Source organism: Leuconostoc citreum (genome assembly GCF_004354555.1).
Lineage (GTDB): Bacteria > Bacillota > Bacilli > Lactobacillales > Lactobacillaceae > Leuconostoc > Leuconostoc citreum.
The window spans coordinates 1-57671 of sequence record NZ_PUFH01000008.1 but is presented as its reverse complement, the minus strand read 5'-3'; the positions used below and the strand labels follow the sequence as shown (position 1 = coordinate 57671).

General features: G+C 38.8%; 65 protein-coding genes, 1 other RNA gene and 1 riboswitch (1 of these 67 running past the window's edge). Of the genes, 49 read left to right on the top strand and 17 right to left on the bottom strand.

Translation table 11 applies throughout. The annotated features are described in order from the left end of the window. Together C5L21_RS08755 and C5L21_RS08750 are read left to right on the top strand one after the other, a co-directional pair. A protein-coding gene (locus C5L21_RS08755; protein WP_085699795.1) for a glycoside hydrolase family 73 protein crosses the window boundary here: on the top strand, positions 1 to 221 show its 3' portion. It extends 1102 nt beyond the left edge of the window; only the last 221 of its 1323 coding nucleotides appear in the window; its start codon lies beyond the left edge, outside the window; it ends in the stop codon at positions 219 to 221. Positions 222 to 485: 264 nt separating this feature from the next. After that, complete coding sequence (locus tag C5L21_RS08750) at positions 486 to 1442, top strand: GRP family sugar transporter (protein WP_133286264.1); 957 nt, start codon at positions 486 to 488, stop codon at positions 1440 to 1442. 41 nt (positions 1443 to 1483) lie between these two features. On the opposite strand, the gene greA is transcribed toward C5L21_RS08750, so the two are convergent. After that, the gene (gene greA, locus C5L21_RS08745; protein WP_004901238.1) at positions 1484 to 1966 is read right to left on the bottom strand and encodes a transcription elongation factor GreA; all 483 of its coding nucleotides are present in this window, start codon (positions 1964 to 1966) and stop codon (positions 1484 to 1486) included. 56 nt (positions 1967 to 2022) lie between these two features. Next, on the bottom strand, positions 2023 to 4632 hold the full coding sequence (locus C5L21_RS08740; RefSeq protein WP_085699797.1) for a YfhO family protein: 2610 nt from the start codon (positions 4630 to 4632) through the stop codon (positions 2023 to 2025). A gap of 95 nt (positions 4633 to 4727) precedes the next feature. Here C5L21_RS08740 and C5L21_RS08735 point away from each other — a divergent pair, with 95 nt between their 5' ends. Further along, complete coding sequence (locus C5L21_RS08735) at positions 4728 to 6776, top strand: penicillin-binding transpeptidase domain-containing protein (protein ID WP_004901231.1); 2049 nt, start codon at positions 4728 to 4730, stop codon at positions 6774 to 6776. 34 nt (positions 6777 to 6810) lie between these two features. Here C5L21_RS08735 and C5L21_RS08730 read toward each other — a convergent pair whose 3' ends face one another. Next, positions 6811 to 7428 (bottom strand): NAD(P)H-binding protein, encoded by a 618-nt coding sequence (locus C5L21_RS08730; RefSeq protein ID WP_004904357.1) that lies wholly within the window; start codon positions 7426 to 7428, stop codon positions 6811 to 6813. A gap of 64 nt (positions 7429 to 7492) precedes the next feature. Between C5L21_RS08730 and C5L21_RS08725 the strand changes: the two genes are divergently transcribed. The 9 genes from C5L21_RS08725 to C5L21_RS08685 all read left to right on the top strand — a co-directional run bounded on the left by C5L21_RS08725 (position 7493) and on the right by C5L21_RS08685 (position 14539). After that, positions 7493 to 8650, top strand: coding sequence for an ATP-binding protein (locus tag C5L21_RS08725; protein ID WP_048801787.1), 1158 nt, complete (start codon positions 7493 to 7495; stop codon positions 8648 to 8650). Further along, entirely contained in the window at positions 8647 to 9816 is a 1170-nt protein-coding gene (locus C5L21_RS08720; RefSeq protein WP_085699799.1) for a vWA domain-containing protein, read from the top strand. Before C5L21_RS08725 ends, C5L21_RS08720 begins: the two co-directional genes overlap by 4 nt. Before the next feature lie 27 nt (positions 9817 to 9843). After that, complete coding sequence (locus tag C5L21_RS08715) at positions 9844 to 10140, top strand: hypothetical protein (RefSeq protein ID WP_004901213.1); 297 nt, start codon at positions 9844 to 9846, stop codon at positions 10138 to 10140. Then, a complete protein-coding gene (locus C5L21_RS08710; protein WP_085699801.1) occupies positions 10137 to 10640 on the top strand; it encodes a hypothetical protein in 504 nt (167 codons plus the stop codon). Before C5L21_RS08715 ends, C5L21_RS08710 begins: the two co-directional genes overlap by 4 nt. Before the next feature lie 60 nt (positions 10641 to 10700). Further along, a riboswitch (TPP riboswitch) is annotated at positions 10701 to 10791 on the top strand. Between the two features lie 106 nt (positions 10792 to 10897). Then, the gene (gene thiW / locus C5L21_RS08705; protein ID WP_004901207.1) at positions 10898 to 11422 is read left to right on the top strand and encodes an energy coupling factor transporter S component ThiW; all 525 of its coding nucleotides are present in this window, start codon (positions 10898 to 10900) and stop codon (positions 11420 to 11422) included. Then, on the top strand, positions 11419 to 12198 hold the full coding sequence (gene thiM / locus C5L21_RS08700; RefSeq protein ID WP_085699802.1) for a hydroxyethylthiazole kinase: 780 nt from the start codon (positions 11419 to 11421) through the stop codon (positions 12196 to 12198). The genes thiW and thiM overlap by 4 nt, the downstream gene beginning before the upstream one ends. Further along, on the top strand, positions 12191 to 13021 hold the full coding sequence (gene thiD, locus C5L21_RS08695) for a bifunctional hydroxymethylpyrimidine kinase/phosphomethylpyrimidine kinase (protein WP_004904352.1): 831 nt from the start codon (positions 12191 to 12193) through the stop codon (positions 13019 to 13021). The genes thiM and thiD overlap by 8 nt, the downstream gene beginning before the upstream one ends. Continuing rightward, positions 13011 to 13649 (top strand): thiamine phosphate synthase, encoded by a 639-nt coding sequence (gene thiE / locus C5L21_RS08690; protein WP_085699804.1) that lies wholly within the window; start codon positions 13011 to 13013, stop codon positions 13647 to 13649. Before thiD ends, thiE begins: the two co-directional genes overlap by 11 nt. A gap of 53 nt (positions 13650 to 13702) precedes the next feature. Further along, positions 13703 to 14539, top strand: coding sequence for a DUF368 domain-containing protein (locus C5L21_RS08685; RefSeq protein WP_004904351.1), 837 nt, complete (start codon positions 13703 to 13705; stop codon positions 14537 to 14539). Positions 14540 to 14572: 33 nt separating this feature from the next. Here the strand turns inward: C5L21_RS08685 and C5L21_RS08680 are convergent, their stop codons facing one another. Continuing rightward, complete coding sequence (locus C5L21_RS08680) at positions 14573 to 16372, bottom strand: M3 family oligoendopeptidase (RefSeq protein ID WP_085699806.1); 1800 nt, start codon at positions 16370 to 16372, stop codon at positions 14573 to 14575. Between the two features lie 169 nt (positions 16373 to 16541). Between C5L21_RS08680 and C5L21_RS08675 the strand changes: the two genes are divergently transcribed. The 3 genes from C5L21_RS08675 (at position 16542) to C5L21_RS08665 (ending at position 19699) form a co-directional block, all read left to right on the top strand. Next, positions 16542 to 17471, top strand: a complete 930-nt coding sequence (locus tag C5L21_RS08675) for an alpha/beta hydrolase (RefSeq protein ID WP_004904349.1) — start codon at positions 16542 to 16544, stop codon at positions 17469 to 17471. A gap of 163 nt (positions 17472 to 17634) precedes the next feature. Continuing rightward, a complete protein-coding gene (gene proB / locus C5L21_RS08670; RefSeq protein WP_004904348.1) occupies positions 17635 to 18450 on the top strand; it encodes a glutamate 5-kinase in 816 nt (271 codons plus the stop codon). Between the two features lies 1 nt (position 18451). After that, complete coding sequence (locus C5L21_RS08665; RefSeq protein ID WP_040189848.1) at positions 18452 to 19699, top strand: glutamate-5-semialdehyde dehydrogenase; 1248 nt, start codon at positions 18452 to 18454, stop codon at positions 19697 to 19699. A 39-nt stretch (positions 19700 to 19738) separates the two neighbouring features. On the opposite strand, the gene C5L21_RS08660 is transcribed toward C5L21_RS08665, so the two are convergent. Then, positions 19739 to 20695, bottom strand: coding sequence for a nucleoside hydrolase (locus C5L21_RS08660; RefSeq protein ID WP_133286263.1), 957 nt, complete (start codon positions 20693 to 20695; stop codon positions 19739 to 19741). 180 nt (positions 20696 to 20875) lie between these two features. On the opposite strand from C5L21_RS08660, the gene C5L21_RS08655 reads away from it, so the two are divergent. Beyond that, a complete protein-coding gene (locus tag C5L21_RS08655; protein ID WP_170167821.1) occupies positions 20876 to 21895 on the top strand; it encodes an NAD(P)/FAD-dependent oxidoreductase in 1020 nt (339 codons plus the stop codon). A 47-nt stretch (positions 21896 to 21942) separates the two neighbouring features. On the opposite strand, the gene C5L21_RS08650 is transcribed toward C5L21_RS08655, so the two are convergent. From C5L21_RS08650 to C5L21_RS08630, 5 genes are all read right to left on the bottom strand, one after another. Continuing rightward, positions 21943 to 22824, bottom strand: coding sequence for a DNA/RNA non-specific endonuclease (locus C5L21_RS08650; protein WP_085699810.1), 882 nt, complete (start codon positions 22822 to 22824; stop codon positions 21943 to 21945). Positions 22825 to 22890: 66 nt separating this feature from the next. After that, positions 22891 to 23628 carry an amino acid ABC transporter ATP-binding protein gene (locus tag C5L21_RS08645; protein ID WP_085699812.1) on the bottom strand — a complete coding sequence of 246 codons (738 nt, stop codon included), beginning with the start codon at positions 23626 to 23628 and terminating at the stop codon, positions 22891 to 22893. Continuing rightward, positions 23625 to 24323 (bottom strand): amino acid ABC transporter permease, encoded by a 699-nt coding sequence (locus tag C5L21_RS08640; protein ID WP_085699814.1) that lies wholly within the window; start codon positions 24321 to 24323, stop codon positions 23625 to 23627. Before C5L21_RS08640 ends, C5L21_RS08645 begins: the two co-directional genes overlap by 4 nt. A gap of 59 nt (positions 24324 to 24382) precedes the next feature. After that, complete coding sequence (locus C5L21_RS08635; protein ID WP_085699816.1) at positions 24383 to 25177, bottom strand: transporter substrate-binding domain-containing protein; 795 nt, start codon at positions 25175 to 25177, stop codon at positions 24383 to 24385. A gap of 213 nt (positions 25178 to 25390) precedes the next feature. Next, on the bottom strand, positions 25391 to 26047 hold the full coding sequence (locus C5L21_RS08630; protein ID WP_004901164.1) for an HD domain-containing protein: 657 nt from the start codon (positions 26045 to 26047) through the stop codon (positions 25391 to 25393). Positions 26048 to 26265: 218 nt separating this feature from the next. Between C5L21_RS08630 and metG the strand changes: the two genes are divergently transcribed. The 21 genes from metG to arsC all read left to right on the top strand — a co-directional run bounded on the left by metG (position 26266) and on the right by arsC (position 45640). Further along, positions 26266 to 28383, top strand: a complete 2118-nt coding sequence (metG, locus tag C5L21_RS08625) for a methionine--tRNA ligase (RefSeq protein WP_004901162.1) — start codon at positions 26266 to 26268, stop codon at positions 28381 to 28383. Between the two features lie 71 nt (positions 28384 to 28454). After that, positions 28455 to 29435, top strand: coding sequence for a biotin--[acetyl-CoA-carboxylase] ligase (locus tag C5L21_RS08620; protein ID WP_040189856.1), 981 nt, complete (start codon positions 28455 to 28457; stop codon positions 29433 to 29435). A 353-nt stretch (positions 29436 to 29788) separates the two neighbouring features. Next, the gene (gene gap / locus C5L21_RS08615; protein ID WP_004901157.1) at positions 29789 to 30808 is read left to right on the top strand and encodes a type I glyceraldehyde-3-phosphate dehydrogenase; all 1020 of its coding nucleotides are present in this window, start codon (positions 29789 to 29791) and stop codon (positions 30806 to 30808) included. A 119-nt stretch (positions 30809 to 30927) separates the two neighbouring features. Continuing rightward, entirely contained in the window at positions 30928 to 31737 is an 810-nt protein-coding gene (locus tag C5L21_RS08610) for a metallophosphoesterase (protein WP_085699818.1), read from the top strand. 162 nt (positions 31738 to 31899) lie between these two features. Continuing rightward, on the top strand, positions 31900 to 32346 hold the full coding sequence (fabZ, locus tag C5L21_RS08605) for a 3-hydroxyacyl-ACP dehydratase FabZ (RefSeq protein ID WP_004901151.1): 447 nt from the start codon (positions 31900 to 31902) through the stop codon (positions 32344 to 32346). Further along, a complete protein-coding gene (locus C5L21_RS08600) occupies positions 32339 to 32797 on the top strand; it encodes a MarR family winged helix-turn-helix transcriptional regulator (protein WP_004907458.1) in 459 nt (152 codons plus the stop codon). Before fabZ (C5L21_RS08605) ends, C5L21_RS08600 begins: the two co-directional genes overlap by 8 nt. 12 nt (positions 32798 to 32809) lie before the next feature. Beyond that, positions 32810 to 33778 (top strand): beta-ketoacyl-ACP synthase III, encoded by a 969-nt coding sequence (locus C5L21_RS08595; RefSeq protein WP_004901144.1) that lies wholly within the window; start codon positions 32810 to 32812, stop codon positions 33776 to 33778. Between the two features lie 73 nt (positions 33779 to 33851). After that, on the top strand, positions 33852 to 34091 hold the full coding sequence (locus C5L21_RS08590) for an acyl carrier protein (protein WP_004904335.1): 240 nt from the start codon (positions 33852 to 33854) through the stop codon (positions 34089 to 34091). Positions 34092 to 34146: 55 nt separating this feature from the next. Next, on the top strand, positions 34147 to 35115 hold the full coding sequence (locus tag C5L21_RS08585) for a nitronate monooxygenase (protein ID WP_004901137.1): 969 nt from the start codon (positions 34147 to 34149) through the stop codon (positions 35113 to 35115). 49 nt (positions 35116 to 35164) lie between these two features. After that, positions 35165 to 36115 (top strand): ACP S-malonyltransferase, encoded by a 951-nt coding sequence (locus tag C5L21_RS08580; RefSeq protein WP_040176581.1) that lies wholly within the window; start codon positions 35165 to 35167, stop codon positions 36113 to 36115. Then, positions 36112 to 36843 (top strand): 3-oxoacyl-ACP reductase FabG, encoded by a 732-nt coding sequence (gene fabG / locus C5L21_RS08575; protein ID WP_004901131.1) that lies wholly within the window; start codon positions 36112 to 36114, stop codon positions 36841 to 36843. The genes C5L21_RS08580 and fabG overlap by 4 nt, the downstream gene beginning before the upstream one ends. Before the next feature lie 18 nt (positions 36844 to 36861). Continuing rightward, the gene (fabF, locus tag C5L21_RS08570; RefSeq protein WP_085699822.1) at positions 36862 to 38124 is read left to right on the top strand and encodes a beta-ketoacyl-ACP synthase II; all 1263 of its coding nucleotides are present in this window, start codon (positions 36862 to 36864) and stop codon (positions 38122 to 38124) included. Between the two features lie 3 nt (positions 38125 to 38127). Continuing rightward, complete coding sequence (gene accB / locus C5L21_RS08565) at positions 38128 to 38592, top strand: acetyl-CoA carboxylase biotin carboxyl carrier protein (RefSeq protein ID WP_004901127.1); 465 nt, start codon at positions 38128 to 38130, stop codon at positions 38590 to 38592. 89 nt (positions 38593 to 38681) lie between these two features. After that, a complete protein-coding gene (gene fabZ, locus C5L21_RS08560) occupies positions 38682 to 39113 on the top strand; it encodes a 3-hydroxyacyl-ACP dehydratase FabZ (protein ID WP_004904327.1) in 432 nt (143 codons plus the stop codon). A gap of 2 nt (positions 39114 to 39115) precedes the next feature. Then, positions 39116 to 40492: an acetyl-CoA carboxylase biotin carboxylase subunit gene (accC, locus tag C5L21_RS08555; RefSeq protein WP_004907451.1), complete on the top strand. Its 1377-nt coding sequence runs from the start codon at positions 39116 to 39118 to the stop codon at positions 40490 to 40492. A gap of 137 nt (positions 40493 to 40629) precedes the next feature. Continuing rightward, on the top strand, positions 40630 to 41469 hold the full coding sequence (locus C5L21_RS08550; protein ID WP_004904324.1) for an acetyl-CoA carboxylase carboxyltransferase subunit beta: 840 nt from the start codon (positions 40630 to 40632) through the stop codon (positions 41467 to 41469). Position 41470: 1 nt separating this feature from the next. Then, positions 41471 to 42271, top strand: coding sequence for a carboxyltransferase subunit alpha (accA, locus tag C5L21_RS08545; RefSeq protein WP_004901118.1), 801 nt, complete (start codon positions 41471 to 41473; stop codon positions 42269 to 42271). Between the two features lie 48 nt (positions 42272 to 42319). Then, positions 42320 to 42678, top strand: a transfer-messenger RNA (tmRNA) gene (gene ssrA / locus C5L21_RS08540). Between the two features lie 291 nt (positions 42679 to 42969). After that, the gene (locus tag C5L21_RS08535; protein ID WP_004901115.1) at positions 42970 to 43311 is read left to right on the top strand and encodes a hypothetical protein; all 342 of its coding nucleotides are present in this window, start codon (positions 42970 to 42972) and stop codon (positions 43309 to 43311) included. 212 nt (positions 43312 to 43523) lie between these two features. Further along, positions 43524 to 44486, top strand: coding sequence for a cation:proton antiporter (locus C5L21_RS08530; protein ID WP_004901112.1), 963 nt, complete (start codon positions 43524 to 43526; stop codon positions 44484 to 44486). A 740-nt stretch (positions 44487 to 45226) separates the two neighbouring features. After that, the gene (gene arsC, locus C5L21_RS08525; protein ID WP_004901110.1) at positions 45227 to 45640 is read left to right on the top strand and encodes an arsenate reductase (thioredoxin); all 414 of its coding nucleotides are present in this window, start codon (positions 45227 to 45229) and stop codon (positions 45638 to 45640) included. A gap of 193 nt (positions 45641 to 45833) precedes the next feature. Here the strand turns inward: arsC and C5L21_RS08520 are convergent, their stop codons facing one another. The 7 genes from C5L21_RS08520 to C5L21_RS08490 form a co-directional block, all read right to left on the bottom strand. Continuing rightward, positions 45834 to 46121 carry a YciI family protein gene (locus tag C5L21_RS08520; protein ID WP_004901108.1) on the bottom strand — a complete coding sequence of 96 codons (288 nt, stop codon included), beginning with the start codon at positions 46119 to 46121 and terminating at the stop codon, positions 45834 to 45836. A 1032-nt stretch (positions 46122 to 47153) separates the two neighbouring features. After that, positions 47154 to 48053 (bottom strand): Abi family protein, encoded by a 900-nt coding sequence (locus tag C5L21_RS08515; protein WP_085699824.1) that lies wholly within the window; start codon positions 48051 to 48053, stop codon positions 47154 to 47156. A 110-nt stretch (positions 48054 to 48163) separates the two neighbouring features. Then, positions 48164 to 48529: a DUF1304 domain-containing protein gene (locus C5L21_RS08510; protein ID WP_085699826.1), complete on the bottom strand. Its 366-nt coding sequence runs from the start codon at positions 48527 to 48529 to the stop codon at positions 48164 to 48166. A 69-nt stretch (positions 48530 to 48598) separates the two neighbouring features. After that, positions 48599 to 49288 carry a YoaK family protein gene (locus tag C5L21_RS08505; RefSeq protein ID WP_085699828.1) on the bottom strand — a complete coding sequence of 230 codons (690 nt, stop codon included), beginning with the start codon at positions 49286 to 49288 and terminating at the stop codon, positions 48599 to 48601. A 58-nt stretch (positions 49289 to 49346) separates the two neighbouring features. Continuing rightward, a complete protein-coding gene (locus tag C5L21_RS08500) occupies positions 49347 to 49817 on the bottom strand; it encodes a YbaK/EbsC family protein (protein WP_085699830.1) in 471 nt (156 codons plus the stop codon). A gap of 208 nt (positions 49818 to 50025) precedes the next feature. After that, a complete protein-coding gene (locus tag C5L21_RS08495; RefSeq protein ID WP_085699832.1) occupies positions 50026 to 50334 on the bottom strand; it encodes an ImmA/IrrE family metallo-endopeptidase in 309 nt (102 codons plus the stop codon). Positions 50335 to 50349: 15 nt separating this feature from the next. Then, on the bottom strand, positions 50350 to 50718 hold the full coding sequence (locus C5L21_RS08490) for a helix-turn-helix domain-containing protein (RefSeq protein WP_085699834.1): 369 nt from the start codon (positions 50716 to 50718) through the stop codon (positions 50350 to 50352). Positions 50719 to 50981: 263 nt separating this feature from the next. Between C5L21_RS08490 and C5L21_RS08485 the strand changes: the two genes are divergently transcribed. The 12 genes from C5L21_RS08485 to C5L21_RS08430 all read left to right on the top strand — a co-directional run bounded on the left by C5L21_RS08485 (position 50982) and on the right by C5L21_RS08430 (position 57589). Beyond that, on the top strand, positions 50982 to 51239 hold the full coding sequence (locus C5L21_RS08485; RefSeq protein ID WP_085699836.1) for a hypothetical protein: 258 nt from the start codon (positions 50982 to 50984) through the stop codon (positions 51237 to 51239). Positions 51240 to 51345: 106 nt separating this feature from the next. Further along, entirely contained in the window at positions 51346 to 51507 is a 162-nt protein-coding gene (locus C5L21_RS08480; RefSeq protein ID WP_085699838.1) for a serine/threonine protein kinase, read from the top strand. A 1-nt stretch (position 51508) separates the two neighbouring features. Beyond that, on the top strand, positions 51509 to 51742 hold the full coding sequence (locus C5L21_RS08475; RefSeq protein ID WP_085699839.1) for a hypothetical protein: 234 nt from the start codon (positions 51509 to 51511) through the stop codon (positions 51740 to 51742). 15 nt (positions 51743 to 51757) lie between these two features. Beyond that, positions 51758 to 52036 carry a hypothetical protein gene (locus tag C5L21_RS08470; protein ID WP_085699841.1) on the top strand — a complete coding sequence of 93 codons (279 nt, stop codon included), beginning with the start codon at positions 51758 to 51760 and terminating at the stop codon, positions 52034 to 52036. Beyond that, complete coding sequence (locus C5L21_RS08465) at positions 52033 to 52350, top strand: hypothetical protein (protein WP_085699843.1); 318 nt, start codon at positions 52033 to 52035, stop codon at positions 52348 to 52350. Before C5L21_RS08470 ends, C5L21_RS08465 begins: the two co-directional genes overlap by 4 nt. A 2-nt stretch (positions 52351 to 52352) precedes the next feature. Continuing rightward, complete coding sequence (locus C5L21_RS08460; RefSeq protein ID WP_085699845.1) at positions 52353 to 52535, top strand: hypothetical protein; 183 nt, start codon at positions 52353 to 52355, stop codon at positions 52533 to 52535. Positions 52536 to 52537: 2 nt separating this feature from the next. Beyond that, positions 52538 to 53362 carry a bifunctional DNA primase/polymerase gene (locus tag C5L21_RS08455; protein WP_085699847.1) on the top strand — a complete coding sequence of 275 codons (825 nt, stop codon included), beginning with the start codon at positions 52538 to 52540 and terminating at the stop codon, positions 53360 to 53362. Next, positions 53349 to 54752 (top strand): DNA primase family protein, encoded by a 1404-nt coding sequence (locus tag C5L21_RS08450; protein ID WP_085699849.1) that lies wholly within the window; start codon positions 53349 to 53351, stop codon positions 54750 to 54752. Before C5L21_RS08455 ends, C5L21_RS08450 begins: the two co-directional genes overlap by 14 nt. A 437-nt stretch (positions 54753 to 55189) precedes the next feature. Continuing rightward, positions 55190 to 55534: a hypothetical protein gene (locus C5L21_RS08445; protein ID WP_085699851.1), complete on the top strand. Its 345-nt coding sequence runs from the start codon at positions 55190 to 55192 to the stop codon at positions 55532 to 55534. A gap of 203 nt (positions 55535 to 55737) precedes the next feature. After that, positions 55738 to 56142, top strand: coding sequence for a hypothetical protein (locus C5L21_RS08440; RefSeq protein WP_085699853.1), 405 nt, complete (start codon positions 55738 to 55740; stop codon positions 56140 to 56142). Next, positions 56143 to 56343, top strand: a complete 201-nt coding sequence (locus C5L21_RS08435; RefSeq protein WP_133286262.1) for a hypothetical protein — start codon at positions 56143 to 56145, stop codon at positions 56341 to 56343. Between the two features lie 124 nt (positions 56344 to 56467). Continuing rightward, positions 56468 to 57589, top strand: a complete 1122-nt coding sequence (locus C5L21_RS08430) for a tyrosine-type recombinase/integrase (RefSeq protein WP_085699857.1) — start codon at positions 56468 to 56470, stop codon at positions 57587 to 57589. Positions 57590 to 57671 lie beyond the last annotated feature (82 nt).

Here is a 57671-nt window from a genome sequence, read left to right as displayed (position 1 = left end):
CTGTCTATGATAGTTGGAAGGACAGTATGCGGGAGCATGCTGAAACAATTGTGAATGGTAATTCTTGGAACCCTAATCAATTTAAGGACGTTTTATCAGCTAAAAATTATAAACAGGCAGCTAAGGCGCTCTACGATGATCATTATGCAACAGATGTTAACTATACTAAATTACTCATTAATGTAATTGAAACTTGGAACATGCAAAAATATGATAAATAAATAAAATAGGCTGATGAGTGAAGTCACACTCGTCAGCCTATTTTTAATAGATCATCATGAGTTTTTTCATAAAAAATACGCGATAATCAAGTTAAAGCAGCTATCAGCTTGTATCTCATTTTAATATATAGAGAGATTGTGATGTAAGTTACAAGAATAATGATGAAAACGTTTACAAAATTTCCTAAAAAGACTTGTGTAAACGTTTTCATTCGTGTAAAATAGTTTTTGTTAATCAAACACGATGAAGGAGTATTAGATATAATGAATGCAGCAATTTTGTTGGCACTTGTGCCTGCATTAGCTTGGGGATCAGTTGGTCTCGTCAATACAAAAATGGGTGGCTCAGCTGGGCAACAGACATTAGGCATGACATTTGGTGCGCTATTATTCGGACTAGCCACTATGTTTTTCTATGTGATGCCACACCATGCCTATTTAGGAAAAGAAATTTGGACAGTGGGCGTCGCATCTGGTCTTGTGTGGGCAGTTGGTACTGCCGGCCAATTCTTGGCAATTAAAGATTTAGGTGTGTCCTTGGCTATTCCATTGTCTACTGCTGGTCAAATTGTTACAAATGCTTTAATGGCAGCAGTGGTGCTTGGCGATTGGAAAACAGGGAAGATGTGGGCTATCGGTGTGATATCGATTATTGCCATTGTTATTGGTGCAACACTTATTTCTGCGCGTGATAAGGCATTAAATTCAGGCATTGAAAGCCAAGCGAAAAGTATGACTAAAGGGTTAGTGTATCTAGCTATCTCGACTGTTGGGTATATGTTTTATTTCGTATTACCTAATTTTTTGAATAAAATTGGCTATATTTCTGATACCATTAAAGCTAAGAATAATGGTGTTGACTATATGACTGCAATCGTTGGGCCTCAAGCGATTGGACAAGTAATTGGTGCATTTTTGATTGTTATCTTTGTGTTAAAAGAAGCGGATAAAATGTTTAACAAACCAACATGGAAAAACATTTTGACTGGGTTAGTTTGGGCGACTGGTAATATATTTATGTTTATTTCAGCCGCTAACCCAGCCATCGGTCAAACAATTGCAACGACGTTCTCACAATTAGGTATCATTGTGGCAACATTTGGCGGTATTTATCTATTAGGCGAAAAGAAGTCTAATTACCAAATGAAGTTAATAATTATTGGCACAATACTAGTTGTTGTCGGTGCAATTATTATTGGAAATATTAATCAGTTTGCATAAAGAAGTAATAAAAAGGACTTGCTAACAGCAAGTCCTTTTTATTACTTTTCAACTTTTAGAATTTCAACGTCAATACTTTCACCACTTGGTAGCGGAACAGAGACTTTGTCGCCAACTTTTTTATCAAGTAGTGCAACTGCCATAGCTGATTCATTAGAAATTTTACCAGCCAACGGATCAGACTCAGTTGAACCAACAATTGCATACGTTTCAGGTTCTTCATCGGGTAGTTCCTTGAATGTGACAGTCTTACCGAGGGACACAACATCTGCAGCTGTTGCGTTTGGGTCAATAATTTCGGCATTTTCAATCATTTTTTTCAATGTGAGAATGCGACCTTCAACGAAAGCTTGTTCATCTTTAGCAGATTGATATTCAGAGTTTTCAGATAAATCACCGTATGAACGTGCAATTTGAATGCGATTTGTAATTTCTGGGCGTTGACGTGTAATGAGATCTTCCAATTCAGCTTGGAGCTTATCGCGTCCTTCAGCTGTCATTGGAAATACTTTTTCTTCTGACATAAAAAGATTCCTTTCAATTTTGCGTATTTCTCGCAAATAATAGCAAGACGAGCATATCATGCAGAGCGTTTTCTTGCAAGCATTTTATAATAAAACTGGAATATGCCTAAAATCAGGACAGCAGTGCCTGTTAACATGACACCTAGCCAGAAAAAAGGTGGTGTATATTTAAAGGTGACATGATGCTTTCCAGGGGCGGTTCGCACAGCGATAAAGTAATTGGCCACTTTTTCTGTTTTGACACGTTTTCCATCAACCAGCACTTGCCAGCCAGGTGTGCTAGGAATAGTTGTCATAAGTAGGGGTTGTTGCTTAGTTGTCGTGATATTGCCAGTAATCTTATTGTCGCGATATTCATCGATAGTTAGGGGATGTGCTTTTAACTGATTAACTTGTTGCTGGAAATTATCTTGCGATATGCGGTATAAGGTAACATTGTTTAATAACAACGAGCGAGTTTGTTTAAAACGTATGGTAACAGTTTGTGGTTTATTTTTAACCTGTGAGGCCAAATTAATAATGACAGTATGGCGGTAAGAATTAAACTGTGTAATCACTTGGCCATTAATGAGTAAATCAAAATCTTTAATCGGTAAGCCACTACCAAGTGTTAAATAATAGCTATCATTGGTTTTTGGATTAAACGTGAGGTCAAGGCTAGCTGGCTCGTTGGGTTTGTTTTTTACCAATAATGCATCCGTAATTGTAGCTGGCGTATTGACGTTATGGCCAACGGCTTGGCTGAAATTTTCTGCCGTCACTAAGGGTGCTTTTTGAGCGTTTAGTCCTTGCCAGATATTATTTTGGTTCTGCATAGGGTTATTTAGTAGCATTGCTGTTTTGAGTACAGTATCGCTAGCTGCAAAAGCCAGTGGCAGCGCGTATGGATTTTCCCATACACTTGTTTTGTCTGTTACTGCTTTAAGATGATACTTTGATGTATCAGGCCGATAACCAATCAAATGTGTACTTGGATCACCGGGCAAGTGTTTATCTTGATTATTTGGGGCCACAATGTATTTCATATCTAACAAGGCATCCGATAATAAACTACCATTACTATAAGCAACGTAGTTATCACCATCTGGTTGACCTATATTACCAAAGAAAGTAGGTGTTGCCTTTGGTAGCGTTGAACTGAAATGTGAACCACCATAAAAATCTAGCATCATACTATCGCCGCGTGTACGTTGAAAGGTTTGTGCTATCCGATAAAAAGTTCGATCTGTTTTAATTTTTTTGATGGCAGGTGTAAGTGATTTAATTGTTCTTTGATATTCAGTGTTTGTGAGGTAGGAAAAACGGTTGAGTGTTAGCAAAACGTTGACGACTAGCATGAGAACGGTAAAAGAGAGCAATAACCACTGATAGCGATGATGTGATGGAAACATCAGTTGCGCAAGTATAAGCATAGCTAAAATCGCAAATAACGATATACTACGTTGATCGATGTAGCTGAGATGATGACTTTGTTGATAAGCGTAAAAAGTGATAGTAATGATACATACGAGACTTAATGAGCTACTCATAAGATTTAATGGTTGATTTGGTTGCCAAGCCAACGCGCCTAAATAAATGAACATGAAGCTAATTAGAAAACTAAAACGATAGGGATACCAGACAGGATATTGCATACCGTGGAATATAATTGTTAAAGGGGCCCAGGTTGTTGCGATTAATAGAATACCAAGAAGCAATAGTGCGCCTATTTTAATGCGCCAATGAACCGTTTTGACAACAAAAAAGCCAATGACTGTAAACAATATAAAAGCAGAGACGAAAAAATTAGCTTGTCCACTTTGCATTTGATTGAAATCGAAACTACCTGGAATTAGTTTCAGGATTAATTTAACGGGATCATTGTCAAATTTGAAAGACCAATTCGTATTGTATTGGGCCTTACCTAGTCGTAATTGATAATATGTGGGTAATATCAGCCAAGCACTTAAAGCACCAGCAAGTAAGCTACCGTAAACAAAATGTTTGATTACTTGCCAGCGCTGCTTAATTTGGTTTGGCCAAGTTAAACGCCAAATAAAATACAATATAACAAATAATGTAATCATGTAGCCAATGTAATAGTTACTGGTAATGGTTAGACTTAAAATTAGGGCATAGCGCCACCAATTATTTTGTTTGAAAAGAGCCTCGATTTGTACAATCAGTATTGGGAGTAATATGGCAGCATCTAACCAGAGCAGGTTTAAATCGTTGGCGATAAACCACCCAGATAAAGCATAATTAACGGCAAATAATGTGATGTAGTAACCGCGTTGCAACTGTAGTTGTTTTAAAAGCCAAGCCATACTTAAGCCAGCGCTACCAAATTTCAGTACGGTAACAAATAATATGGCAGAGGGTAAGTGCACAATTGGCGTGAATAAATAGATGACATTAAATGGGCTCATAAGGTAGTAAGCCCATTCGCCGAGCATATCACCACCTAGCGCATTACTAAATGAATAGAAAAAACTTGTAGGATGGGATAAAAATGTGTGTTTGAAAGCAGCAAATTGGTCAATATATTGTTGGCCTAGATCAACTGTTAAAATAGAGTTTGGTCCAAATGGCGCCATACCCCGATAAACAAAATAACCCAGTATTACTAAAGCTGGGAGCCAAAAGCTAAGTGCTAATGGTGAAATAAAGTAGTGTTTTTTATTCATGTTACTAATATACCAAATTTTTAGTCTTTTTTAGCGCGAAAACAGGATTTGTGGTAATCTAGTTTAAGTAACTTATTGATAAATTGGGGTCAAATATGAAGCGTAATCCTTACTTAGAAGATCGTGATAAAAAAAATAGTGCTAGTGGTAATCTACCCGTACGTTTAAACATATTATTGGGTATTTCACTCACCTTAATGATAGCACTCATTATTCAGTTAGCATTTCTGACAATCAAACAAGGTGCATATTATCAGGGAGAAGTAAACCGTAGTGATGAAACCATTGAAAAGGGTAACGTTCCGCGCGGTATGTTCTATGATGCAACTGGAAAAGTTATTGTTGGTAACAAGGCACAGGCTGCTATTACGTTTACACGTGGGACGGCAGTGACAGCACCAACAATGCGGCAAACGGCTATTAAGCTTGGGAAAATAGTAGCAGTTGATACACAGCGGCTAAGTGAGCGGGCTAAAGTTGACTTTTATTTAGCCGATAACAAAAATAATACAAAATTATCGGCCATTATGGTCAAAAAATATCAGAAACAGAAGAGTACGCTGACGCCAGACCAAATTAATAAATATATGGTGGCTTATGTACAGCAAAATCACTTAGCTGATAACGTTGATAGCAATGCTGCCATGATTTTCCAGCGCATGAGTGGCGCTTACACATTATCAACTACTTTTATTAAAGAATCAGGGGTAACGAACACAGAGTTAGCTGAAGTTGGCGAGCGATTAAGTGACTTTCCTGGTGTGAAGCTTGGAACAAGCTGGTCACGCCAATATCCTGAGGGGGATGAATTTAAAGCCTTGGTTGGTACAGTAACCAATGAGGCGACAGGTTTGCCAGAAAGTAAGTTACACACACTTTTGGCACAAGGCTACTCACAAAATGAGCCGGTTGGTAATTCTAGTTTAGAAATGGGCTATGAATCAATTTTGAAAGGCTCAGCATCTCAAACCCTAGTGACAACTGGCAGTAATGGTCAGGTTAAATCATCACAAATTAAATATAACGGGCAAGCCGGTGATAATGTAAAATTGACAATCAACGCACGTTTCCAAAGTGAGGTTCAAAAGATTTTGGAAGACAATGTGCCTGGCGGTGATGTGGAAGGCGCTTATGCGACAGTCATTAATCCTTTCACTGGCGGTATTTATGCAATGGCAGGTGTTGATCGCAATTACGAAACGGGTCAAAAAACGGCTGACCCATTAGGTAATATGAATCATGCAATTGTGATGGGATCTGTTGTTAAGCCAGCAGTGATGGCAACAGCCTTTCAAAAAGGGGTTATATCACCTAGTAACACAGTGCTAAATGATCAAGCGATTAAAATTGCTGGGACACCTGAAATTACCTCTTACTGGAACAAATCCGGAGCACCAGTGCCTATTGATGCTGGAACCGCATTTGAGCGTTCTTCCAACACTTATTTTGTACAGTTAGGTATGAAAATTGGTGGTCAAACCTATAGTCCAGGATCACCATTAGCTTTGCAACCAGATGCCTTTCAAACATTACGCAATGGGTTTGGTCAGTTTGGACTAGGTACTAAGACTGGAATTGATATTTCTGGTGAGACCGCTGGTTATCGCGGACCAACGACCGGTGAGGCACGTGGAAAGTATTTGTATGCCTCGTTTGGACAATATGATTCTTATACGACTTTACAATTAGCGCGTTATGTATCAACAATTGCTAATGGTGGTTATCTTGTAGCGCCACATGTCGTTGGAGCTGTCCAGCAAAGCATGCCAAATAGCGATACGCAAAAAACTGTTTGGACCGCAACACCAAATATTCAAGGCCAAGTTAATCTTACCGCTGATGAATGGCAAGTCATTAAAAATGGTATGGAACGTGTAGCCAATGGTTCCGATCCTTGGAACACGGGTGGTAGCGATATGCACAAATTACAGCCCCATGTTTACGCAAAAACAGGAACTGCGGAAACCAAAACTAATGGACATGATACGTATACTGAATCAATGGTAGCTTACGTACCAGGCCAACCATTTGCTGTTGCAATGGCCATTCCGGGTATGAATAACTACTTAGATGGTACTAACGGTAAGATATCAGCTAAAATTATTGATGCTTATTGGAAATATGTTGCCGAAAAACCAAAGTAAAATTAAAACACGAGCCACTTTAGTGGCTCGTGTTTTAATTTGTTTTATTAGAAATAGCAACAGACATGCTATTGTAGGTTGTCGGATTTAAAATAATTTGCGTAATAAATTCAGCAACACTTACTCGGGTAACCGGACCACCTTGAATTATTTCTTTTGGATCCGTTTGAATAGTTAACTGTTGCATGATATTATCATCAATTAATTCATTTGGACGAATAACTGTATAGTCTAAACCAGAAGTCATAATCCTTTTCACAGCTGCGGCCTGATCACCCATGTAGGTATTTTCATTATCTGTTGTGCCGAGTATATTTGCCCATAAATCACTTTGTTTTTGAGGTAATTCATCATGAACACCAACCGTGGCAACCCAAATTAAGCGGCGCACGCCAGCTAGATGCATAGCATTAACAACACTGTTAGCGGCTGTTTTTTGTCGTCCTTCTGCACCGATATTTGCATAAACGATATCAATATCTTTTAACATAGAGACTAACTGCGTTTCATTGACAGCGTCAAGTGTTTGAATATTCTTGTCAGAACGTCCATGTAATGAAGTTAAAGTAGATTGTACATCGGTATTAGCTAACATAGGGACGACGAGTTTAGCAATCTGACCGTTAGCACCGAGAATAAGTAGTTTTGTCATGTCTTTATTTTAGCATGAAAAACAAATTAGCGGTAAAATTGAGTTAAGTAAAAGAGGGCAAAATATGGCATTATCATTTCAACAACTATTAACAGCTGTGCCTTTGATCTTAAAGGGTGGCAATGTGCCAACAATTGTTGGCGAAGCGGGGATTGGGAAATCAGCACTTGTACAAACTGTTGCTAAGCGTTTAAATGCAACACTATTTACAACAGTGGTATCACTATCTGAAAAAGGGGATTTAGCGATACCTATACCACCATTAACTGATGCAGCTTTTATAACGACGAAAAATTATGGTCGTTTAGCGGATGTTCAATTTGGTTATACCCATACGTTGATTCAAATTATTCAACAAGCTGAGGCCAACCCAGAAAAACCCATCATTTGGTTTCTAGATGAATTCAATCGTGGGTCACAAGCTGTGCAAGGTGAGCTCATGAATTTGGTTTTACAGCGTCAGATAAATGATTTGATTTTACCCCAAAATGTCAAATTAGTTCTAGCAGAAAACCCAGATGATTCGATGACTGGGTTTGAAGACTCAGAATATGCTGTGCAGACTTCCGATGCTGCCATTAAAGATCGTACCACGCGTTTGGTTATGTCGGTTTCAGTGACTGATTGGTTAGATTGGGCTAAGCAAGAACAAACTCAGCATCGAGAGCACATTCATCCACTGGTAAGACAATTTATTTCGCAGCACGCCACGCTCTTATATCCAGAAGTCAGACAAATTGACTTGAACCCAACGCCGCGCGCATGGCAACGTGTATCTGATAATTTGTACGAGTTACGACAACTAGCAACGCCTATGCAAGACCAACTGCTATTTGATATTGTGGCTGGTGATTTAGGCCATCAAGTTGCTACGCAATTTGTGACGTTTGTTCGTGAACAGACACCTAGTCTAACGGCAGCAGATGTTTTTGAGACAGAACCGGTGGGACCGCAGTTACCTAAGACAATTCGATTAACGTTTGAAAAACTTTCCGATATTCAAAAATTAAGCGTTATGAAGACATTATTATTAACAGCTAATATGACTACTGATAATAACGCTGGGCGATTTAGTGAATTATTAGGTTTGGTATCACCAGATGGGCAATATGCTTTAGTTAAGCAAATGACAAGTGCCCCGATTTTAGATGATTTGTATGCTTCTGATGCGCATTATGCCAATGTTTTGTATCAGCAAATTATGGATATTGCGACACGATGACAAATTTAAATAACAATCTGATTGTTGATGGCATCAAAACACTTTTAGATGTTTCACCGCTGTATGGTAATATTGTGATGAATTTAGCACGCGATGATGACGAAAAAGCATTGACGGCCTTGCAGCTGAGATGGCAAGCACATCGTTGGTTTTTGATTGTGAATCCAACCCGATTTAACCGTCAATTTAGTAATCATAATCAAGTTGCATTAGCATTGGCTCATGAGGCATTACATATTGTTTGGGCTCATCCAACTCGCTATGCTTTTGATAGAAAGCAACGTCGTCAATTGGTTAATTTAGGAACGGATATAGCAGTCAATCAATATTTGCCATCACATTTAGGTGACCTGCCAGAGGCCATCACGTTACAGACCATCTTGGGGATTTATGGTAAGCTGTTACCACCATATCAAGATTCTGCGCAGTATATTGCACAACTGGCGGAACTCGATGATAAGTTATTACCACAATATGCTGGCAATTATTCAGGCCATGAAGAATGGCAAAGTGCTGGTGTATCATTAGATGAAGCCGAGGCAGCATTAGAGACAGTCATCAGACAGGCACAAAAAGATGCACAACGTTCCGGTCGAGGACAGTTGCCGGGAAGTATCCAGCAACGGATTGATGAAATTATGGTACCCAAACGTCATTGGCGAGCGATTTTACGTGCAGGATTAAGTGCTATACCTAATCGCCGTAAAACAACACGTGCACGATTTAACCGACGTCAAGCCTATCGTTTAGATTTGCCAGGAGAACTCAGTACTTATGCATTACAATTGATAATTTTTGTTGATAATTCTGCTTCGATATCTAATCACCAAGTGAGTATGATGTTGGCGCAAGTGGCACAGATTACGAAGCAGTTCGATGCAAATATACAAATATTTTCTTTTGATACAACAGTGCATGTTGTTAAGCGTATTAAACAATGGGTCAGACATGCAGGTGGGGGTACATCATTTCAATGTATCTTTGATATGCTTGTAGCAAAACACTATGAGCCAATGCGGACCGTTATCGTTATTTTAACCGATGGTGATGGTGAGCACACTGCTTTATCAACAAATTTTCATCAAGTATATTGGCTATTACCTCGTGGAAAGCGCTTAAGTATTAAGCAACCATTTGGAAAAATGATACCAATTGATTTGGCATAGGAGGTGAGGAAAATTTTAAGCGAACATATGGATAAAAAATTAGAGCCGATGGATTTACGTAGCTTTATTGATAAAGACAGTCGTTTCAGACGCGCCGAGGCAATATTGACAAATCAATGGGAGTCACTTTTATTAAATGATTCATGGGGCGTTAGTATGATGACGCAGGCTGATATAACCTTTGCGAAAAAGCTTGCTGCTGCCCATGTTATTAAACCTGAGGTTGATTTGACAACTTTTTCTGGTGTACAACACTTTATTTTATCTCATCAAGCACGTTTATCATCAAATGTCGTGAATGCGTTAAAGGAGCCATTCTTATGAAAATCAATTTAATTTTAACACCGGAACAAGAACCTGCAACATTACTTGCAATGCAAGCGCAACATGCAGACAACTTTTTTTATTTGGGTAAAGAGTCACAACTAGCTGGAACAAACGTCTTGTTGTTGGACGCTCCTGACTTGGTTGCGAAATTTCAGAGACCAATGTCTTTTGATAGTCGCATCGTTAAGTCGCCCATAGTTGGCGATGTGGTACATCAAATTGCTTTTCAAAGCAAAGAACATAACGATGAATTAATCAAGCAACTCGTGCCGAACCACGCAATTTTAGCGCAAAATAGTAATGGTAAAGCTGACTTCATGCTATGGACTTTTTGGCCGGATCACGATGCACTAGCTGATTTTTTAGCCAGTGATTTATTTGCACAAATGAAACACTTAATGAAAAACCCATATACTACAAGTTATAGTCGGGTGACCTCTGAATCACAATTATCATTGACGCAGCAAATGCGTGATTTTGATGATAAAACATGGTAAGCCTTAAATTGAATCTTGCATATCGTGTTAAGCTAGGTTACAATTATGCCATAAACTAAATAAACCTATCTGGGGTGCCTTTATTGGCTGAGAAATACCCATTGAACCTGATCGTGGTCATGCGCGCGAAGGGAGATACACTAATGGTACTAATAAAGCACGTTTTTTTGGTAGCCGTTACTTATTTCCAGCGTAAATAAGTAGCGGCTTTTTGATTGCTCATATGGTGGCATGCTAATAGGTAAAAGGAGTATGTTTTGGAGATAACAGTAAAATCGGGTAGCCATAAAACATTACGTCAAATCAGCATAGCTGGTGTGTTAACCGCACTATCGTTTGCAACGTCTAGTATTGTTGTATTACCTAATATGGCCCCTTTTCAACATTTTTTTAACGTTATTACAGCTGTACTATTAGGACCCTGGTATGCAATTGGTGTTGCCTTTTTAACAGGTGGCTTGCGGATGGTATTAGAAGGACGCCCAATTTTAGCTATTACAGGCGCGGTTTTTGGTGCAGCGCTAGCTGGTCTATTATATCGTCTAACGGACAACTACCTAGCCGCGGTTCTGGGTGAAATCGTTGGAACAGGCATTATTTCAGCTATTGTTTCCGCGCCAATAATGACTTGGCTTTATCATGTTAAAGTACCACATTTTTATTTTTATATACCGTTTTTTCTGCCAGCATCGGTTTTTGGTGCCATACTAGCTTATTTGTTTTTAAAAGCTGTGGCGGGCACAAAAATTTTGTCGCAATTGATTGGAGAATTAAAAATATGAAGTTATCAACATTAAAAGAAACAACACCTTTAGTATTTAATTATGCTAACTATGTGACACCGCAGTTTGTTGCAAATGCTGTTAATGTTATTGGTGGCTCGCCAATTATGGCACGAGAAGTGGCAGAGTTTTCGGATCTCGTTGCTGTCAGTGATGCCGTGGTAGTTAATACTGGTACCTGGCGACGAGCAGAGCTGCTTGAGACAGTAAAGCTGATACAAATTGCCAATCAAACAAAGACAGTAGTGGTTTTGGATCCTGTTGCGGTAGGTATACCGTCTAGAAGCGTTCCTGTTCAAGAGTTGCTCACAAATAGTAAAGTTGATATTATTCGTGGTAATGCTGCCGAAATTGCCTGGTTTGCTGGCATCGATTTTGCCAGTCATGGTATTGATGCCGTTGGATCAGGAAATATAGAGCAGATTGCACAGTTAGCTGCGAATAAAACCGGCGCAATTATTGCAATGAGTGGCCCTAGCGATGTTATTTCTGACGGTAAAACAACGCGTGTGCTACCAGTTAACGTACCATTACTAGCTAGCAATGTTGGTACGGGTGATGCATTATCAGCTATAATCGGAGCATTCAACGGTGATGAAATTTCTATGGACAACACTGTTCGTGCTATGGCTATGATGAAATTAGCTGGTTTAACAGCAAGCCACAAAGTAACCACACCTGGTTACTTTGCTAATCAGGTATTAGATGAATTATACTTATTATCAGAAAGCAAGCTTGAAACATTTATTGCAAAGGAGGTGAAAAAATATGAATGATACACCGCAAGCTATGACAATAGCTGGCACAGATTCAAGTGGTGGCGCAGGTATGACGGCAGACTTAAATACATTTTCAGCTCAAGGTGTTTATGGGGCAAATATTGTGGTGTCGGTGACGGCACAAAATACTTGTGGTGTTCAAAAAGTCCAAATGATTACACCAGATATGATTATGGCACAATTGTCAGCTGTTGCTGATGATTTGAAAATTCGTGCGGTGAAAACGGGCATGTTAGGCGATACGGCCACGGTTGAAACGGTGGCAAAAGCAATGACTAAATTTAACTTTGGGCCGTTAATTTTAGACCCTGTTATGGTTGCTAAAGGTGGCGCACAGCTATTAACTGATGAGGCTGTTTCAGCAGTGAAAACACTGTTGATGCCTTTGGCAACACTAGTGACACCGAATCTACCTGAAGCAGAAGTATTAACTCATCTATCAATTAAAACCACAGATGATATCATGCTGGCTGCACAACAGTTACAGACGTTGGGCGCAAAAAATGTGCTACTAAAGGGCGGCCACGGGGATGCACCAATTGTTTTAGATTATATTTTGTTGGCAGATGGTCGTCATTTTTGGCTAAGGACAAAGCGCTTTAACACAGCACGGACGCATGGTACTGGCGATACAATTTCCGCTGCGATTACAGCACAACTCGCACTAGGACATGATTTAGAAACTGCCATTATTGCTGCCAAGACATATGTTGATGCAACTATTCGTGATGGTATTTTGGTTGGTCATCGCTATGGGCCGTTAAATCACCTAGCCCAAAGTACAATAAAAAACCAACCAGAGGTGATTTATGATATTTGATAAGACGATGTTAGCTCGGTATTTCATTATGGGCACACAAGATGTTGCTGACGAAGCAGAATTTTTAAGAATCTTAAATAAGGCATTGCGAAGTGGAATTACCCTATTTCAGTATCGTGAAAAAGGGCAAGGTGCGTTAGTTGGGCAAAAAAAGTTACAATTAGCAAAGCAAGTACGCGCACTAACAGCGCAATATCATGTCCCTCTGGTAATCGATGATGATATGGCATTAGCACACGCCATTGCTGCTGATGGTATTCATTTTGGTCAGGATGATGGTCGGCCAGTTGATAATATTAAACAATCTGGCAATTTGTTTGTCGGTGTTTCCGTGTCTAACCAGCAAGAATACCAGCGAATTGCTCATGTAGCGGGTATTGACCATATAGGTGTCGGCCCAATATTTGCAACAACGAGTAAGTCAGATGCCAAACCGCCAATTGGCATATCTGGACTCAGCCAATTGATTCGCATCGCGCATCACCCAATTGTAGCTATTGGTGGGATTCAACGTGATAATTTATCGAAGGTTTTATCAACGGGCGTAGACGGGGCAGCGGTGATTAGCATGATTAGTCAAAGTGAAGATATCCAAAAAACATTAGCAGATTGGCGCAACAGGACATAATGAGAAAAAACATATTTAATGAGTATATTCTAAAAATATGTTAGGCTATTATTATGGAAAATCAAATCATTAAAAATTGGATTAGCCGTTTTGTTAAGGGTATATTTATCGCACTTGGTTTTATCTTACCAGGCGTATCAGGTGGTGTACTCGCAGCAATACTTGGTTTGTATGAACGTATGTTAGATTTTATGGCTCATGTACGTCAAAATTTTAAGCGTGACTTTTGGTATTTCTTGCCGGTTGGTCTTGGTGGCATTGTAGGTATTATTTTGCTTAGCAATCCGTTGTCCTACTTGTTGACGACTTATAAGGCAGTTGTTTTGTGGGGATTTGCTGGGGCAATTGTGGGGACTTTACCAACTTTGTTTAAAGAAAGTAGCAAGACAGGTCGTCATTGGTCTGATTGGTTGGTATTGTTTGCCACAATTATTATTGGTGGTGTGTTCTTATATAATGTCGCAGGACTAGTTGGCCAATTACCAGTTAATTTCTTTTCTTGGTTACTTGCTGGCGGCTTAATTGCATTAGGGGTCATTGTACCTGGTTTAAGCCCTTCTAATTTTCTGCTGTATCTCGGGTTGTTTAAGCCAATGATTCAGGGTTTTAAGCGTGCTGATCCGGGGGTTTTCATCCCCATCACACTAGGTGGTTTAGTGACACTTCTTTTACTATCAAAGATTATGCATTTTTTGATTAGACAGTATCATGCGAAAGTGTATCATGTGATTTTAGGAATTGTTATTGTCTCAACTGTATTAATTATTGTGCCACCAGTTGCCGATTATAGTGGTTTTAATCTGGTCAGTGGCATTGCTAGTGCGTTATTATTCTTGATAGGTACTAGTATAGGCCTATGGATGAGTCAGTTGGAAGAAAAATATAAATAAACAAAAAGCCAAGCATTGTGCTTGGCTTTTTGTTTAAATAAATTGTTCCGACAATCTCAAAAAGTCGTTGATGTCTTGTTGAATCAGGTCAGCACCTGCTTGCCAGAAATCAGGTTGCGTTAAATCAACACCAAGATGTTTTTGTGCCAGTGCTTCTGAAGTCATGTTAGCTGTGTCGCGAAGCAGCGCAATATACTTATCTTCAAATCCATTAGGATCTTTTTGGGCTTCAGCATAAATGCCAGCTGAGAATAAATAACCAAAGGTATACGGAAAATTATAAAATGGCACGGAATCGATAAAGAAATGTAGTTTTGAGGACCAAAAATGTGGATGGCGTATATCTAGGATGCCATCAAACGCCGAAATTTGAGCCTCATCCATCAGTGCATTAAGTTTTTGCGGTGTAACGACGCCATGCTGACGTTCTTTATAAAAAGCATCCTCAAATAAAAAGCGTGCATGAATATTTAAAAACATGGCAATAGGGTTTGTCATTTTCGCATCAAGCAGCACGAGCTTTTCGGCATCAGAAGTTGCTGCCTTAACATTTGCATCGTTAACAATTAACTCAGCGAATGTTGAGGCTGTTTCAGCCACATTCATCGCATAGGCATCACGCCAAAGAGGTAAATCCGTTAGCTGTGCAGAATGAAAAGCGTGTCCTAATTCGTGTGCAATTGTTGCTGCATCATTGACAGAGCCAGTGTAAGTCAGGAAAATACGGGATTCATGCAAATCAGGAACAGATTCCATATAACCACCTGGTTGCTTGCCAGGACGATTTTCAGATTCTATCCAACGCTTTTCAAATGCCATTTTAGCAAAACTAGCCATTTTAGGAGAAAATTTGCCAAACTGTGTCACAATAAAATCTGCTGCATCGTCATAAGACACTTCGGCGGGTTGATAATTACCAATGGATGTCAGTGGCGCAACTTGATCTTGCCAGCCAAGTTGCGTTAAACCGAGCAGTTGTTTTTTACGTTCAAAATAAGGCTTGAACATGGCTTTATTATTATCAACAACCGACCACATGGCATCTAGTGTTGCTTGGGACATACGATTCATTTCTAATGGCTGTTCTAAGTGTGATTGACGACCATGTGCCTTTTGATTAGTTAAACGAAAACCTGCCAAATGATTGAGTGTATCAGCAGTTAAGTTTTCAGCATTGCCCCACATTTTCTCATAATTTGTCATAATGTTGGCACGCGTTTTGTTATCGGGTTCGCCATCTAACATATTGAGTGCTTGTCCTGCAGAAATGCGACGTGTTTTGCCGTCATTGTCATCTGTATAAGTCATCGATAAGCCGGATGAAATTGTATCATAGTGCTGTGACCAAGCTTGCTGACCGTCTAAATCAAATTGGTTGATTAATGTTTCAGTTTGGTCATCGAGTAGTCGCTTTGCATCAGTTCGCAATTCGCTAAGGTAAAAAGCGATTGGTTCTAAGCGAGGTGTTTTTAGTACATCTCTAAACGCTGATTCGTTCAAGCTTAACAATAATTTTTTGAATTTGTTCATGGGTGTAGCAAAATCAGCAAACAGTTGACCCAGTTTAGCAAAATGAGGGCCATAAATACTGTTGCCATAATCAACTGAAGCCCAACCATTAATGAAAATACTGATTGTGCCCAACCCAGAACCAATTTTTTGTGCTAAATCAGATAAATCGGCAAGGCTATCAGCTGAAGTTTCTGCTGATGTGAGGTCCTGCTCAAACAATTTAATATCCTGTGCTACTGCTTGATATTTTGCCTCTAAAGCTGGTGAACTGATGCCGCCGGGATAGATACTTTCTAAATCCCAGGTCTGTGAGTAACCCATGTTTATACCTCTTTTTGACTTTCTTTTTAGTATACCATTTTTCATGATGAGTATATTGCAAGTAAATGAATTTATTATCATATCAGTAAGTGATTGCTCAGAATAAGTGCCCTTAATTGCGAGAAAGATGATAGGGGTGTACAATAATTACTTTAAGGGGTAAACAAATATGCACAACTTAGTCAAATGGCTGATCGGGTTTGTGGTTGTGATTGTCATTATCTTGCTGCTATCAGGTATGTATTTTTTTCATGTCGCGCAAGTACGTAATCCAAAGTCAAACCAACCAGATATCTTGCGCTCAAAAGATAACTCACTTTACCGATATGAAAATACATTTCTGGCACGTCACAAGCAAATTTGGCATGAAACAACGCGTGATGGCTTAAAATTAGATGCCTGGTACGTACCAGCCGATAAAAAAACCAACAAAACAGCGATACTCGCTCACGGTTGGCACAATAATAAAACAACCATGGCAATTTATGGTGAACTATTTCATGAATTAGGGTACAATGTTTTGATTCCTGATAATCGTGCACATGGTGATTCTCAAGGAAAAATCATTGGCTATGGTTGGCTTGATCGCCGTGACTATATTCAATGGTTGAATCAAATTATTAAATACCAGGGTCAGGATACCGATATTATTATGTACGGTATGAGTATGGGTGCAGCAACGGTACTGCAAGTCTCTGGTGAGCCTGACTTACCACATCAAGTTAAAGCAGTTATTGCAGATTCTGCCTATACAAATTTAGCAGACGAAACAAAATATCAAGCGAAAGCAATGTATCATTTGCCAAGTTTTCCGTTTGTTAATGTTGTTTCCGGCATTTCAAAAATTCGTGCTGGTTACTTTTACGGCGAAGTGAGTCCCTTAAAACAAGTGTCTAAAAGTTCATTACCAACCTTCTTTATACATGGCAGTGCCGATGATTTTGTACCAACCAAGATGGTTTATCCATTATATCGAGCTTTAAAAGCACCAAAATTATTGTGGGTTAGTCAAGGCTCAAAGCATGTTCAGAGTTTTCATGACCACCCAGTACTTTATCGTGACAAGATTGAAAAGTTTTTATCAGAATATGATCGCTAAAAAATAAAAACATGAGTCGCATCATGTTTTTATTTTTTTATACCTGTCTATTCATGATATAATGATAAATGTTAAATGAGAAAATCATTATACCGTGCGTTATTACCTGTGTCAGACATAGCTAACAACCATGAACATGCAAGTAAAAAAGGACGCAATTATCATGCAATTATCACGGTCAGACATTCAATCTGATAAAGCGTGGCGACGCATTGTCGTTAAAGTTGGTACCAGTACTATTGTTGATGCTACTGGCGATATTAAGTATCCAGTAATTAATCGTTTAGCACAAACACTCACACAGCTACAAAAATCAAATTATGATGTTATTTTAGTTACTTCCGGTGCCATTGGCGTTGCATTAAATCAGATGAATAGTCGCACACGGCCAACTGACATTCCTGCGCAACAAGCACTTGCAGCTATTGGGCAAAGCTATTTAATGGCAATTTATAATCAGAGTTTTGCTTTTTATCAACAACATGTTGGACAGGTACTTTTAACCTATGATGTTTTCAACAATAAGCAAATGTTACGTCATACAATCGATGCCATTGAGGCTATGTTGCGTCAAAATGTTATTCCGATTATTAATGAGAATGATGTTATTGCGGTTGATGAGTTAGACCACCAACACTCTTTTGGTGATAATGATCGCCTAGCAGCAATTGTGACACATGAGACATCTGCTGATAGTCTTGTGGTCCTAAGCGATATTGATGCGTTATACACAGCTAATCCACACGTCAACCCAAATGCACAGGCAATCCCACTAGTGTCTGAAGTGACAGCTGAATTGTTGGCTGGTGCTAATGGCTCATCAACACTAGGAACGGGTGGAATGGCCACTAAATTGTATGCAGCCGATTATTTATTAAAACGAGCACGCCAAATGGTATTAATTAATGGCGAAAATCCCGCTACAATATTAGATGTAGTTAACGGAAAACAAGTTGGTACTTTATTTAAAGGAGTTTAATATGGTAGTAAGCGTACAAGAAATTGGACAGCGCGCTAAGACAGCAGCGACTGATGTCGCGGGACTAACAATAACAACACGAAATGATTTATTACGTCAAATGAGTCAGGCATTGTTAGATAACCAGTCGGCCATTATGGCAGCTAATAAGGAAGATATAGCGGCTTATGCGAATACTTTAAGTCAACCGATGATTAAGCGATTGACTCTGGACCAACCAACCATTAAAGCTATTGCGACATCGTTATTGGCAGTTGTTGCATTACCCGACCCATTAGCAGGGCCTTTTGATACTTGGCAAACACATGTTGATTTGAAAATTGTTAAAAGAGTGGTGCCATTAGGCGTGGTGGCTATGATTTATGAAGCACGTCCGAATGTCACAATCGATGCAGCAGCATTAACTTTGAAATCAGGAAACGCTGTTATTTTGCGTGGTGGGAAAGAAGCCATTCATAGCAATACCGTGTTAGCAAATATTTTGCGTGATGTTTTGAGAGATAATGCGCTGAATCCAGATATTATCCAATTGATTACGGATACATCTCACGAGTCAGTGAATGTCTTGCTAAATATGCGAGACTACGTTGATGTCCTAATTCCACGAGGTTCAGCAAAATTCATTGACTTTGTTGTGGCTAATGCGACAGTACCTGTGATAGAGACTGGGGCCGGAAATACCCACATTTTCGTGGATCAATCAGCAGATCAAGAGCAAGCTATTGCAATTATTCACAATGCTAAGACACAAAAACCTGCTGTCTGTAATGCAGCAGAAAAGTTATTGGTTGATGTGGCTATTGCGGCTGAATTTATACCTAAGATTACCGAAAAATTGGTCCGTGCACATGTTGAATTGCGTGGGGATCAAGCCAGCCACCAGCTAGACCCACGGATTAGCTTGGCATCAGAACAAGATTGGGATACTGAGTATAATGATTTGATTATGGGGATTAAAATTGTTTCTGATACCAATGATGCGATTGATTGGATAAATAACCATACAACACATCATTCAGAAACGATTATCAGTAAGTCTTCTGAAAATGTCGCACAATTTATGAATCAAGTAGATGCTGCTGTAGTGTATCAAAATGCATCAAGTCGCTTTACTGATGGTTTTGAATTTGGTTTTGGCGCTGAAATTGGTATTTCAACCCAAAAGTTACATGCGCGTGGGCCGATGGGCTTACCAGCATTGACAACAATTAAATACGAAGTCTTTGGTCAAGGCCAAATACGTGAATAAAAAAGTGTTGCAACGTTATCGCGTTGCAACACTTTTTTATTAAGCTAGAACAGTCAGCATCATCTTTTGAAAATCAGAGACAAAACGAGTAGTGTCAACTAAAATAGCTGCTTTAGTTGTTGTTGGTTCAAGCAATTTTTCTTTATCACCAATAGTACGACCATAATCACCACTATCACGATCATAGGTAACATGCATAGCTAAAGGCATTGTTGTCACATAAGTTGGATCAATACCAACAGCTACAGCTAATGGATCATGTAGCGCTGCGCCTTTTTTGTCGATATCTAAATTGTAGTAAGCATCAATGTAGAAATCCATCAAGTCGGCATATTTTTCACCCGCTAAGGTGCCTAAAGCACGCCAAGCGGCGGTTTCTGTTTTTGTCAGCAGTGTCCGCAATGTCACGTCTAATCCCACCATTGTCAGGTTCTTTTGGCGAGTAAAAGCGTAGTCAGCATCTTCAGGGTCTTGGTGAATATTGGCCTCGGTAAATGGCGATACATTGCCAGGCACTGTCAGTGCACCACCCATTAAGGTGGTGTTGCCAATTAAGTGAGCAACTTCAGCGTCTTTTTTAATTGCTGTAGCCAAATTTGTCAACGGGCCGGTTGGAATGAAAATTAAATCCTCAGCATATTGATGAGCTGATGCAATCAAAAAATCAACGCCAGATTGTTTCTCAACACCACGTGGGGCGACATCTAAGGGTACCTCACCGACACCATTTTTACCATGAATTAACTGAGAAATTGGCATAACATCAAAATGGTCAGCTGTTGAGGCGTGGCTTTCTCCCAAAAAGACAGGCACTTCATCGGCGCCAAGTAGGTGCAATAGATTCAACGAATTTTGTGCAGCCGTTTCAACATAAGTATTACCGTAACTTGCGATAACGCCAATCAAGTCAACGTTTGGATTGCCAACAGCATAAGCCAGAGCGAGGGCATCGTCAATGCCAGTATCAAGGTCAAGAATCATCTTTTTTTGAGCCATAATTTTTTTTGTGTTGTCGCTAATGATGCAACACATCTATCCTCCAAGTCATTAATATCTCTATTATACCGACTGTCGAAAAAAAGTGCGTTAAAAGATGTCATAATAGGTATAATAATGGGAGTAGAATTTTTATTTGAAAGGACGGTTGCCCAAAAAATTGGGTTTATTGAAGGTAATATGGCACAAGAAATTTATGATATTGCTATCATTGGTGGTGGCCCAGTCGGCATGTTTGCAGCATTTTATGCTGGTTTGCGTGATACAAAGGTGATACTCTTAGAAAGCCTAGCAACCCTTGGTGGGCAAGTTACATCGCTTTATCCGGAAAAAACAATTTTGGATGTTGCTGGTTTTTCAGCAACTAAAGGAACCGATTTTATTGCTGCACTATCACAGCAATTACAGCGTTTTCCAGTCGATATTAGAACGCAGACAACAGTGGTTAACTTAGAAAAAAGCGGCAATTTATTCACAGTAATAACAAATAATGGCACGTCTATTCAAGCTAAAACAGTTATTGTCGCAACGGGTAAAGGTGCTTTTGAACCACGTAAAATTCAAGTTGCCGGTGTTGATAATTTAGTGGGTCAAGGGGTGCATTATTTTATAAAAAATAAGCACGACTTTGATAATCATCATATTGCGATTGCGGGTGGTGGTGACTCAGCCGTCGATATGGCAACGATGTTAAGCCATATTGCAGCAGAAACAACTTTAATTCATCGACGCGATAATTTTAGAGCAATGGAACAAAGTGTTAAAACGTTGATGGCATCTAAGGTTATTCGAGAAACGCCTAAAAAAATATTATCAGTTTCAAAGCAACCCGATGGGCGTCTGAAATTACGTTTAGCACACGTTAAAGATAATCAACAAGTTAACGACATCATAGTTAATGACTTAATTATTAACTATGGCTTCATTTCTGAAAACAAAACTATCCAAGCTTGGGCAGTTCAGCCAAAGTTAGCTGGGCAAGTCTTTGCGGTAAATCAGACGCTAGAGACAAACGTACCAGGGCTTTTTGCCATTGGTGATGCTAGTCATTATATTGGCAAAGCAGACTTAATTGCAATTGGTCTAGGCGAAGCGCCAAGTGCAGTGAATGCTGCTATTCGTTGTTTTGATCCTAATCGTGGGGGACCAGGACACTCAAGTTCGATGGTGTTAAAAGATACAATCGTAAGAAACGACTAATAAGTGATTATGCTAAAAAAGCCAATCGTCTTGATTCGATTGGCTTTTTATTTTGCACTATTTTGTATGGTTGCTTTACCAGTTTGATAATCAATAGTAATGCCAGGTTGAACATTAAAAATCCAATAATTTAAGTTTAATATTTTACCATTATCTTGAATGGATTTAGCCATGTAGTGTACGCCGCGTGGTAAGCGTTCAGTACCAATATATAGCGGTGTAACTTGGCCTCTAATCATGATATTTGGATGCTTTTTAATTGCGTTGCGGATGTCATCTTCGGCCACAAGCTGTCCAGGGTACGCATTTTCGACGCGCGTACCAGTGGTCATGTTTTCTGTGACCATGGTTGGCATACCAAAAAATTGATAACCCACAATATGCGACTTGTTCCATAGTGCCTGTTTGCTATTACCTAATTTAACATTTGGGTTATTATGGTAGCCACCAACCCACTTTGTGCCATCAAAGCGGTCATCAATGAACCAGCCAGAAGGGCGTACATCGTAACCAATACGATCTGGACGTTTGGTAACTTTGTCCATCGCTGAACGACTAGCAATAAAATTACCTTGTTGTGAACGACCTAGATTATCCAGCGGTGATAAACTCAAACCATCGACAGGGCGGAGCTTAGACCCTTGTGAGGGGAAAGTTTCCCCCATTTCAACATTTGTAAAGGTTGCTTTATCGCTATTAATATGAACCACATCACCATCAAGTGTGCCGTCCCATTTTAAATTAAGTAAGGCTTGATTATCAGCAGCCACAGCACTCGAAAACGGTTTAGTGCTTGTTGCACCTTGATTAGAATGGGAGGCTTGGTTGTTTTGCCAGAGATAAAAACCAATCACAGCAACTAAAATGAGCACTGATAATATTTTATTTTGTGATTGGTTTCGACGGTTATACGTGCGCTTTCTAGCCATATCATACTCCCTAATTTGTGTCATGAAATCATACTATTTTAACATATAAAAGTTTGTTGATTTCGTTTAAAATTGCATGGCACTTAAAAAATTTTGAATGCGGGGATTCGGGGCTTCGAAAAATTCATGGGCTGCACCTGCGTAAGTGATTTGCCCAGCTTCTAAAAAGAGTACTTGATCAGCAACACGTTTGGCAAACTGCATATTATGTGTCACGATAATCATCGACGTTTTTTGTGATGCCAAATCACGTAAGATGCGTAGAACTTGTGCTTCTAATTCTGGATCTAAAGCACTTGTTGGTTCATCTAGCAATAAATACTTAGGCTGCATCGCTAGTGCACGCAAAATCGCTACTCGCTGTTGCTGACCGCCTGATAGTTGATAGGGATAACGTTCAGCTAAATCTGTCATATTAAACTGTTGCAGGAGACGATCTGCTGTTAAATTGGCATGTTTGATAGACATTTTTTTGACTTTAATCGGACCCTCAGTTAGGTTTTTTCGGACAGTTAGATGTGTAAACAGTGCTTTTTCTTGAAAAACCATGCCAAACTGCTGTCGTGTTGCTAATATTTGGGGCATGGTTAGTGGTTGATCAAAGTCAATCGCTGTATCATTACCTATCTTTAACGTGCCTTTGCTTGGCATTTCTAACAAATTTAATGCCCGTAACAAAGTCGATTTACCTGAACCAGAAGGTCCTAAAATCGCGGTGGTTTGATGTTCTGGAAACGTAGCCGATACGTGATCAAGGGCTAATTTATCATTGTATTGCTGGACTAAATTATTAATACGAATCATTGGATAAACCTCGATGTATAACGTTCTAAGTAATGCTGACCGATAGACAAAATAGTTGTCATGGCAGCATAAACTAGGGCAACAAGTAGATACATGGATAGAATTTTATAGTTTTCAGCTGCAATTTGTTGACTAAGGTAAAACATCTCGACAATCGTAATCACGCTAGCCAATGAAGTATCTTTTAGCAAGCTAATGAGCGAATTACTTAGTGGTGGAATTGAAATGCGCGCTGCTTGTGGCAAAATAATATGACGATAAACCTGAAAAGGTGACATGCCTAATGATTCGGCTGCCTCTTTTTGTACGGCTGGGACAGAAGTTATTGCGGCACGGATACTTTCAGCAGCATAAGCACCTGTGTTTAAGGAGAAAACTGTAATGGCGGCAACCCAAGCATTTGCAAAAAGCGTGATATGTGCATTAGGCAGGCCATAAAAAACAATAAATAATTGTACTATCATAGGCGTCGACCGAAATAACCAAACATAAAAGCTGGCCATACTTTTAATGATAAGAGTTAACAAACGTATGATTGGTGACTTTGGTAATTTCATGATGCGAATGACTGCCGTGATAACGGCAAAAATAATCGCCAACGTAAAAGAAATGATAGTTAATGGTATCGTGTAAAACAATGCCGCACGCAAAATCTCTGGTAAATATTTGATAGCTAAATTGATAAAATCTGACATGTGATATCCTCAGTTTTTAGTGTGGGTCAAAATCGAAATCACTGATTTTTACCGTGTAATCATTTCTTTGTTAAGTCAGCGTTGAAGTAAGTTAATGACAATTTTTGAAGTGTGCCATCTTGTTTCAAATCTGCAATAGCTTGATCAATACGTTGCTGTAATTTTTTATTATTTTTCGCTAACAATGGTGCTGCCGGTGCTGCGGGGCTTTCTTTACTCAAATCAATGGCTGTCGTATCAGCATCAGGGTTGGCTTTTTGCCAGGTAGCATAGGCACCAAGATCGTTGAGTGCACCATCAGCGCGCTGTGTTGTCACCATATTCATGGCTTCAGTCATACCAGGGACAGCAACGATTTCAGCACCATTTTTTTTGGCTAGCACACCAAAATTTGATGTGGTTGATTGTGCCATTTTCTTACCTTTGAGATCTGCTAGAGAATTGAGTTGCGTATTGTTTTTACGCTTAATTAAGACTGTTTTGGCATATAAATAAGGCGTGGAAAAACGGTAAGCTTGCTGTCTTTCTGGGGTCACACCAACGTCGTTAAAAATCACATCGTAACGTTTAGAACCCAAACCGGCAATCAAAGAATCCCATTTTGTCTGGACGTATTTGGGCTTTAAATCAAGTTTTTTGGCAATAGCAGTAGATAAATCGACTTCAAAGCCAGTCAGTTTACCGTCTTGTCGATATGAGAATGGCGCAAATGTGCCTTCTAATCCAATGGTTAGTGTATTAGGCGATATGGTATCAGCTGACGCTTGTTTATGATGCGCTTGCTGTCTAGCCAATCCAATAGCAGCGGCTAATATAATGACGATAGTGATGACGGCGATAGTGATTTTCTTCATGTTTTTTCTCCTGTGCAAACAAAAAGCGCCAACTAGTTAATTTCTAGTTGGCGCTGAGTTAGTCCGTATGATAGTTTGATAGAATGAACGTCAAAATACCGGTGCTAAACAATGCGCCGGTTCGAGCAATATGCAATTACTGCTTGTAATTTTAACATGGTATCCTCCAAAACAATATCATTCTAACTGGGATTAATAGCGTTGTCAAATCTTTTACTTAGTTAAATCCCATTCTGCTTTAAACTGAGCTAGAAAATCGAGCATGAATTGATGACGACTAGTTGCAATTTTTTTTGCAGTGTCAGTATTTAAACGGTCTTTAATCAATAATAATTTTTCATAAAAGTGATTAATTGTCGTACTATCATCATTCCGGTACTCAGCTTTGTTTTGCGCAATACGGGGTGGAATTGCTGGGTCATATAAGATGCGATTTTTCACGGCACCATAAGTAATGGCACGTGTAATGGCAATGGCGCCCACAGCTTCCAATCGGTCAGCATCTTGCACGATTTGACCATTGATATCAAGGTGTTGAGCTTGACCACCAATGCCTTTTGACCAAGACATATTATCAATAATGTAAAAAATCCGTGAAATATCGTCTTGAGATACTGAAATATTGCTCAAAAATGTTTTAAGATGTGATTTTGCTAATTGCACATCCGATGCATTATTAAACAATTTATCATCGTAGACATCGTGCAGTAATGCGGCAGCACGAACGATAAAAGGGTCGGCCATAGGTTCATTGATTAGAATTTTGTTTGCTAACGCCACGACACGGTCAATGTGATCGGCACTGTGCCCTGAATTATCTGAAGCGAGTGCTGTCTGCATGTATTGCGTAATTTGTTCGAGTTGCGTCATATCAAGCTCCCTTAAATTATTAATGTGGTATATTCTACCTTATCAGTTTCTGGTCGAGTAATAAAGGGGCAATATTTCCCACAAATCGGCAGCACGAGCTGAAAAAAACTATGAAAAATAAATAAAATTCGTTATAATTATCTTAGTAAATCACGCCTCATACGGCAGAAAAACATGCACAAGACCCTTGTTAGCATGTTAGAGAAAGAGAGACTCATATGTCAGAACCAAATAATGTTCTTTTTAATACAGCTAATCTAACAGATTCAGCTGTCATTTACGATAAGTTTTCGAAGGCAGAACAACAGTTTTCTGTGCAAAAAGACAAGACTTTCTATATTACGACACCAATTTATTACCCATCCGGAAAGTTACAATTAGGGAATACCTATACTACTGTATTGGCTGATGCTGCAGCGCGCTATCATCGTTTGCTTGGTGAACAGGTGCATTTTTTGACCGGAACGGATGAGCACGGCCTCAAAATCCAGCAAAAGGCAGAGGCAGCTGGCACGTCTGAGATTGCTTATCTTGATGGTATGGCTAAGCAAATTAAAGACTTGTGGCAACTGATGGACATTTCATATGATGATTTCATTCGGACCACGGAAGAACGTCACGAGAAGGCCGTCCAAAAAATCTTTAATACATTGTTTGAAAAGGGCGACATTTACAAAGGGGAGTACGAAGGCTGGTACTCTGTTTCTGATGAGGAATACTTTACTGAATCACAATTAGCAGAAGTATATCACGATGATGCTGGGAAAATGATTGGTGGTAAAGCACCTTCAGGTCACGAAGTAGAGTTAGTTAAAGAAGAAGCTTATTTCTTCAAAATGAGCAAGTACGCTGATTGGCTGTTAGATTATTATAAGACACATCCTGAATTCATCCAACCAGAAGCGCGCATGAACGAGATGATCAACAACTTTATTGCACCGGGTCTTGAAGATTTGGCTGTGACACGTACAGCTGTTGACTGGGGTATTCCAGTACCAGGGGATGAAAAGCATGTTATCTACGTTTGGATCGATGCTTTGTCAAACTATATTACAGCTTTAGGATATGATTCTGATAATACAGACTTATTTGATAAGTTTTGGCCAGCAAATGTGCAGCTTGTTGGTAAAGAAATCGTTCGTTTCCATACCATTTATTGGCCGATTATGTTGCATGCCCTTGGATTGGAATTACCAAAGTCAGTGATTGGACATGGTTGGTTGGTTATGAAAGATGGCAAGATGTCAAAGTCCAAGGGAAACGTAATCTATCCGGAAGTGCTTGAGGCACGTTATGGTCTGGACGCTGTCCGTTACTATCTGCTACGCGCCATGCCTTTTGGAAATGATGGTGTCTTTACACCAGAAGACTTTGTGGCCCGAGTCAATTTTGATTTAGCTAACGATCTTGGTAATTTGTTGAACCGTACAGTTGCTATGATTAATAAATATGAACATGGTGTTGTGCCAGAATTGCACACCGGTAAAACGGACTTTGATGAAGATCTTGTACGTACAGTTGAAGATGCTATTGCAGACTACAATAGATATTTCCAAGACATGCGTACAGCTGATGCACTAGAGAGCGTTTGGACGATTATTCGCCGGGCAAATAAGTATATTGATGAAACGCAACCGTGGGTATTAGCTAAAGATGATACGCAAAAGGTCGTTTTGTCTAATGTCATGGCACATCTTGCCGCAGCCTTGCGAGTTGTTGCTGTATTGTTACAGCCTGTATTAACACAAGCACCAAAGAAAATTTATGAACAGCTTGGATTCACTTATCCAGAAAATGGCGTACGTATTGCTGGCTTAACTTTCGGTAAATTACCAACGGGTGGCACAGTGGTCAAAAAGGGCGAACCAATTTTCCCACGCCAAGATGTAACGGAAGAAGTTGCCTTCATTTCCGGCTTAGTATCAAAAGATACCAAAGGCAAAGGCCGTGCTGCCAAGGAAGCGGCCAAGCAGGCAGCCAATGAGGCACCGCAAGAACCTAAACGGGATTTGATTACTTATGATGATTTTGCCAAAGTGGAAATTTTAGCCGCTAAAATTGTTGCCGGAGAACTTGTTGACAAGTCAGAAAAGTTATTGAAGTTTACACTTGATGATGGTTCTGGCAAGCCACGTCAAATTTTATCAGGTATTCGCAAATGGTACCCTAATCCAGAAGTGCTCGTCGGCAAGACAGTTGCCATTGTTGCTAATATGAAGCCACGTAAAATGGCGGGTGAGGTGTCAGAAGGTATGATTCTATCAGCCGAAAAGAATGACATTGTTACTGTGACAATATTACCCGACACGATTGTGGCTGGTTCTGGAATTGAATAATAGCATTTATGCCAAGATGTTTTGACGCATCTTGGCATAAATTTTATGCTGAGTAGCAAATAGGAGATGTGATGAATACAGCAGATAAGTTACTATACTTGTTAATTCAGGCCGACGGCTGGGTATCGGGGGAATTGATTGCCCAAAGTCTTGGTATGACACGTACATCTATATGGAAGTCTGTACAAAAATTAGAAGCACAAGGGCACACGATAGAAAGTGTCCGCGGGCAGGGTTATCGTTATGTTGAAGGGGCTAAAATATCAGTTGCTGGTATAGAAAAATATCTCAAACAACATGTGAATCTGGAAGTTTTTGATACCATTGATTCAACAAATATCTACGCCAAGGAAAAGCTTGGTTCACGTGAAATTAACGAGACCACAGTACTGGTGGCTGAACAACAAACAGGCGGTGTTGGCCGTTTAGGTAGGCAATTTTTTTCACCCAAAGATACAGGATTATATGTCACATTTGCGTTACCATTAGATTCACATAGTGCGGTCAATCCTGGGCGATTAACAACAAGCACAGCGGTCGCAACATCAAAAATGGTAAAAGAATTGTTTAATATCGACCTAGAATTCAAGTGGGTTAATGATTTGATTTACCATAACCGTAAGGTTGGTGGTATTTTAACTGAGGGCACCATCGATATTGAAAGCCAACAATTTTCGTCTTTAGCTGTTGGTGTTGGGATGAACTTGGCTGTTCCGGCAACAGGTTTCCCCGAAACAATCAGTCAAAAGGCTGGGGCGTTAGTCGACAAATTAACTGTGTCGCGAAACCAAGTCGTTGCCACGCTAATTAATTATTTTTTTGATATGTATGCTGACTATCAAGATGGTCGGTATATCGACCAGTATCGCCAACGTGTGGTTGGGATTGGGCAACAAGTGGAAGTACAACGTGGCCAGACACACATTAATGGTGTTATTAAAGAGATTGATGAAGACGGGCGTTTGGTAGTAGATACTGAAACAGGGTTAGCATATATTAATTCTGGTGAAATTACTAAGTTAATGTTGCCAAACAACGGGTATAAAGGCTAAACAGTATTTTCCTCTTATGACTAAGGAAAAGTGTAGGTTTATCTTTTAAAGTTCACTCAATCACAATGTTGTGATTGAGAGTTGTTTTTTACGGCTATTGATGTGACAAGATACAGGCTATTTTATCATTTGACTATATTTTTTGTTTGTGAATCATCGAGGTAAAAGTACTTGTGCGCGCTAGCTTTTGACGATGGAAAATCTGGTGGCGTGTTAATTATCATGCTATTTCATGTTGTCGTATAACGAACGGTGGCAATCGTTTGTGTTGTGCTTTCGTTCGCTCAATCGCTAACTTTGTGCTATAATATTGGTGTTGACATAAGTCAAAAATTTTTGGAGGATCTAAACACATGACTGTTAAGATTGGTATTAACGGATTTGGACGTATTGGCCGTTTGGCTTTCCGTCGTATCCTTGAATTGTCAGATACAGCTTCAGATATTGAAGTGGTTGCAATTAACGATTTAACTTCACCCGAAATGTTGGCATACTTGTTGAAGTATGACTCAATTCATGGTGTGTTGAAGGCAGAAGTTTCATCAGATGAAACAGGTATCATCGTTGATGGTAAGCACTACACAGTTTACGCAGAACGTAATGCTGCTGACCTAAAGTGGGTTCAAAATGATGGCGTTGAATATGTACTGGAAGCTACTGGTTTCTATACATCAGCCGAAAAAGCACAAGCTCACTTGGATGCCGGTGCCAAGAAAGTTTTGATTTCTGCACCAGCAGGTAAGGTGCCAACAGTTGTTTACGGCGTTAACCAAGACATTTTGAAGGCAGAAGACAAGATTGTTTCTGCTGGTTCATGCACAACGCAATCATTGGCTCCAATGGCAAATGCTTTGTCAAAGGAATTCGGTGTTAAGACTGGTTTGATGTTGACAGTGCACGCATACACTGCTTCACAAAGCTTGCAAGATGGTCCTAAGAGCTCAAACTTTGCAAAGCGTCAAGCTAACCGCGATGCTGCTTCAAACTCATTGCCACACTCATCAGGTGCTGCCAAGGCTATCGGTCTTGTTGTGCCTGAATTGGATGGTAAGTTGACTGGTTCAGCTATTCGTGTTCCTGTTCCTGCAGGTTCAATCACTGAATTGTCAGTTATTTTGGAAAAAGAAGTAACTGTAGAAGAAGTTAACGCAGCTATGAAGAAGTATGAATCAGATTCATACGGTTACAATGGTGATGGTTTGGTATCAACAGACATCATCGGCGACACACACGGTACAGTATTTGATCCTACACAAACTGAAATCGTTTCAGGTGAAGATGCACAACTTGTTAAGGTTGCTGCATGGTATGATAACGAATACGGCTTCACTTCAAACATGATCCGTACATTGTTGCACTTCGCTACATTGTAATTTGATTGTTTCGTTTCATTAAAAGAAGACCTACTTGTGTAGGTCTTTTTTGTGTTGTGTCGGTATTTTTTACCAATCTATGCTATACTTTATTCAGCTATTTGAAAGAGGTTTTGTTTGTGAAAGTTGCGTTTTCATCAGATAATCATTTTGATCTCAATAAGTTGGATGTCCAGCGGATGATGCACATTCAAGCATTATATTTGTTGAATCATGCGGTAGATATTTATGTGATTGCCGGTGATTTATTTAATGATTTTAACCAATCGTTAAAATTTGCGCGCGACATGCAAGAAGCCCTGGGTGATAAAATGTTGATTCGATTTATTGCCGGCAATCATGATATGGGTTATGGAGTGACTTACGAAGAGTTAGAAAGTGATATTGATCCCTTGTACTTTCATAATAAGTTCATTGATTTAACACCAGAAGTTCGCTTGATTGGCAATAACGGTTGGTACAATTATGATTTTGTTGGTGATGATTACACAGAAGAGCAGATTGCACAATTTAAGGCGGCGTTCTGGTATGATCGCCGAATTAAACAACCTGTTTCAGATAAAGAGCGCTTTAATCGTAATATGTCACAGTTGTCAGAACAGTTAAAAGCTGCAGGGCAGAAGCAAACTGTCGTTGTGTCACATTTTGTTCCCCGACGTGACTACATTAAACGTTTTCCAAACGGTAATACGCGACTAGATATGGCTAACGCGCTACTGGGAAGTGAACAGGTCGGCCATATCTTAGATAAATCATATACGATTAATACAATTACCGGCCATCTGCACTTACACCCCGCCCCATTAAAAGTTGGCAATAATGTTTATTACAATGTTGCTGTTGGCTATAACACATCGCGTGTTCATGAATGGGCATCAGATGATTTTATTTCTGAGTGGCAGCAACGATTAATTATTCTTAATTTTTAAGCACCTATAGCGGGTGCTTTTATTAATTCTTAAAAATTAGTTTGACTATCGAAATAAATCATGAGATAATTTGACTATTATATATTTCGATTATCGAAGTATTTGACGAAAGGAAATGTGTTTTGGCTAAGTGCTTTTTTAGTCAAATCATGCTAGTGAATTATGCCAGTTCTTACAACAACAGAAATTATGGATCTTATTCCCAATCGTTATCCCATTCTCTATATGGATTACGTTGAGGAGATGGTACCAGACGAATCAATTGTAGCGGTTAAAAACGTCACAATTAATGAACAATTTTTCCAAGGTCATTTTCCAGGCAATCCAGTAATGCCAGGTGTTCTAATTATTGAATCACTTGCCCAAGCCGCCTCAATCTTGATTTTGTCTTCACCCCAATTTAAAGGTAAGACAGCTTATATGACAGGTATTGATGACGCCAAGTTCAAGAAAATGGTTGTACCTGGTGATGTTTTGAAGTTGCATGTTACTTTTGGTAAGCTTCGCGCAAATATGGGGAGCGTGATTGTGGAAGCAAAAGTTGACGGGAAGACAGCAACATCGGCAGAGCTGATGTTCGTTGTTGCACCAGATGAAACTAATGAATGAAACAGTACCAGTAAATTTTGAATCGTTAAACGGTGAATTAGTTGATGTTTTCAATAATGTGATGTGGATTGAAGAAGCTGCCTTAAAGCAGAGTGATTTTTCAGATATTACTTTGAAAGATATGCACACCATTGATGCTGTTTCGATGTACTCGGAGAAAAGTGCATCACAGGTAGCAAAGATTGTACACTTAACACCCAGTGCGATGACGACTGCCATCGATAAATTAGTCGATAAAGGTTATATTGAGCGACGACGATCTAACAAAGATCGTCGCGTTGTTCGTTTGGGGTTAACACACAAGGGACGAGTGGTTTATCGTGCACATCAAGGATTTCATCGTGATTTAACACATAATTTGTTAAAAGACATGGCACCGCAAGAGACCGTTATTGTCCAACGAGCCATCCATAATTTGGTATGTTATTTAGCAAATGTTATTAAACATTAAATAGGGGAAGCCATGGAACACCTAAAAATTGTGGCATCAGCAAGGCAAATTCCAAGTCGACAGGTGACTAATGACGAGTTGAGCACGATGATGGACACAAATGATGAATGGATACACAGTAGAACTGGCATTCATCAACGTAATGTTGTTGTCACTGAAAACACCAGTGATTTAGCTACGAAAGTGGCAGAAAAGCTGCTTGAGCAGACAGGGACGACGGCAGAGAGTATCGATTTTATTATTGTCAGTACAATGTCACCAGACGCCTTGTCACCTAGTACTGCAGCGATTGTTCAAGGCGCAATCGGCGCCAATCAGGCGTTTGCTTTTGATTTGAGTGCGGCTTGCTCCGGATTAGTTTATGGTTTGAGTGTTGCCACAAGTTTATTAACGCGTTATCGACGCGGTATTGTAATTGGTGCCGAAGTGTTATCAAAATTAGTCGATTGGCATGACCGAACAACGGCTGTATTATTCGGCGATGGCGCTGCTGGTGTAATGATTGAACGCACATCAGATGCAATTGGCCTAGCTGGTGAAGAACTACGTACTTTTGGTGATAAAGGGGAAAATTTAGTTGCCGGACAATTTGGCAACAGTAACCCTTTCTCTGGTGAAATATCTAGTTTAGATCCATATTTTCACCAGAATGGTCGAGAAGTTTATAATTTTGCCACGCGTGAAGTGCCTGAAGCGTTAGAAAGTGCTTTGAAAAAGGCGAAAGTGGCTGCTGATGATGTTGATTTCTACTTATTACATCAAGCAAATGCAAGAATTGTGTCATCTATTGCTAAGCGCTTTGGACAACCAATTGACAAATTCCCGATGAATATGGGAACCAATGGTAATACGAGTGCAGCAAGTATTGGTATTTTATTAGATGAGTTAAGAGAAGCTGGAATTATTCATCCTGGCCAAACAATTGCCTTTGTTGGCTTTGGCGGTGGCTTAACAGTTGGCGCTCAAATTTGGAAAATCTAAAATAATCGGTGTAGATCGGCTGCACCGTAAAAATCTAACGACAATACATAAAACGAATATTAGGAGACTTATAATGACAGATGCAGAAATTTTTGACAAGGTTAAGGAAATCTTGGTTGACCAATTTGATTTGGAAGAAGACGAAGTAACGCTTACAACAGATTTGACAAATGATATCGATGCCGATTCATTGGACTTGTTTGAAGTGTTGAACCGTGTTGAAGATGATTTCGACATTAAGTTGGCTGTTGCCGAAGATATCAAGACAACCCAAGATTTGGTTGACAAGGTTAAGGAACAATTGGCAGCTTAATGTATCAAGTGATCAGCTATGGTCACGTACATAATTATATTCAAAGGAAAACATAATGGTAGTAAACGTAGACAACCCAATTTTTAAAAAGTTAGGCATGAAATACCCAATTGTAGAAGGCGGGATGACGTGGGCCGGAACAGGTGCATTAGCAGCAGCAATTTCTGAAGCTGGTGGCCTTGGATTTATTGGTACTGGTTATTGGCACGGCGAAGATGTACGCCGAGAAATTAAGCGTGTGAAATCATTGACAGATAAGCCTTTTGGCGTTAATGTGATGTTGTTGAGTCGTCATATCCGTGAAGTATTTGATGTTATCATCGAAGAAGGCGTTAAAGTTGTGGCAACAGGTGCAGGTGATCCATCACCTTTCTTAGATGAATTGCATGCTGCTGGGATCATTGTTATGCCTGTTGTACCGTCTGTTTCTCTCGCCAAAATGATGGAGAAAAAGGGTGTTGACGCTGTTATTGCAGAAGGTATGGAGTCTGGTGGTCATATTGGTATGTTGACAACAATGGCTTTGGTGCCTCAGGTTGTTGACGCCGTTGATATTCCAGTGATTGCAGCTGGTGGTATTGGGGATGGTCGTGGTGTTGCGGCTGCCTTCATGCTAGGTGCTGCCGGAGCACAAATGGGAACACGCTTCCTAACAGCAACTGAATCAGAAATTCATCCTAACTTTAAAGCGAAAATTTTGAAAGCTAAAGATATTGATACGATTGTAACTGGTAACTTATTAGGTAATCGTGCACGTGTCTTGAAAAATAAAATGGCTAAAAACTTCGTTAAAAATGAAGTTAACGAATTACAAAAAGAAAAGCCAGACGCTGCTGCTATCGAAAAATTGGAATCAGGCACACTGCGTTGCGCAGTGCAAGAAGGCGATAAGGAAGGCGGAGCCTTTATGGCCGGCCAAATTTCAGGCTTAATTAAAGATGAAAAGCCGGCTGCTGATATTTTGTCTGATATTTGGACACAGGCTACCGGTGTAATGGGTATTGAGAATAAAACACTATCATAAGTTTAGAAGGCGTACAGTCTTCGTAAATAGATAGTATACGGGGTTAAACATGAAATTAGGTATTTTATTTAGTGGTCAAGGGGCACAGAAAGCCGGTATGGGTTCTGACTTGTATGACGCACTACCAGGTTATCAAGAAACGATTGATCGCGCATCGAATATATTGGGTTATGATTTACAATCAGTTGCTAATGATGATAGTAAAATTTCTCAAACAGCATATGCACAACCTGCTATTCTTGCAATGAGTACGGCGATTGTAAATGCTTTGGGCGACGCGTTACCAACACCACTTGCGGGATTGGGATTAAGTTTGGGAGAATATTCGGCTTTGACAGCTGCTGGTGCATTATCGTTTGACCAAGCAGTTGCTATTATCAAAGACCGGGGCATTTATATGCAGACTGCTGGTGAAGCTAATCCTGGTAAAATGGTCGCTGTGATGGGAGACAATCAACAATTAGTTAAAGATGTGCTGGCAAAATTACAGTCAGAGGGTAAGCGCGTTTATCCGGCTAATTACAATACCTTTGCACAGTTGGTCATTGGTGGTGTGGCGGCTGATGTTGATGTAGCAATGACAGCATTAACTGAAGCAGGCATTCAGCGTATGGTTGAATTACCGGTATCTGGTGCATTTCATACACCATTGTTGACTCAAGCAGCAACGCAGTTAACTGAGCGTCTAACTAATGAAACGTTCGCCCCATTTAATTACCCCGTTTACTCAAATACAACCGGTGAAGCATTTTCAACGGACACCTTATTTGATACATTAACGAAGCAAATTATTTCACCAACCTACTTTGCACAAGCACTACAACGTATGTTGGATGATGGCGTTGATACCTTCATAGAAGTTGGCCCATCTGACACTTTAATTAAATTTGCAAAGAAAATCGCGCCAAAGGACGTCAAGCGCTATGCGATAACAGATTTGGCAAGCTTCAATGATGTCCGCGATATGCTATTAGCCGAAAAGGAGCAATCACAAGCATGACAGATTTTACTAACCAAACAGTCTTAGTTACAGGATCATCACGTGGTATTGGTTTGGCAATTGCCAAAGCTTTTGATGCCGCTGGTGCGCAATTAATTTTACATGCACGTTCAGAAATTAAGCCAGAAGTGTTAGCTGAATTTAAGCAAAAGCCACAGACATTGCAATTTGATATTGCCGATGCAGAAGCTGCGGAAGCAAGTATCAAAGCACTTTATAAGCAAGAGGGCTTTGAAGGTATCGACGTTTTGGTCAATAACGCTGGGATTACTAAAGATCAACTTGCTATGGCAATGGCACCAGCTGACTTTGCTAATGTCGTTAATGTCAATTTGAATGGTACCTTTAATGTCACACAACCCATTTTCAAAAAAATGATTCGTCAAAAGCATGGGGCTATTATTAACTTAAGTTCTGTTGTGGGACTCATGGGCAACATGGGCCAAATTAATTATGCTGCTTCAAAGGCTGGTATTATTGGCTTTACAAAGTCATTAGCCAAAGAAGGTGCGCGGCGTGGTATTCGTGTCAATGCGATTGCGCCAGGCATGATTGTGTCAGATATGACAGCAGTGCTACCTGAAGAGACACAGGCTGAAATATTGAAAAATATTCCTTTGTCTCGATTTGGTGAGGCTTCTGAAGTAGCAGATGTCGCTTTGTTCTTGGCAAGCAACACATACATTACTGGGCAAACATTGACAGTTGATGGTGGATTGTATATTTAATTAATGAAGGAGAGTAACATGTCACGAGTAGTAATTACTGGTCTTGGTGCAGTAACACCACTTGGAAACGATACAGAAACGTTTTTAAATGGTATCTTCAACGAAGAAATTGGTATTAAGCCAATTACAAAGTTTGATGCAAGCGAGACAGGAATCACAGTAGCAGGTCAAGTTGATGGGTTTGATCCAGCACAACGTGTTGGTAAACGTGATGCACGTAAGTTGGATTTATTTTCACAATACGCAATTGATGCAGCCGATCAAGCTTTGGAAAATGCTGGATTGAAATCCCCTGAAGGTTCTGAAAATCCAACAACAGTTAAAGATCCAACACGTTTTGGTGTTATTTTAGGAAATGGTATTGGTGGTTTGACGACTATCCAAGAACAAGTGATTAAAATGCACGACAAAGGGCCACAACGTGTTAGCCCACTATTCGTGCCTGAATCTATTCCAAACATGGTATCTGGTAACGTATCATTACGTTTTGGTGCCAAGGGTGTGAATTATACAGTCGTCACTGCTTGTGCTTCGGCTACTAATGCCATTGGTGAGGCGTTCTGGCGTGTACAATCAGGCAAGGCTGATGTCATGTTGACTGGTGGGTCTGAAGCCACTGTCAACGAAATTGGTATTGCTGGTTTCGCAGCTTTGACTGCTTTGTCAACAGAAACAGATCCAACTGAAGCATCAAAACCATTTGATAAGAACCGTCATGGCTTCGTATTAGGTGAAGGTTCTGGTATTTTGGTGATTGAAAGCCTTGAACATGCTCAAGCTCGTGGCGCAAATATTTTAGCTGAATTGGTTGGTTACGGTGCATCTTCAGATGCATACCATATGACTTCACCATCGCCTGATGGTGAAGGTGCAGCACGTGCCATCAACGATGCACTACGTGATGCATCACTTGAACCAAACCAAATTTCATATATCAATGCTCATGGTACAGCGACAGGTGCTAATGATTCTGGTGAAGCACATGCCATTGCGACAGTCTTTGGTGAAAATACTGTGCCTGTTTCTTCAACAAAGGGTATGACAGGACACTTACTAGGTGCTGCAGGTGCTATTGAAGCATTGATTTCGGTTGGCGCTATTGATCGTGGCCAATTGCCTGTTAACGTTGGTGTTGATGAACAAGATGATGATACTAAAGTCGTTAACTTAGTAACAAAAGCAACACAAAACCAAGCACCTGAATATGTTATGAGCGCGAACTATGGCTTTGGTGGTCATAATGCAGTTATAATTTTCAAAAAATGGTATGAAGAGGCGTAATTCATGAGTTTAACAATCGAGGAAATTCGTAGTTTAATAGCGGATTTAGAAAACAGTTCACTACGTGAATTCCAAGTTTCTGATGGTGATTTTAATTTACACCTGTCAAAGAATGAAAATGTTGCACCTGTTAGCCCAGTTGCAGCACCAGCACCTGTGGCAGCTGCCCCAGTAGCAGCGGTAGCTGAACAAGCTGCTACGCAACCAGTAGCTGCTCCTGAACAGGCTGGTACTAAAATTGTTGCACCTATGGTCGGTACAGTTTATCTACAACCTAAGCCAGACGCACCTATGTTCAAGAAAGTTGGCGATAAAGTTGCGGTTGGTGAAACCGTTGCAATTATTGAAGCTATGAAATTGATGACAGAAATTCACAGTGAAGTTTCTGGGACTATTTCTGATATTCTTGTTGAAAACGAAGAAGTGGTTGATTATAATAAGCCACTCTATGTTGTGACAGAAGATTAATCAAAGCGGTTTTAACCGCGTACATACCTGAATAGGAGGAAAGGCGTTATCATTTTGTTACACAGATAAATGATACGTTAGAAAGACAAATGAGCTTATTAAATACCCAACAAATTATGGAAATTATTCCTCATCGTTATCCTATGTTAATGTTGGATACAGTTGAAGAACTTGTACCTGGGGAACGCGTTGTTGCCTACAAAAATATATCAATTAACGAAGAAATTTTCCAAGGCCACTTTCCAGGAAATCCAACTTTTCCCGGCGCATTAACTGTCGAAGCATTAGCACAGGCAGGTGCTGTTGCTTTATTATCAATGCCTGAATATAAAGGTAAGACGGCATACTTTGGTGGTATTAAAAAGGCCCGTTACCGTCAAATGGTACGTCCAGGAGACCGCTTGAAGTTAGAAGTGAATATTGAACGTCTACGTGGTCCAATTGGTACTGGTAAAGGTATTGTTTGGATTAATGACAAAAAGGCGACGACGGCAGAACTAACATTCATCATTGGAGATTAATTGTGTTTAAAAAAGTATTGGTTGCAAACCGTGGCGAAATTGCGGTGCGTATTATCAGAACGTTAAAAGAAATGGGTATCGCTTCAGTTGCGATTTATTCTACGGCCGATAAAGACAGTCTACATGTGCAGTTAGCCGACGAAGCTATTGCAGTTGGTGGTCCAAAGCCAAAAGATTCATATTTACATATGAAAAATATTTTGACTGCTGCACTTTTGACAGGCGCTGAGGCTATTCACCCTGGTTATGGTTTCTTATCTGAAAACGCTTTGTTTGCAGAAATGGTTGGTGAAGTTGGTATTAAATGGATTGGCCCTCGACCTGAAACTATTGATTTAATGGGCAATAAGTCAAATGCGCGTGAAGAAATGCGACAAGCTGGTGTCCCCATTATTCCAGGATCGGATGGCTTTATTCGTGATTTTGATGAAGCAAAAGCTGTGGCTGATAAAATTGGTTATCCGCTATTACTGAAAGCTGCCGGTGGTGGTGGTGGTAAAGGCATGCGGTTTGTGTATCATGAAGATGAGTTATCTGAAAAGTTTGACTCTGCTCAAAATGAAGCACGTGGCGCAGTTGGCGATGATCACATGTATGTGGAAAAAGTCATGGAAAATGTGCGTCATATCGAAATGCAGTTAATCCGTGATGATAATGGCCATGTCATTTATTTCCCAGAACGTAACTGCTCATTGCAACGTAATAACCAAAAAGTCATTGAGGAATCACCAGCAACTGGTATGACACCAGCCATGCGTGAGCACTTGGGTGAGATTGTGACTAAAGCTGCTCAAGCAATTACCTACGAAAATACTGGAACAATCGAATTTTTGCAAGACAAAGATGGCAATTTCTATTTTATGGAAATGAACACACGTCTGCAAGTTGAACATCCAGTGACAGAGATGGTTACTAACCTTGATTTGATTAAGCTGCAAGTCATGGTAGCGGCCGGTTACGATTTGCCACTGACACAAGATGAAGTTGAGGTTGACGGACATTCTATCGAAGTACGTTTGACGGCTGAACAGCCTGCTAAGCACTTTGCACCGAGTGCGGGAACCATTGATTTTGTCTTCTTACCAACAGGTGGTCCTGGTATTCGTCTTGACGCACCACTTTATGATGGCTACAAAGTACAGCCATTCTACGATTCTATGATTGGTAAATTAATTGTTAAGGGTAAAACACGTGAGGAAGCACTGATTAAAATGCGTCGTGTTGTCGATGAAATCGTCATTCAAGGTGTCGAAACCAGTCGCGACTTCCAAAAAGCTTTGCTAGATGATCCACATGTACAAAGTGGTGACTTTGATACGCGCTATTTAGAAAATGAATTTTTGCCACAATGGATGGCAACTTTATCAGATAGCGAATAAACAGACATACCGCGTATGGTCACCATATGCGGTATTGTTGTATCAACCTTAAAGGATTGTGTCTTTTGTTTTATCAGAACGAATAGGAGGATGTGTATTCATCAGTTATTGGCAATTGGTGAATACACAAAGCTAATATGGATTTATATGAAAATCAACGATCAACATCAAAAATTAAACGAGATGCCTCAGTTAACGATCGCATTCCCGATGGGCTATTTTTAGCTTGTCCTTACTGTGGTACACAAATGTACAATAAGCAGTTGGGCGACTATCGCGTTTGCGCTAAATGTGGCTATGGTTTCCGTTTACAGGCACGTGAACGTGTGGCTCTCCTGACAGATAACTTTGAAGAGATGGATGCTGATATTGAAATGACAACGCCAGATTTTCCTGGTTATGCGGAAAAGTTAGCACGAGCTAAGTCACAAACTGACTTGGGTGAATCTGTATTGACAGGTGTTGCAAATATTGAAGGCGAGCAAGTGGCATTGGGTGTGATGGATTCATACTTCATGATGGGATCACTGGGTTCAATGACGGGGGAAAAAATTACACGCCTGTTTGAGTACGCCACGGCACATCAATTACCGGTTGTTTTGTTCACTGCTTCAGGTGGTGCACGTATGCAAGAGGGTATTAATTCATTGATGCAGATGGCTAAAGTATCCGCTGCAGTTGCTGCACATCAAGAAGCCGGTCTGTTGTATTTGGTTGTTTTGACTGATCCAACCACTGGCGGTGTAACTGCCAGTTTTGCAATGCAGGGAGATGTTACTCTGGCTGAGCCACACGCTTTGGTCGGTTTTGCTGGTGCACGTGTCATTGAATCAACGATTCATGAAAAGCTACCAAAAGACTTTCAACGTGTAGAAACATTGCTTGAGAATGGTTTTGTTGACAAAATTGTACCACGTGCAGAATTGGGTCAAATTATCGCCAAAATAGTAAAGTTACACCACAGGACGGAGATTTAATATGGCAGTTAATATTGGATTGAATTTATTTAGACATGAACTGACACCTGCTGAAGTTGTCAAAAAATCACGTGAAGATCGTTTCTTTGCAAGAGAAATTATTGATGGTATTTTCACTGATTTCATTGAATTTCATGGCGATCGCCAAAGTGGTGATGACATGTCAGTTATTGGTGGTATTGCCGCATTGAATGGTAAGCCAGTAACTATTATTGCCATTGATAAAGGTATTGATATCAATGATAAGTTGAGCAAAAGAAATGGCTCACCTGAACCTTGGGGTTACCGTAAGGCACAGCGTTTGATGCAACAAGCTAACAAATTTCACCGACCAATTGTTACTTTTATCAATACACCTGGTGCTTTCCCTGGTAAAACAGCCGAAGCACAAGGACAAGGAGAAGCTATCGCTAAGTCGATTTTAGAGTCAATGAAACTCACAGTCCCTATGATTGCAATTATCTATGGTGAAGGTGGCTCAGGTGGCGCATTGGCTTTAGCAACGAGTGATCAAGTCTGGATGTTCCAAAACGCGACATATTCAATTTTATCACCAGAAGGATTTGCCTCAATATTGTGGAAAGATAGTAAGCGTTCTGACGAAGCAGCTGGTGTGATGGGATTGACGCCTAAGGATTTACTGAACAAAAACGTGATTGAATACATTATTCCTGAATCACGTAACCATCCCCGCGTCTTTAACTTAATTCGTAAGCGTCTGGATGATGAATTTACACGATTAAATGAATTAACGCCTGATGAATTAATTGCACAGCGACGGGCGCGCTTCAGAGCTTTCTAGTATGGTATAATAGTTACGGACATTATTGTCGGTAACTATTTATATTTTGGGGTCGTTTTTGGAATTCGACAGGCTATTTAGGGCATTGACTGCGTTTCGCCATCCGGGCGTAAAAACGGGCAGATATTTTAACTGCAAAAAATGAAAACTCTTTCGCAATCGCTGCTTAAAACACAGTGAAGCGTAACTTGGCTTTGGTTGCTGGCGTCTGAAGTCAGGTCATAGAAGGTCAGATCGTTTGTGTATTTACATCTGGAGTACATGAATTAAATGAATCAGGTTAGTGTCTTGTGTGAGCCTCGTTTTGTGGCGTTACAGGGCATGAAAATTAAATGACAAGACTATAAGCGTAGATGTTGATGTACCGGGTGGCTTGGACAGGGGTTCGACTCCCCTCGACTCCACTAAGCATTTCATGGCGTTGCATAAGGTTTCAAAAACCTTGATGTAGCGCCTTTTCTTATGAAAAACGTTGCACTGTATTTCATAGCATTTCACACATTTAGGTACTTTTTTAGGTACTTTTTATAACCGAGCGAGTAGGCAGTGTAACGGCATTTAAGCCGTTTTTTATTTGTCTAAATGGGAAATATTTAGCACATCAGCAGGATGTGGTACATAATCAGCATATATACTAAAATAAATTGTATATATACAGTATAATATTCATATAATACCAACTCATTAAAGAGGTAACTATGACAAACCAATGGACTAATCGTGAAATATTGAGAAGTTATTTTATGGGGATGATAGATTTACAGATTGAGTACATAGATAAGTACCCAGATAGTGATAATCAATATAGACGAGACAACGAGCCGTTTATACGTGAAATTAAGCGTGTTTTAGACGAGTTTAGTCTCAAGCTTACACCAGAGTTAAAAGACATGTACAAGCTCAAATATCGCGAAAATAGAGCGTTTGGAGAGTTCTATAATATCGTAGCACCAACTAGCTATATTGTGGCACTAAATAATGAATTAAACGCCATTGTCAGCAAGATAGAGCGACCACGGGCAAGATTGTATAATGAGTGAGCCGACAAAGTAGTATGAATTCAGTTGTGCTAGAACATCACAAAAATTAATTGCAGGAATAAAAAAATGTAACTAGATGATCAAATTTGATTTGAACATCAAAACTATGATATAGTAAACGTAATTAAATTTGAACGGTTGGGCGTAAGCTTCAAGAATGGTTAGTCGGGGAACTAGCTGTTTTTGGGGCTTTTTAAATGTTAGGAGAAATAATGGAATATCTATTAATTTTGTTGCTAGTTATAGTTACTGTTGTACTTGGGAAAATAGGCACTTGGTTTGGGTTGTCTGAAGTTGTTGGACAACTATTGTCAGGTATCATTTTAGGAACTAGTTTGTTGAATGTAGTAGAACCAGGCTATTTAATTCACTTGTTTGCTGAGACAGGTATTTTTTTGTTAATGTTAAATTCGGGTCTAGAGTCTGATGTAAAAGAAATGAAAAAATATATTAAGGCCTCTTCGCTTATTGCAATCATGGGAGTGCTATTACCAGTAATTGCTTTCCCGATTGCATTTCTATTGCTTGGATATAATATGCAAACTGCTATATTTGCGGGGGTTGTTTTCTCTGCAACGTCTATTTCAATCACATTAGCTGTACTAGCCGAACAAAAGAAATTAGCGACTTCAATGGGGGCAATTATACTTTCAGCAGCTGTGTTGGATGATATAATTGCTTTGGTTGCTGTGACGTTATTCTCTGTTTTTGTAGGCGGAGGCGCCTTAGGGATAAATAGTCTATTGCCCTTATTTGCTTTTGCCTTAGGAATAGTATTGAGAAAATTTAATTTTTCTGATAAGGTAGGTGCTTTAAGTACAAAAATTGGTAATTGGTTTTTCTATCCAGTATTCTTTGGATCTATTGGTCTTGAAGTTGCGATTCAAGGACTAGGGAACAAGCTAACAGCTATTATAATATTTAGTGTGTTGGCTGTTACAACCAAATTTATCGGGTCTTTATGGGGAGCAAGACTTTCAGGTTTAAATGTTAATGTTGCAAACGCAATAGGAGCGGGGATGATTTCTAGAGGTGAGATGGCTCTTGTAATTATTCAAATAGGTATATCATCACAGATTATTAATGATGATACGTCAGCAGAATTTGTTGTTGCCGTAATTGTTTCAACGATACTAGCACCCATAATTATGAAACCATTATTTAAAAAGGTCTGATATACTAATTTATAAGGACCAAGAGTAAAATTAATGGAATGGCATCATCATTTTAAAGACTCTAACACATAACTGTGAGTTTTAATCATTTAAGATATTGTGCATTGCAGTAAAAGCAGTGCTTTTTGTTTGTAATAAAGAAACGTGATGAATGATTGGAAGAAGATTGATTGTTGTCAAATTCAAAGAACTAAACAAAAAAATAATTTGAAATTCAATAAGTGATTCGTGAAAATGTAGAAATTTTTGGTTCACATAAAGCAATTACCAATGCCGTTAGGATTTATAGGTATGTTCAATTAGTTGACCAGTTCACTAAAAAAGTATGACATATTACTAAAAAATCAGGTACATATGCCCTTAATATTGGTTTTTATAAAAAAACCCGGGGTGGGGTTGTTGGAGGGGAGCGTCACAAGGTGGCGTCCTGAAATCTTACGAATGCAGAAATCAAAAATTTTTTAAAGGTGATTTTTTCATATAGAATGCTGATATAAAGGCATTTCTAACTAAAAATAGGCGTTTAGGGGTAGCACAAACATTTATGGTTATTAGCATGTTTTGTTGTAAGACATGCTATATGTACATTACAAAAGACGTAAATAGGAACCCGCTGGTTGGGGCTACACGTTATAAGTTTTAAGTTATTAACCCAAAATAGGTTTATTAATATGGATTTATTTAGTATCAGGTATAATTAGTTGTACAACAGTATTTTATAAATTTAAAGGAATAGATTAATGAAAATTTACTTTTTGTGTACAGGAAATTCCTGCCGTAGTCAGATAGCAGAAGGGTTTGCGAAAGATATTATGCCTAAGAACTGGATAATTAAGAGTGCAGGTATTGAACAACATGGATTAAATCAAAGAGCTGTAAGTGTTATGGCAGAAGTGGGAGTTGATATATCTAATCATACGTCCGATTTAATTGATAACGATTTTTTATTTAACTGTGACTATATTATTACGTTGTGTGGAGATGCCAATGATAAATGCCCTGTTACTCCAGCCAATATTAAAAGGTTGCATTGGCCGTTAACTGACCCGGCTAGCACCACAGGACCAGAAGAGGTTATTCAAAATCAGTTTAGAAAGACACGTGATGAAGTTAGGATATTGGTACAGCAATTAAAGATGAATCTTGTTGGATAAACAGTAGACGAGCGCACATTACATTATGGCTTGTCTTTTGGTTTTAAAAAATGTTTACAGAAAAACTAATCAATAAATTAGCCGTTATCAATTACATTGAATCCGCTATCACTCAGAGTGATAGTGACCTGTTTTACATATGTGACACACCTACATTAACAGACATTTAATCGTTGCTATCATGCGTTACAAACTATGACAAATAGCTATTCATTTGTTCTGCCCATTTTGAAGGAACAAAGTAAGTTATATTAAAGGAAGCAATATTGTTTATAAAAAATGGGTCGGTATTATAGATTTGTGTTAGCTCTTCCAAAGATTCGGCCTGAGCCACAATCATGCCACCTGTTCGTGGTTCTTTTCTACCAGACATAATAAAATGCCCTGATTTATAGTACTTATCTAAGTATTCAATATGAGCTGGCAAAAAATGTTCAACTTCAGCAATCGGTTTGATGTAAGTTAATTCAATTATAAACATGTTTTTTCTCCTAGTAATATTTATGAATTAAATACTACTAAAGTGTTTTTTTCTTGTCAATCGGACGCGCCCGCTAATAAAGGAAAGTAAAATAGGGTCGGTTTAGCGGGTACTTTTTACAACAAAGAATGCTAATGTAACAGTAAATCAGGCACCCATAATTAACAGAAAAAAACTTTTGAAAATTGAACATTTTTACAAGATGACGATATGTGAGCGCTCTCTATTCTGATACACGAGGGCGGGGTGTAAATTGTGTAAGACTACAAATGTAAATTAATTTCGAGAATGAGATATGCAAATTATCTGTACATTTTGGACACCATAAAAAGGGACATCCCCAAATAAAAAGAATTAGACGAACCATAAAAAATCAGATTATATCCGAATACCCAGAACTTGACGACGCATAAAAGGGGTGAGATTTACGTAATCAGTCGATAATAACGTTGAATAAGCGTCTTAAATATAAAATGGTGTAAATTATACTATAAACGATTAACAACGCTTAAAACAGCTTATATTGCTTTAAAATAGACATAATAAAACCACGACCTAGATCAAACCTAGAGCGTGGCTTTTTATTATATATGGGGATGAATTGACAATATCAAATGTTACAAACATGCAAGCATATAAGGTTACAAAAATGTTAGCATGCAAGGTTACAAAAACTCTAACAAAACCTAACATGTAACTCCAGTATTTTCCAACATGAATTCTAGTATTTTCTAGCATGGTAATACCAACAAATACCTACATTAACACGCGTTTAATCGTTGCTATAAAGGGCTATACAAGGCGTCGCAAACGTTGTCACAGGTTACAAAAAGGTTACATTTTGCTGGTCACAAGGTCACACTTTCTGAAGTGATCTATACTAGAAAAATGTTGAGCAATTTAAAATATATAAAGAAAAAGCAAATTCTAATGAGATTTTAGAATTTGCTTTTTTATGTACAACTTGAATTTTGATACCATCTCACAAGCCATCGGGCTTACCAATGTTTCCGTAAATTAATAATACTATATCTAGATTTGAGTGTCAAGAATTTGAGAGAATACGATTTCAAATTGTTGAAGAGATGGCAACCCTTGGAAATACTCCTTGTGTCGTGTCAGACGATTTAGTGTTTCGCGACCATTTTTCTCTGTATGATATCTAGCGCGCTCACTCGAAAGTTGTCTATTCAAATAAAACAATGCTACCAAATCATGTACTTTCATGTCTTGAATAAATTGTCTCTGAATTCCATGAATCCGGGAAAAGTTTGATACCACAGCTGAGGGTTTTGGAACAAATTCTTTCGAAGTAAACAAATTAATCAATATTGGAGATGAATGAGCTACAGCATTACGAATATTTTTTGCGTAGCGCATTGTATTTACAAATGTATTTAATTGTTTACTTGGGTATTTTTTAGCGTAAAATTCAATAAATTTTGTGAGTGCTCCGAATGACATTGTTTCAAGTAAAACCCAGACGGAAAGATCTTTGCTATGTTTTGCGTATAAATCCTGAGAATATTTACTCTTTTTCATGTAATCAATAGTAGTGTTATAGTAACTCTGATATCTACTTTTAAATTCATCAACTATTGTGTATCCGTCTTCTTGGTCATTATTGTTAATGATTGCAAGCATTTTGACTTTGAGCCCATGTTCAACATTCATAGCGACTTCAAAAAGGTATCGTCTAAGCTGTACATCTATTGCTGCGAGTTCTACTAAATATGCGAAATCGAGATTTACATATTTGCTATTTGTTTTTGGGAAATTAGAGCGATAAGATGTTGCTTTAAAATAGTAATTTTTGGTATCTAAAAATTGCTCTGCTTCGGCTTCTGAAATTAATGAAAAAGTTATTCCCTTCGATTTCATGTGATTAATTAGTGAAAGGGTATTTAATTTTGGTTTGTCTTTTCTACTCATTGATGTCTTCTTTTTTAGATTTCGTATTCAAACATTGCATTCTTGTTATTTTTAACTTTTTAACGTGAACGCTTGGCACGTATGTACGCACTCTGTGAGTGCTTATAAAATTAACTAATCAATAATAAAATTGCTACAATGACAGCCAGTGTGCCTTGCTTGAAAAATATAGATTTATTTCCAGATGAGAAACTACCATACAAAGCTACTAAAATAATATAGATCATAATAGCAAGTAAGCTGTTGTGGTAGTTGTGTGTGAAGAATAGTGAATAAATTATACCCACTGCAATCAAACCGTTGTAAACACCTTGATTTTTTAACAAAGTCTGTATTTTTTTACTTTGTAAATCAGTTTCCGACATGTTAAATGTCTTGGCTGTATTTGGGGATGTTGTAGCAAAAGTTTCTAAATACATAATGTATAGAAATTCTACGGCGACTAAAAGGCTAATAATAGTAATTACTAAATTCATTTTTTCTCTTCCATTTGCTTTTAACGTGGTTCTGGCACGTATTTTTATTTACCATTCTGTATTGATTAACTAATTATTTCGCGAAGCTTGGGAAAATTCGATCATAAATGCTAAAAAGAACGTTATAGATGCTAGCCAAATAGTATATGGACCCCAGAAAAGGTTTACAATAGCTAGAAGACAGGCACCAGTTAGAAAAGAGATGACAACTATAGTGTAATTTTCAGCATTACGTTTTAAAATGGCTGATTTATTTTTTGATGTGAGATAGTAATACCATTCTGTTAACATTCTACGATAATTACCAGAAGTCATCATTATTGTGTATTGATTTTTTTCAACTCTAACTCCTGTGAAGGTTAACATTAGGAGACCCGTTCCAAATGCCAACGAGCATAGTTTAAGTAGATGGAAGTCATATGGTGCAAAGGGAATTAGTAGGCTAGCAATTACAACAGGAATCATTGTGTAACTCCGCCAATATAAATAATGATCGTTTTTTTCTTTGATCCAAATTCCTGCGAGAAATCCGAGCGAAAATGTAAGTATCGACAATAGTTTAGGGATTACTTGAGACCAATTTTTTTGAGATAAATCAGAAGCTAATAAAATCACGTTTCCAGTTTGAGTTGCAACTAGACCATGAAAGTATATATGGCAGTAAACATCTGATACGCCACCGGAAAAAGCCATTAGTATAGCAAAAAAACGACTATTATTAGAATTTACGACAATACGTTTTGGAAGATATGTATTCATTTATGAAACCTTTTTTAATAGTATGGAGCTTATATTGTTTAGACAATCAATACCCAGATTATAGTACGTGTAATTTATAACCATCTAAAATCTTTGTAATTTCTGAGCCATTGAAAACAACTGTTTCATTATTTTGGTTTGGATGATATGCCACGTTGTTTTCTGTTAAAATATCATTAGAAATATAATATTCAACTGATTTATTATCATCATTTAGTGCATTTAATATGGACACGCTACCTGAAGATACTGATAGTATATTCATTAAATCTTGGTCAGAGGCAAAACTAACTTTTTTATTCATTGTAATATAGGCAATGTCTTTAAGCGTTAAAGAACTATTTACTGGTAGACTAAACAAATAATAGGCAGTTTTTTTTTGATTTCTTAAAAACAGATTTTTAACCTCATAAATATCAGAAATGAAAGGAAGTTGTTGAGCGTCTGCAATCGTGTATATAGGAGAATGTTTGTACAAACAATATTTTATTTTATAATGTTCAAACATTTTTTTTACTTTAATGTCCATATTCAATACTCTCTACAGTAATTTTATACAAAAATTCATAACATAAATTTATTAAATGAAGTTGAAAATTTCGATACATTCATTAACAGAGTCTAATTTAGAATGTTTTATTGCCTAATAATCCTGATTTTCAGCAGGTCGTGTTTTATATGTTTTCCTGTTTGAATAATCAGAGGAGATGTCATTTTTATATAACAGTTCAAGTCACTTACTGATAGTAGGTAGCTTTTTTGGTTGGAAATAAGTCAGCTAGTAACCGTTTTGCCGTTATATTGGCTTGTTTTTCAGCTAATAGCGTGTTGTAATGCCTCTTGCTTGAATAATCAGAGGGCTTATCGTCAGCATGACCATACTCATGTAGGGCTGTCATAAGCTGTACATAATCGTTGTCATTCTCATTAAGATATATGGCTTTGCTGTCATAGTCGATACAGCCATGAAAGTTCGGGGATGACACGTCAATAAAGTAAAAAGCATAATCAGGCAATAAATTTAATACGTATTCAAGGTTAGTCATAGGCGTAACCTCGAATTAAATGCGTCTGCGGTGTTTCATAGCGAGATGAACCATTTTTATAATGTCTTCGCGTTCCTCGTCAGACACAGAGGGGTCAATACTATATGCTATGCGCCGTTGGTTGGGAGTAAGTGGCTTATCATCCCCGTCATCAGAGCTAGTTTGAGACGTTTTAAGCACATTATCTGTTTTGCCCTGTAAATAGTCCATAGTTGTATCTAAAGCGTTAGCAATCAATGAGAGCATGGCAAAAGAGGGCTGGCGTGCCTCACTCTCAATACGTGAAATGGTTACACGGGATGTGTTGATTATTTCAGCAAGTTCACTTTGGGTGAGCTTTTTTTGTGTACGTAATTCTTTTATACGGTTAGCAGTCACAGACATAATGTACCTCGCTTAAATATTAAGAAAAAATAAAGGTGTTAACTAAAAATAAAACTAAGTTAAGAAACAATAAAGCTCGTTGTAACCTAAGGTATCAAAGTGTAAATTATAAATAACGATACGTACCTAAGGTTACGTTTATAATGTTCAGTTGGTTACATATACACTAATCATACCAGACAAGCAAGGTCATTTAAAGGCAAGTAAGGATATTAAGTGCAAGAGTGAATCACTATAAAAGCAACGAGACAGGAGAAATTATCATGGCAGTATCAAACGCACTATTTAATGAAGCAGAAGTTATCAAGGACACGAACAGCGCGCTTGAGGATGTACAAGAAACATTAGCGCTCACATTGGTTGATAGCTTGAAAGCAGGCGACCATATCACAACGCCAACAGTCATTAACATGTTGAAAGATTTGGAAGACATGCAACTCAAATATTATGACCGTATGGAAGATAACGAGAATGTGCAAGGCGGTTTAGAAAATCAAGCACAAACAGAAAAGGAGGACTAAGAATGACATTATGGTTAGCACAAGTTATCGGGCTTGTATTTGTAGTAGGTAGCGCCTTTATTATGGGTGTGGTTGTTGGAGATAGTCTAAAGGAGGAACGCAAAGCATGAGCAATGTGTATGTGAGAACGTTAGAGCGCATGTATAAGCCCTTGGTTGACATTGCTAACAGTGACAGGGTAGCAGGTAACGAACAAGCACAGTTTGAAATCATGCAAGCTTATGAGTTGTTAGACAGAGCCACCACACGATTGATTATTAGGGGATGATATGGCAGTAAGTAATGATGATCTAATGGAAGAACTAGCAGAACTGGCATTTCAGTTCAGACAAAATACGCATGTCTGGAAACGAGCTGAGAAAGTGGCGGAACATTTTGATGTGAGTTTGGGAACGGTTAAAAGCTGGAAACGACAAGGACTTATCACAGGTTATAAACATGACAAAGTAGTGATCTATGATATTAAAGCCATTGAACGTGAATTATTTCAAGTAACTAAATAGAAAGGACGGCAAAGCATGAAAAAGGGCACAAAAAAAGCACATCCCCGAGCGACCAAACTTACGGATGAGCCTTGCTACAAACGCCTATATCATGGCTTTTGCTATACACATTTTAACATGGATAAGGATAAAAATACAAAATTTTATATTACATTGGCTCAAGTTGATTACATCAACTCGTTATTTAACGAACCAATGTTCAGCGTTGATTTAAACAAAAAAACGTTTCAGCCTGTAGATGAAATTAGATTTCACGATTGGTTAGACAGTTTCGAGCGAGGCGACCAACAATGACAGAAACACCATTATCAAACATTGAACAGCAGATACTAAATACATTGCCCGCGGGACGTGCGCAAGCAATTACATTGGAGAAGTTGGCTTACTTATTGCGGATTAATAAAAAGCGTGTGAGTGATATTGTCGCAGATTTGCGTAAACGTGGGTATTTAATCGGGAGTAACCGCCAAGCGCACGGTGGCATGTATCTTATTGTTACAAGTAACGAGTTTTGGGAAACAGTGAACACCTTACAAAAGAGTGTTAATAGTCAACAAACAATCATTAATGCGTTGTTGAAGCATGAAGAAAGATTTGCGAGGGTTTAAGCATGACACAATCACAACGAGTAGCGGTTAATCACGCCTTAGAAAGTGTGATGAGTGCAAAGAGCCTTGTCAATTTAGCTAGGTATCAGAAAGAGCCACAAAAACTCATTAGCATGGTGTTAAGGATAGGGACTGACCTTAATGAAGTTGAGACACGTTTGCAAACGCTTAAAGGCAGGGTGTAACAGTGGCTAAGTGGGAACAAATCAAACAATATCAACAGACAGGTGCTTATGTGTTTATGGCGCTACCTAATCAGAAGCACAATGCAGTCAGCGGTGGGTACAATAACAGTTTTAAAAATGGGGATGATTTAAAACACTGGATAAACGGACATCCAGAGTATCAAGACGGCAATGTGGGAATTGACTTGTCACGGAGTAATTTAATTGTGGTTGATATTGATAAGCATAAACACAATGGTATGAAAAGCATTAGCGCATGGTTTAAGTCGCACGACATCAACCCAGAGACTATCCAAGACACTTATGTTGAACGGACAGCCAGTGGTGGACTACACGCTTTTTATCTCATCACCGAGGGCAAGACTAAGCCAGCAGAGAAAGTCAGCGCCTTGCAAGGTGTAGACCTTTTGACTAACAAACATGGGGTCATTGTTGCACCCAGTGTTATCAATCAGCAACCATATCGAGCAATTACCCCTTTTGAGACGATACAGCAAGCGCCAGAGTGGGTGTATCAGCTTGCAAATAATCACGGTGGTACAAATACATCAAAGACAAAATCAACGAGCAGATACAGCAATGTAGACCGTTGGTTAATGGTCAAAAATGGCTTTGAGACAGGACAACGCAACGATCAAGCGATGAGCTTAGCAGGGTATTTGTTTGCCTTAAATATTGAGCCACAAAGCATTTACGATATTTTACAAATTACCAATGAACGCAGTAACGAACCATTACCCCATGATGAACTAGGCAAGGTGTATATGAGTGCAAGAAGGCGAGAGGAACGTAAAATAATGAGGATAAATAGCTATGGCAGAGATTGATACAACACCAATGCCAAAAGTTACGAACAAAGTGCCGAGTTGGTTGGATGTGCAATACAACGAGACAGGCGAAATCAGCAAGACGACAGTGAATGTTGAACGATTAGCGGAGTTTGTGGCGAAAGAGACTAATTTTTACACTGATAACAATAATCTAGCAGGGTATTTGTTTAACGGTCAGTATTGGAAACGGTACAAGAATGTGAAGCAGGCAGATAATGCGTTAAGTTCAAGAGTGGCGACACTATTAAAACAGCATAAAAAGCTAACCAGTGCCAAGCAAGTCAAAAATATTGTGGACTTAATCCGAGTAATCACAGTAAAAGATGTGGCTGATTATATCGATTTTACTGATAAGCCTTATATGGTTAGCTTTACTAATGGCACATTGGATATGCGGACGTTAGAAATTAAGCCAAACGCATCACAGTACCATGCTTTAGGTGGGTTAGATTATCCAGTTAGTGATAAAGATTTACCGACACCCAAGACGGACGAGTTTTTTACCCGACTGTTAGGGGATGAAAATGCAGAGCTATTATACAAGTTTATTGGTTATGGCTTTAAACGTAATTACTTGCCCTTTCAAAACTTTGTCATTTTGTATGGTAAAGGTGGTAACGGAAAAGGCACGGCGCTTACTTATATTGGTCAGAAACTGTATAGCGGTAACGTCAGTGAATTGAGTTTACAAGCATTTGGGGATAAATTCAAAACGGTTGGGCTAGTGGGTAAGTATGCAAACATTGGCAGTGATATACCAGCTAACTACATGCCAAACACAGAGAACCTCAAACTAGCTGTGAGTGGTAAAGAACGATTTGAAGTGGAATCTAAGGGTGTGCAGGCTTTTAGTATCGTCAATTATGCCACACTATTTTTTTCAGCTAATGACTTACCCAACATTAGACGAGATAGCGGATTAGATCGTAGACCATTGGTACTCACAACGCAAGGTAAGGGGTTTACTACCAAAGACGGCAAGAGTGATTATTTTGATGAAGCCGAGTTATTAGATGAGCGCCCAGCGTTTACACGTAAGGTCATTAAGCTATTTATGGACGCAGAGCGAGCTAAGACGTTAAACATCCCCGAAAACGTCCAGAAAGCGACAGCAGAATGGCTAAAGAGCGCTGATATTGTCTCACAGTGGCTAGATGAACATACGGAGGAAGCTAAAGACAGGCGACCAACCGCCAAGTATATGTATCAGCAATTTAGTCGAGATGTTGAAGATATGGGTATGAAAGAAACGATAAACCGCAACACATTTTACAGTCGTATGGAACATTTAGGTATTAAAAGTTCAAAAAGTGTGACTATTTCAAGTTTAGATGATGAACACGGCAAAGCAACTAAGCGATTTTTGGATATTAAGTATATAGATTGACGTTAAACAGATGTTTTATAGAGCTATTATTGACATAAAAAATGCTTGTAACCGTTGGTGTATAAAGGTTATTGATGTTATTGACTTTTTATTGAAGTTACTAGAATAAATAATATATATACGTATATATAAGGACTTCGAGAAAAGGTCGAGAAAGTCAATTATTTAGGTTTAAGGTTTGTGGCACAACAGATACAGCGTTTTAGCAAAGTCAATAATAGGTAAATTGAAAGTATTTTAAAGTCAATTTGATAAGGAAAAGAGGAATTATGAATAAAGATTTTTATTATAACTGCATGACAGCTTACAAAGATTTAATGAAAAATAAGACAGATGATATTAGTATCAGTTTTGGCGAATTTTGTCAGATTGAAGCAATTAAGCAAGGACTGGAAAAGTTGAGTGTGACAATATGACGCAGTCGTTAAGGGGATGAAATGAATTATATAGTTGGCTTTATATTTATAGCAATGATTGGCTATTTGTTTGAACAGCGTAGACACATCAAGTTTCTTGAACAAGTTAATCATAATCAAGAGACACACGACGTTATGACAGCACACCAGTTAGAACTCACTAGACACAAAGCAAAAATGCTTGAGTTGACATTAAATATGTTTGGTTACAACGTTGAACGATTTGAAGCCAGTGATTTTACTAAGAGTGAACCGTCACAAGAGCAGTTACAAGAGATATGGGCAGAGTATTTGCAATTACAACAAAAGTCACGCAGTGCGCAAATTAAATTTGAGACCGAGCTAGAATTGAGGGGCATTGAATAGGTAGACAAAACTGAACAAAATGACATCTTTTAAAATAGCAATAATCACGTTTAAAAACTGTTATAAAGGTATTTTGAGGGTTGTTTTAATGAATAAAATATAAAAAGGTATACAGTGTGGCTGTCTTAAATGTAGTGTTTGCAAGGACTTAGCTTATGAACATTAAAATGTAGAGGTTGCCTTTTACTAGTGAGAAAGTTTTTATGGATATTCAAGATTATATGAATAGGTTGCCGAGACCAGAAAAAACCTATGCAGAGAAAGAAAGCACTATGTTTTATGTGTATGTATTCAACCTCGTTATGGATGAGTTAATGACTAGAAAGCTAACTAATCGCAGAGCTATAAACTATGTTTTGAGCTATACAACTTACGGCAATAAGACCAGAGCCTATCAAGAAACACACCCTATGGCGAGTAAACGAACAGCTAATGTGAATGCAAACAAGTATTCAAAACGCTTTGATGTTTATGTCGCACAGTCAATGAGCATACACTTAGTCTACAAAGGCAGGTTAGCATTAGCATTGGCGGTTAAGTATATCAATGTTAATGGCATTGAGCGATACGTGAATAAATTAATACTTGAATTGTGGAAAGGAGACTAGATGACAGCAAACACAGAACATCGCCAGTTATGGCCAAAGTGGATGAAACGCAATGAAGCGCACAAATATATTAGTGTTGCAGACAATACTTTTATCAAACGTTATGTGAATACAGGTAAAGTGAGAGCCTATCCAACAGCACACGGGTTACGCTATGATCGTGATGAAATAGATGAAGCCGTACGCCATTATTATGATTAGGAGTTTAAAAAAGAGTTAAGCAAGGGCAAGACAACATGATAATGTGAAATAATGAAAGCGTGTGAACATGCTTTTTTATTTTATCTAAATCTCTGCTTACTCGCTTGTAGCAAAGAGGTATAACATGAAATTTCAGCAAATTGACACACCAAAAGGGAAAGTTTGGGAAGTAAATGGGTATTTAATTAATAGTAGTCAAAAAGTCCGTGTAAAGAAACGAGGATTTGAAAGCAAACAAAGTGCTAGACAATGGTTTAATAATCAAAGTGTTTTGTTTGATAATGGCCAAAGTAAATACAACAAAAAAACAACCCCAAACGTGATGACCGTTGAAGAGTTGTATAATATGTGGCTTGATACCTATCAGCATACTGTGGAAGAAAGTACGCTCAATAAAACAATGAACGTTTTTAACATCCATATCATCCCCGAGTGGGGCGATATATTGGTAACTGATATTAAGCCATTGAACTTACAACGATATATTAACACAATGCAGGGTAAAATATTGCATTATCGTAAGATAACAGGTTATTTCAAAAGACTATTAAATATTGCAGTGCGTATGGATATGATTGATGTAGACCCATTTACCAAGGTAGATATGCCAAAGGCACGCAGATCAATCAATAAGCCTAGGCAATTTATGGATGTTGACGAGTTCAAGGCGTTTGTTGACGTACTAGATAGCCAATACAAATACATTAATCAGCAAGCCTATACGTTGCTTAGATTAGGTGCATTCACGGGGATGAGAACCGAGGAACTACTCGCTTTACAATGGCAAAATATAGACTTTGACAATGGATATATAAGTATTATGCAAGCGTTGGGGCGTGGTTTAAATGGTAGTACCTATATTAAAGCGCCTAAGAGCCAAACAAGTAGGCGCACCCTTAAAATTGATAATAAGATGTTAGTTGTGATGTCTAATTGGTATGAAGTCAGTAACCATAAAAGCGGGGATGATTATGTATTCAATAATCATGGGCATACGTTGCAGGTCATGAGACCAAATAAGTGGCTACATGATGTCAGTGATAAGTATAATGTTGCGGTTGGGTTATCTATGCACAAGTTAAGGCATACATGGGCGACATTGGCATTAGATCAGGGCGCAAGCGTGAAGCAAGTACAAACTTACTTAGGACATGCGGATGTATCTATGACTTTAGATGTGTATAGCGACATTACAAAACGAGCCAGTGATGATACAGGTAATGTTTTGTCGGGTTTAATTGATTAAAAGGTACTAAATATAGTACAAAACGCCAGAATTGTTGATGTGGCAGGGGTGTAGTAACTCCCCTCGACTCCACTAAGCATTT

Coding starts and splice junctions, on each gene's coding strand:
- C5L21_RS08750 (WP_133286264.1), top strand. CDS start 486: ATGAATGCAGCAATTTTGTTGGCACTTGTGCCTGCATTAGCTTGGGGA.
- greA (WP_004901238.1), bottom strand. CDS start 1,966: ATGTCAGAAGAAAAAGTATTTCCAATGACAGCTGAAGGACGCGATAAG.
- C5L21_RS08740 (WP_085699797.1), bottom strand. CDS start 4,632: ATGAATAAAAAACACTACTTTATTTCACCATTAGCACTTAGCTTTTGG.
- C5L21_RS08735 (WP_004901231.1), top strand. CDS start 4,728: ATGAAGCGTAATCCTTACTTAGAAGATCGTGATAAAAAAAATAGTGCT.
- C5L21_RS08730 (WP_004904357.1), bottom strand. CDS start 7,428: ATGACAAAACTACTTATTCTCGGTGCTAACGGTCAGATTGCTAAACTC.
- C5L21_RS08725 (WP_048801787.1), top strand. CDS start 7,493: ATGGCATTATCATTTCAACAACTATTAACAGCTGTGCCTTTGATCTTA.
- C5L21_RS08720 (WP_085699799.1), top strand. CDS start 8,647: ATGACAAATTTAAATAACAATCTGATTGTTGATGGCATCAAAACACTT.
- C5L21_RS08715 (WP_004901213.1), top strand. CDS start 9,844: ATGGATAAAAAATTAGAGCCGATGGATTTACGTAGCTTTATTGATAAA.
- C5L21_RS08710 (WP_085699801.1), top strand. CDS start 10,137: ATGAAAATCAATTTAATTTTAACACCGGAACAAGAACCTGCAACATTA.
- thiM (WP_085699802.1), top strand. CDS start 11,419: ATGAAGTTATCAACATTAAAAGAAACAACACCTTTAGTATTTAATTAT.
- thiD (WP_004904352.1), top strand. CDS start 12,191: ATGAATGATACACCGCAAGCTATGACAATAGCTGGCACAGATTCAAGT.
- thiE (WP_085699804.1), top strand. CDS start 13,011: ATGATATTTGATAAGACGATGTTAGCTCGGTATTTCATTATGGGCACA.
- C5L21_RS08685 (WP_004904351.1), top strand. CDS start 13,703: ATGGAAAATCAAATCATTAAAAATTGGATTAGCCGTTTTGTTAAGGGT.
- C5L21_RS08680 (WP_085699806.1), bottom strand. CDS start 16,372: ATGGGTTACTCACAGACCTGGGATTTAGAAAGTATCTATCCCGGCGGC.
- C5L21_RS08675 (WP_004904349.1), top strand. CDS start 16,542: ATGCACAACTTAGTCAAATGGCTGATCGGGTTTGTGGTTGTGATTGTC.
- proB (WP_004904348.1), top strand. CDS start 17,635: ATGCAATTATCACGGTCAGACATTCAATCTGATAAAGCGTGGCGACGC.
- C5L21_RS08665 (WP_040189848.1), top strand. CDS start 18,452: ATGGTAGTAAGCGTACAAGAAATTGGACAGCGCGCTAAGACAGCAGCG.
- C5L21_RS08660 (WP_133286263.1), bottom strand. CDS start 20,695: ATGGCTCAAAAAAAGATGATTCTTGACCTTGATACTGGCATTGACGAT.
- C5L21_RS08655 (WP_170167821.1), top strand. CDS start 20,876: ATGGCACAAGAAATTTATGATATTGCTATCATTGGTGGTGGCCCAGTC.
- C5L21_RS08650 (WP_085699810.1), bottom strand. CDS start 22,824: ATGGCTAGAAAGCGCACGTATAACCGTCGAAACCAATCACAAAATAAA.
- C5L21_RS08645 (WP_085699812.1), bottom strand. CDS start 23,628: ATGATTCGTATTAATAATTTAGTCCAGCAATACAATGATAAATTAGCC.
- C5L21_RS08640 (WP_085699814.1), bottom strand. CDS start 24,323: ATGTCAGATTTTATCAATTTAGCTATCAAATATTTACCAGAGATTTTG.
- C5L21_RS08635 (WP_085699816.1), bottom strand. CDS start 25,177: ATGAAGAAAATCACTATCGCCGTCATCACTATCGTCATTATATTAGCC.
- C5L21_RS08630 (WP_004901164.1), bottom strand. CDS start 26,047: ATGACGCAACTCGAACAAATTACGCAATACATGCAGACAGCACTCGCT.
- metG (WP_004901162.1), top strand. CDS start 26,266: ATGTCAGAACCAAATAATGTTCTTTTTAATACAGCTAATCTAACAGAT.
- C5L21_RS08620 (WP_040189856.1), top strand. CDS start 28,455: ATGAATACAGCAGATAAGTTACTATACTTGTTAATTCAGGCCGACGGC.
- gap (WP_004901157.1), top strand. CDS start 29,789: ATGACTGTTAAGATTGGTATTAACGGATTTGGACGTATTGGCCGTTTG.
- fabZ (WP_004901151.1), top strand. CDS start 31,900: ATGCCAGTTCTTACAACAACAGAAATTATGGATCTTATTCCCAATCGT.
- C5L21_RS08600 (WP_004907458.1), top strand. CDS start 32,339: ATGAATGAAACAGTACCAGTAAATTTTGAATCGTTAAACGGTGAATTA.
- C5L21_RS08595 (WP_004901144.1), top strand. CDS start 32,810: ATGGAACACCTAAAAATTGTGGCATCAGCAAGGCAAATTCCAAGTCGA.
- C5L21_RS08590 (WP_004904335.1), top strand. CDS start 33,852: ATGACAGATGCAGAAATTTTTGACAAGGTTAAGGAAATCTTGGTTGAC.
- C5L21_RS08585 (WP_004901137.1), top strand. CDS start 34,147: ATGGTAGTAAACGTAGACAACCCAATTTTTAAAAAGTTAGGCATGAAA.
- C5L21_RS08580 (WP_040176581.1), top strand. CDS start 35,165: ATGAAATTAGGTATTTTATTTAGTGGTCAAGGGGCACAGAAAGCCGGT.
- fabG (WP_004901131.1), top strand. CDS start 36,112: ATGACAGATTTTACTAACCAAACAGTCTTAGTTACAGGATCATCACGT.
- fabF (WP_085699822.1), top strand. CDS start 36,862: ATGTCACGAGTAGTAATTACTGGTCTTGGTGCAGTAACACCACTTGGA.
- accB (WP_004901127.1), top strand. CDS start 38,128: ATGAGTTTAACAATCGAGGAAATTCGTAGTTTAATAGCGGATTTAGAA.
- fabZ (WP_004904327.1), top strand. CDS start 38,682: ATGAGCTTATTAAATACCCAACAAATTATGGAAATTATTCCTCATCGT.
- C5L21_RS08550 (WP_004904324.1), top strand. CDS start 40,630: ATGGATTTATATGAAAATCAACGATCAACATCAAAAATTAAACGAGAT.
- accA (WP_004901118.1), top strand. CDS start 41,471: ATGGCAGTTAATATTGGATTGAATTTATTTAGACATGAACTGACACCT.
- C5L21_RS08535 (WP_004901115.1), top strand. CDS start 42,970: ATGACAAACCAATGGACTAATCGTGAAATATTGAGAAGTTATTTTATG.
- C5L21_RS08530 (WP_004901112.1), top strand. CDS start 43,524: ATGGAATATCTATTAATTTTGTTGCTAGTTATAGTTACTGTTGTACTT.
- arsC (WP_004901110.1), top strand. CDS start 45,227: ATGAAAATTTACTTTTTGTGTACAGGAAATTCCTGCCGTAGTCAGATA.
- C5L21_RS08520 (WP_004901108.1), bottom strand. CDS start 46,121: ATGTTTATAATTGAATTAACTTACATCAAACCGATTGCTGAAGTTGAA.
- C5L21_RS08515 (WP_085699824.1), bottom strand. CDS start 48,053: ATGAGTAGAAAAGACAAACCAAAATTAAATACCCTTTCACTAATTAAT.
- C5L21_RS08510 (WP_085699826.1), bottom strand. CDS start 48,529: ATGAATTTAGTAATTACTATTATTAGCCTTTTAGTCGCCGTAGAATTT.
- C5L21_RS08505 (WP_085699828.1), bottom strand. CDS start 49,288: ATGAATACATATCTTCCAAAACGTATTGTCGTAAATTCTAATAATAGT.
- C5L21_RS08500 (WP_085699830.1), bottom strand. CDS start 49,817: ATGGACATTAAAGTAAAAAAAATGTTTGAACATTATAAAATAAAATAT.
- C5L21_RS08495 (WP_085699832.1), bottom strand. CDS start 50,334: ATGACTAACCTTGAATACGTATTAAATTTATTGCCTGATTATGCTTTT.
- C5L21_RS08490 (WP_085699834.1), bottom strand. CDS start 50,718: ATGTCTGTGACTGCTAACCGTATAAAAGAATTACGTACACAAAAAAAG.
- C5L21_RS08485 (WP_085699836.1), top strand. CDS start 50,982: ATGGCAGTATCAAACGCACTATTTAATGAAGCAGAAGTTATCAAGGAC.
- C5L21_RS08480 (WP_085699838.1), top strand. CDS start 51,346: ATGAGCAATGTGTATGTGAGAACGTTAGAGCGCATGTATAAGCCCTTG.
- C5L21_RS08475 (WP_085699839.1), top strand. CDS start 51,509: ATGGCAGTAAGTAATGATGATCTAATGGAAGAACTAGCAGAACTGGCA.
- C5L21_RS08470 (WP_085699841.1), top strand. CDS start 51,758: ATGAAAAAGGGCACAAAAAAAGCACATCCCCGAGCGACCAAACTTACG.
- C5L21_RS08465 (WP_085699843.1), top strand. CDS start 52,033: ATGACAGAAACACCATTATCAAACATTGAACAGCAGATACTAAATACA.
- C5L21_RS08460 (WP_085699845.1), top strand. CDS start 52,353: ATGACACAATCACAACGAGTAGCGGTTAATCACGCCTTAGAAAGTGTG.
- C5L21_RS08450 (WP_085699849.1), top strand. CDS start 53,349: ATGGCAGAGATTGATACAACACCAATGCCAAAAGTTACGAACAAAGTG.
- C5L21_RS08445 (WP_085699851.1), top strand. CDS start 55,190: ATGAATTATATAGTTGGCTTTATATTTATAGCAATGATTGGCTATTTG.
- C5L21_RS08440 (WP_085699853.1), top strand. CDS start 55,738: ATGGATATTCAAGATTATATGAATAGGTTGCCGAGACCAGAAAAAACC.
- C5L21_RS08435 (WP_133286262.1), top strand. CDS start 56,143: ATGACAGCAAACACAGAACATCGCCAGTTATGGCCAAAGTGGATGAAA.
- C5L21_RS08430 (WP_085699857.1), top strand. CDS start 56,468: ATGAAATTTCAGCAAATTGACACACCAAAAGGGAAAGTTTGGGAAGTA.